The organism is Vibrio sp. 10N.286.49.C3, assembly GCF_041469545.1.
Classification (GTDB): Bacteria; Pseudomonadota; Gammaproteobacteria; order Enterobacterales; family Vibrionaceae; genus Vibrio; species Vibrio tasmaniensis_A.
Genome location: NZ_JBFRKT010000024.1, coordinates 1 through 57,671 on the forward strand (window position 1 = coordinate 1; position 57,671 = coordinate 57,671).

55 protein-coding genes and 1 pseudogene (1 of these 56 running past the window's edge) are annotated in these 57,671 nt (G+C 43.6%); 28 read left to right on the top strand and 28 right to left on the bottom strand.

The window, feature by feature from the left end:
• The first annotated feature begins 213 nt into the window (after nucleotides 1–213).
• Nucleotides 214–975, top strand: a complete 762-nt coding sequence (locus AB4180_RS11285; RefSeq protein ID WP_102249834.1) for a YdcF family protein — start codon at nucleotides 214–216, stop codon at nucleotides 973–975.
• A gap of 181 nt (nucleotides 976–1,156) precedes the next feature.
• Here AB4180_RS11285 and AB4180_RS11290 read toward each other — a convergent pair whose 3' ends face one another.
• Nucleotides 1,157–1,678, bottom strand: a complete 522-nt coding sequence (locus AB4180_RS11290) for a DUF2058 domain-containing protein (RefSeq protein WP_012604134.1) — start codon at nucleotides 1,676–1,678, stop codon at nucleotides 1,157–1,159.
• A gap of 401 nt (nucleotides 1,679–2,079) precedes the next feature.
• Between AB4180_RS11290 and AB4180_RS11295 the strand changes: the two genes are divergently transcribed.
• Together AB4180_RS11295 and AB4180_RS11300 are read left to right on the top strand one after the other, a co-directional pair.
• The gene (locus tag AB4180_RS11295; RefSeq protein ID WP_102249833.1) at nucleotides 2,080–3,414 is read left to right on the top strand and encodes a sphingomyelin phosphodiesterase; all 1,335 of its coding nucleotides are present in this window, start codon (nucleotides 2,080–2,082) and stop codon (nucleotides 3,412–3,414) included.
• 39 nt (nucleotides 3,415–3,453) lie between these two features.
• Nucleotides 3,454–4,404 (top strand): chromosome partitioning protein ParA, encoded by a 951-nt coding sequence (locus AB4180_RS11300; RefSeq protein ID WP_102249832.1) that lies wholly within the window; start codon nucleotides 3,454–3,456, stop codon nucleotides 4,402–4,404.
• 4 nt (nucleotides 4,405–4,408) lie between these two features.
• Here AB4180_RS11300 and AB4180_RS11305 read toward each other — a convergent pair whose 3' ends face one another.
• Entirely contained in the window at nucleotides 4,409–5,443 is a 1,035-nt protein-coding gene (locus AB4180_RS11305; protein ID WP_102249831.1) for an AraC family transcriptional regulator, read from the bottom strand.
• A gap of 169 nt (nucleotides 5,444–5,612) precedes the next feature.
• On the opposite strand from AB4180_RS11305, the gene AB4180_RS11310 reads away from it, so the two are divergent.
• From AB4180_RS11310 to purT, 7 genes are all read left to right on the top strand, one after another.
• On the top strand, nucleotides 5,613–6,626 hold the full coding sequence (locus tag AB4180_RS11310) for a DUF2804 domain-containing protein (RefSeq protein ID WP_102249830.1): 1,014 nt from the start codon (nucleotides 5,613–5,615) through the stop codon (nucleotides 6,624–6,626).
• Between the two features lie 87 nt (nucleotides 6,627–6,713).
• Nucleotides 6,714–7,562 (top strand): sterol desaturase family protein, encoded by an 849-nt coding sequence (locus tag AB4180_RS11315; RefSeq protein WP_102249829.1) that lies wholly within the window; start codon nucleotides 6,714–6,716, stop codon nucleotides 7,560–7,562.
• Between the two features lie 206 nt (nucleotides 7,563–7,768).
• On the top strand, nucleotides 7,769–9,193 hold the full coding sequence (gene sbcB, locus AB4180_RS11320; RefSeq protein WP_017070926.1) for an exodeoxyribonuclease I: 1,425 nt from the start codon (nucleotides 7,769–7,771) through the stop codon (nucleotides 9,191–9,193).
• A 25-nt stretch (nucleotides 9,194–9,218) separates the two neighbouring features.
• The gene (locus tag AB4180_RS11325) at nucleotides 9,219–9,590 is read left to right on the top strand and encodes a CidA/LrgA family protein (RefSeq protein ID WP_102249828.1); all 372 of its coding nucleotides are present in this window, start codon (nucleotides 9,219–9,221) and stop codon (nucleotides 9,588–9,590) included.
• Between the two features lie 2 nt (nucleotides 9,591–9,592).
• Nucleotides 9,593–10,270, top strand: coding sequence for an LrgB family protein (locus tag AB4180_RS11330; RefSeq protein WP_012604141.1), 678 nt, complete (start codon nucleotides 9,593–9,595; stop codon nucleotides 10,268–10,270).
• 286 nt (nucleotides 10,271–10,556) lie between these two features.
• Entirely contained in the window at nucleotides 10,557–11,444 is an 888-nt protein-coding gene (gene cdd, locus AB4180_RS11335; protein WP_012604142.1) for a cytidine deaminase, read from the top strand.
• 167 nt (nucleotides 11,445–11,611) lie between these two features.
• Nucleotides 11,612–12,787, top strand: a complete 1,176-nt coding sequence (gene purT / locus AB4180_RS11340; RefSeq protein ID WP_102249827.1) for a formate-dependent phosphoribosylglycinamide formyltransferase — start codon at nucleotides 11,612–11,614, stop codon at nucleotides 12,785–12,787.
• A 186-nt stretch (nucleotides 12,788–12,973) separates the two neighbouring features.
• Here the strand turns inward: purT and AB4180_RS11345 are convergent, their stop codons facing one another.
• Nucleotides 12,974–13,627, bottom strand: coding sequence for a thiopurine S-methyltransferase (locus tag AB4180_RS11345; protein WP_102249826.1), 654 nt, complete (start codon nucleotides 13,625–13,627; stop codon nucleotides 12,974–12,976).
• Between the two features lie 323 nt (nucleotides 13,628–13,950).
• On the opposite strand from AB4180_RS11345, the gene AB4180_RS11350 reads away from it, so the two are divergent.
• On the top strand, nucleotides 13,951–14,727 hold the full coding sequence (locus AB4180_RS11350; protein ID WP_017059130.1) for a RelA/SpoT domain-containing protein: 777 nt from the start codon (nucleotides 13,951–13,953) through the stop codon (nucleotides 14,725–14,727).
• A gap of 293 nt (nucleotides 14,728–15,020) precedes the next feature.
• Here the strand turns inward: AB4180_RS11350 and ihfA are convergent, their stop codons facing one another.
• Nucleotides 15,021–15,317, bottom strand: coding sequence for an integration host factor subunit alpha (gene ihfA / locus AB4180_RS11355; protein ID WP_004734853.1), 297 nt, complete (start codon nucleotides 15,315–15,317; stop codon nucleotides 15,021–15,023).
• Between the two features lie 467 nt (nucleotides 15,318–15,784).
• Entirely contained in the window at nucleotides 15,785–16,678 is an 894-nt protein-coding gene (locus AB4180_RS11360) for an EamA family transporter (RefSeq protein WP_009846953.1), read from the bottom strand.
• 103 nt (nucleotides 16,679–16,781) lie between these two features.
• On the opposite strand from AB4180_RS11360, the gene AB4180_RS11365 reads away from it, so the two are divergent.
• Entirely contained in the window at nucleotides 16,782–18,164 is a 1,383-nt protein-coding gene (locus AB4180_RS11365; protein WP_102249825.1) for a PLP-dependent aminotransferase family protein, read from the top strand.
• A 315-nt stretch (nucleotides 18,165–18,479) separates the two neighbouring features.
• Nucleotides 18,480–19,661 carry an alpha-hydroxyketone-type quorum-sensing autoinducer synthase gene (gene cqsA, locus AB4180_RS11370; RefSeq protein WP_102249824.1) on the top strand — a complete coding sequence of 394 codons (1,182 nt, stop codon included), beginning with the start codon at nucleotides 18,480–18,482 and terminating at the stop codon, nucleotides 19,659–19,661.
• A gap of 169 nt (nucleotides 19,662–19,830) precedes the next feature.
• Here the strand turns inward: cqsA and AB4180_RS11375 are convergent, their stop codons facing one another.
• Nucleotides 19,831–21,879 (bottom strand): response regulator, encoded by a 2,049-nt coding sequence (locus AB4180_RS11375; RefSeq protein WP_102249823.1) that lies wholly within the window; start codon nucleotides 21,877–21,879, stop codon nucleotides 19,831–19,833.
• A 271-nt stretch (nucleotides 21,880–22,150) separates the two neighbouring features.
• On the bottom strand, nucleotides 22,151–22,966 hold the full coding sequence (locus tag AB4180_RS11380) for a TauD/TfdA family dioxygenase (protein WP_102249822.1): 816 nt from the start codon (nucleotides 22,964–22,966) through the stop codon (nucleotides 22,151–22,153).
• 493 nt (nucleotides 22,967–23,459) lie between these two features.
• On the opposite strand from AB4180_RS11380, the gene AB4180_RS11385 reads away from it, so the two are divergent.
• Complete coding sequence (locus AB4180_RS11385; protein ID WP_012604152.1) at nucleotides 23,460–23,861, top strand: ACT domain-containing protein; 402 nt, start codon at nucleotides 23,460–23,462, stop codon at nucleotides 23,859–23,861.
• Between the two features lie 106 nt (nucleotides 23,862–23,967).
• Here the strand turns inward: AB4180_RS11385 and AB4180_RS11390 are convergent, their stop codons facing one another.
• The 3 genes from AB4180_RS11390 to AB4180_RS11400 all read right to left on the bottom strand — a co-directional run bounded on the left by AB4180_RS11390 (nucleotide 23,968) and on the right by AB4180_RS11400 (nucleotide 27,064).
• Entirely contained in the window at nucleotides 23,968–25,854 is a 1,887-nt protein-coding gene (locus AB4180_RS11390; RefSeq protein WP_102249821.1) for a methyl-accepting chemotaxis protein, read from the bottom strand.
• A 478-nt stretch (nucleotides 25,855–26,332) separates the two neighbouring features.
• Nucleotides 26,333–26,476 carry a hypothetical protein gene (locus AB4180_RS11395; RefSeq protein WP_017096974.1) on the bottom strand — a complete coding sequence of 48 codons (144 nt, stop codon included), beginning with the start codon at nucleotides 26,474–26,476 and terminating at the stop codon, nucleotides 26,333–26,335.
• A 72-nt stretch (nucleotides 26,477–26,548) separates the two neighbouring features.
• Nucleotides 26,549–27,064 (bottom strand): cytochrome c, encoded by a 516-nt coding sequence (locus tag AB4180_RS11400; RefSeq protein WP_102249820.1) that lies wholly within the window; start codon nucleotides 27,062–27,064, stop codon nucleotides 26,549–26,551.
• A 168-nt stretch (nucleotides 27,065–27,232) separates the two neighbouring features.
• On the opposite strand from AB4180_RS11400, the gene AB4180_RS11405 reads away from it, so the two are divergent.
• Entirely contained in the window at nucleotides 27,233–27,856 is a 624-nt protein-coding gene (locus tag AB4180_RS11405; RefSeq protein WP_017096976.1) for a cytochrome b/b6 domain-containing protein, read from the top strand.
• 86 nt (nucleotides 27,857–27,942) lie between these two features.
• On the opposite strand, the gene AB4180_RS11410 is transcribed toward AB4180_RS11405, so the two are convergent.
• Nucleotides 27,943–28,659, bottom strand: a complete 717-nt coding sequence (locus tag AB4180_RS11410) for a DUF1826 domain-containing protein (RefSeq protein WP_029222871.1) — start codon at nucleotides 28,657–28,659, stop codon at nucleotides 27,943–27,945.
• Nucleotides 28,660–29,094: 435 nt separating this feature from the next.
• Between AB4180_RS11410 and AB4180_RS11415 the strand changes: the two genes are divergently transcribed.
• The 4 genes from AB4180_RS11415 to AB4180_RS11430 all read left to right on the top strand — a co-directional run bounded on the left by AB4180_RS11415 (nucleotide 29,095) and on the right by AB4180_RS11430 (nucleotide 31,150).
• On the top strand, nucleotides 29,095–29,790 hold the full coding sequence (locus AB4180_RS11415; RefSeq protein WP_017102710.1) for a VC0807 family protein: 696 nt from the start codon (nucleotides 29,095–29,097) through the stop codon (nucleotides 29,788–29,790).
• Between the two features lie 393 nt (nucleotides 29,791–30,183).
• Nucleotides 30,184–30,459 (top strand): HU family DNA-binding protein, encoded by a 276-nt coding sequence (locus AB4180_RS11420; protein WP_102249819.1) that lies wholly within the window; start codon nucleotides 30,184–30,186, stop codon nucleotides 30,457–30,459.
• Between the two features lie 26 nt (nucleotides 30,460–30,485).
• Nucleotides 30,486–30,629: a hypothetical protein gene (locus AB4180_RS11425; protein ID WP_009846967.1), complete on the top strand. Its 144-nt coding sequence runs from the start codon at nucleotides 30,486–30,488 to the stop codon at nucleotides 30,627–30,629.
• A gap of 317 nt (nucleotides 30,630–30,946) precedes the next feature.
• Entirely contained in the window at nucleotides 30,947–31,150 is a 204-nt protein-coding gene (locus AB4180_RS11430; protein WP_012604160.1) for a hypothetical protein, read from the top strand.
• Here AB4180_RS11430 and AB4180_RS11435 read toward each other — a convergent pair.
• Nucleotides 31,131–31,604 (bottom strand): PaaI family thioesterase, encoded by a 474-nt coding sequence (locus AB4180_RS11435; protein ID WP_102249818.1) that lies wholly within the window; start codon nucleotides 31,602–31,604, stop codon nucleotides 31,131–31,133. The genes AB4180_RS11430 and AB4180_RS11435 overlap by 20 nt on opposite strands.
• A gap of 44 nt (nucleotides 31,605–31,648) precedes the next feature.
• Here AB4180_RS11435 and AB4180_RS11440 point away from each other — a divergent pair, with 44 nt between their 5' ends.
• The gene (locus AB4180_RS11440) at nucleotides 31,649–31,927 is read left to right on the top strand and encodes a DUF134 domain-containing protein (RefSeq protein ID WP_017096978.1); all 279 of its coding nucleotides are present in this window, start codon (nucleotides 31,649–31,651) and stop codon (nucleotides 31,925–31,927) included.
• Between the two features lie 64 nt (nucleotides 31,928–31,991).
• Here the strand turns inward: AB4180_RS11440 and nqrM are convergent, their stop codons facing one another.
• Together nqrM and AB4180_RS11450 are read right to left on the bottom strand one after the other, a co-directional pair.
• Complete coding sequence (gene nqrM, locus AB4180_RS11445) at nucleotides 31,992–32,189, bottom strand: (Na+)-NQR maturation NqrM (RefSeq protein ID WP_009846971.1); 198 nt, start codon at nucleotides 32,187–32,189, stop codon at nucleotides 31,992–31,994.
• Entirely contained in the window at nucleotides 32,186–32,632 is a 447-nt protein-coding gene (locus AB4180_RS11450; protein ID WP_017102708.1) for a NifB/NifX family molybdenum-iron cluster-binding protein, read from the bottom strand. The genes nqrM and AB4180_RS11450 overlap by 4 nt, the downstream gene beginning before the upstream one ends.
• A 280-nt stretch (nucleotides 32,633–32,912) precedes the next feature.
• Between AB4180_RS11450 and AB4180_RS11455 the strand changes: the two genes are divergently transcribed.
• Entirely contained in the window at nucleotides 32,913–33,416 is a 504-nt protein-coding gene (locus AB4180_RS11455; RefSeq protein WP_017102707.1) for a YcxB family protein, read from the top strand.
• A gap of 149 nt (nucleotides 33,417–33,565) precedes the next feature.
• Here AB4180_RS11455 and AB4180_RS11460 read toward each other — a convergent pair whose 3' ends face one another.
• Complete coding sequence (locus AB4180_RS11460) at nucleotides 33,566–35,377, bottom strand: PLP-dependent transferase (protein WP_102249817.1); 1,812 nt, start codon at nucleotides 35,375–35,377, stop codon at nucleotides 33,566–33,568.
• Between the two features lie 142 nt (nucleotides 35,378–35,519).
• Here AB4180_RS11460 and AB4180_RS11465 point away from each other — a divergent pair, with 142 nt between their 5' ends.
• Nucleotides 35,520–35,975, top strand: a complete 456-nt coding sequence (locus AB4180_RS11465) for an Lrp/AsnC family transcriptional regulator (protein ID WP_012604166.1) — start codon at nucleotides 35,520–35,522, stop codon at nucleotides 35,973–35,975.
• Between the two features lie 285 nt (nucleotides 35,976–36,260).
• Nucleotides 36,261–37,268, top strand: coding sequence for a tetratricopeptide repeat protein (locus tag AB4180_RS11470; RefSeq protein WP_012604167.1), 1,008 nt, complete (start codon nucleotides 36,261–36,263; stop codon nucleotides 37,266–37,268).
• 183 nt (nucleotides 37,269–37,451) lie between these two features.
• Here the strand turns inward: AB4180_RS11470 and AB4180_RS11475 are convergent, their stop codons facing one another.
• Nucleotides 37,452–37,790, bottom strand: a complete 339-nt coding sequence (locus AB4180_RS11475) for a hypothetical protein (protein WP_009846986.1) — start codon at nucleotides 37,788–37,790, stop codon at nucleotides 37,452–37,454.
• A gap of 169 nt (nucleotides 37,791–37,959) precedes the next feature.
• On the opposite strand from AB4180_RS11475, the gene folK reads away from it, so the two are divergent.
• The 4 genes from folK (at nucleotide 37,960) to folM (ending at nucleotide 40,324) form a co-directional block, all read left to right on the top strand.
• The gene (gene folK / locus AB4180_RS11480) at nucleotides 37,960–38,457 is read left to right on the top strand and encodes a 2-amino-4-hydroxy-6-hydroxymethyldihydropteridine diphosphokinase (protein ID WP_102249816.1); all 498 of its coding nucleotides are present in this window, start codon (nucleotides 37,960–37,962) and stop codon (nucleotides 38,455–38,457) included.
• Between the two features lie 127 nt (nucleotides 38,458–38,584).
• Nucleotides 38,585–38,962, top strand: a complete 378-nt coding sequence (gene folX, locus AB4180_RS11485; protein ID WP_102249815.1) for a dihydroneopterin triphosphate 2'-epimerase — start codon at nucleotides 38,585–38,587, stop codon at nucleotides 38,960–38,962.
• 10 nt (nucleotides 38,963–38,972) lie between these two features.
• Nucleotides 38,973–39,611 carry a GTP cyclohydrolase I FolE gene (gene folE / locus AB4180_RS11490; RefSeq protein ID WP_017099742.1) on the top strand — a complete coding sequence of 213 codons (639 nt, stop codon included), beginning with the start codon at nucleotides 38,973–38,975 and terminating at the stop codon, nucleotides 39,609–39,611.
• Nucleotides 39,608–40,324 carry a dihydromonapterin reductase gene (folM, locus tag AB4180_RS11495; RefSeq protein WP_102249814.1) on the top strand — a complete coding sequence of 239 codons (717 nt, stop codon included), beginning with the start codon at nucleotides 39,608–39,610 and terminating at the stop codon, nucleotides 40,322–40,324. The genes folE and folM overlap by 4 nt, the downstream gene beginning before the upstream one ends.
• Nucleotides 40,325–40,412: 88 nt before the next feature.
• Here folM and AB4180_RS11500 read toward each other — a convergent pair whose 3' ends face one another.
• The 3 genes from AB4180_RS11500 to AB4180_RS11510 form a co-directional block, all read right to left on the bottom strand.
• Entirely contained in the window at nucleotides 40,413–40,781 is a 369-nt protein-coding gene (locus tag AB4180_RS11500) for a hypothetical protein (RefSeq protein WP_102249813.1), read from the bottom strand.
• A 15-nt stretch (nucleotides 40,782–40,796) separates the two neighbouring features.
• Complete coding sequence (locus AB4180_RS11505; RefSeq protein ID WP_102249812.1) at nucleotides 40,797–41,669, bottom strand: patatin-like phospholipase family protein; 873 nt, start codon at nucleotides 41,667–41,669, stop codon at nucleotides 40,797–40,799.
• Between the two features lie 333 nt (nucleotides 41,670–42,002).
• Nucleotides 42,003–42,557 carry a hypothetical protein gene (locus tag AB4180_RS11510; RefSeq protein ID WP_009846993.1) on the bottom strand — a complete coding sequence of 185 codons (555 nt, stop codon included), beginning with the start codon at nucleotides 42,555–42,557 and terminating at the stop codon, nucleotides 42,003–42,005.
• A 412-nt stretch (nucleotides 42,558–42,969) separates the two neighbouring features.
• Between AB4180_RS11510 and AB4180_RS11515 the strand changes: the two genes are divergently transcribed.
• The gene (locus AB4180_RS11515) at nucleotides 42,970–44,478 is read left to right on the top strand and encodes a DUF3360 domain-containing protein (protein WP_102249811.1); all 1,509 of its coding nucleotides are present in this window, start codon (nucleotides 42,970–42,972) and stop codon (nucleotides 44,476–44,478) included.
• Nucleotides 44,479–44,592: 114 nt separating this feature from the next.
• Here AB4180_RS11515 and AB4180_RS11520 read toward each other — a convergent pair whose 3' ends face one another.
• The 9 genes and pseudogenes from AB4180_RS11520 to AB4180_RS11560 form a co-directional block, all read right to left on the bottom strand.
• A complete protein-coding gene (locus tag AB4180_RS11520; RefSeq protein ID WP_102249810.1) occupies nucleotides 44,593–45,519 on the bottom strand; it encodes a hypothetical protein in 927 nt (308 codons plus the stop codon).
• 572 nt (nucleotides 45,520–46,091) lie between these two features.
• Nucleotides 46,092–46,304: pseudogene (locus AB4180_RS11525) on the bottom strand (alpha/beta fold hydrolase); the annotation flags it as partial.
• Nucleotides 46,305–46,452: 148 nt separating this feature from the next.
• Nucleotides 46,453–47,205: a hypothetical protein gene (locus tag AB4180_RS11530; RefSeq protein WP_102249809.1), complete on the bottom strand. Its 753-nt coding sequence runs from the start codon at nucleotides 47,203–47,205 to the stop codon at nucleotides 46,453–46,455.
• Nucleotides 47,198–50,125 (bottom strand): AAA family ATPase, encoded by a 2,928-nt coding sequence (locus tag AB4180_RS11535; protein WP_102249808.1) that lies wholly within the window; start codon nucleotides 50,123–50,125, stop codon nucleotides 47,198–47,200. Before AB4180_RS11535 ends, AB4180_RS11530 begins: the two co-directional genes overlap by 8 nt.
• Nucleotides 50,126–50,408: 283 nt before the next feature.
• Complete coding sequence (gene pheT, locus AB4180_RS11540) at nucleotides 50,409–52,814, bottom strand: phenylalanine--tRNA ligase subunit beta (protein ID WP_054543214.1); 2,406 nt, start codon at nucleotides 52,812–52,814, stop codon at nucleotides 50,409–50,411.
• A gap of 18 nt (nucleotides 52,815–52,832) precedes the next feature.
• Nucleotides 52,833–53,816, bottom strand: coding sequence for a phenylalanine--tRNA ligase subunit alpha (pheS, locus tag AB4180_RS11545; RefSeq protein WP_004734764.1), 984 nt, complete (start codon nucleotides 53,814–53,816; stop codon nucleotides 52,833–52,835).
• Between the two features lie 387 nt (nucleotides 53,817–54,203).
• Nucleotides 54,204–55,436: a hypothetical protein gene (locus AB4180_RS11550; protein ID WP_102249807.1), complete on the bottom strand. Its 1,233-nt coding sequence runs from the start codon at nucleotides 55,434–55,436 to the stop codon at nucleotides 54,204–54,206.
• Nucleotides 55,437–55,445: 9 nt separating this feature from the next.
• Nucleotides 55,446–56,267 (bottom strand): outer membrane lipoprotein-sorting protein, encoded by an 822-nt coding sequence (locus AB4180_RS11555; protein WP_102249806.1) that lies wholly within the window; start codon nucleotides 56,265–56,267, stop codon nucleotides 55,446–55,448.
• 44 nt (nucleotides 56,268–56,311) lie between these two features.
• On the bottom strand, nucleotides 56,312–57,671 hold the 3' portion of the coding sequence (locus AB4180_RS11560; RefSeq protein ID WP_102249805.1) for an RND family transporter. It continues 1,157 nt past the right edge of the window; 1,360 of the gene's 2,517 nt are visible here — the last part of the coding sequence; its start codon lies off the right edge, out of view; its stop codon occupies nucleotides 56,312–56,314.

The following is a 57,671-nucleotide window of genomic DNA, read 5'->3' on the forward strand; positions in this document are numbered from 1 at the left end:
CTTTAACTGATCGGCATTAATGCACATGCGTCGGTTTTTTATTGCTTATTAGTTTTGTTTATTACTTTACGATCATCCACATTCTATAACGCAAAACTCTATATTTGTTCAATAGTACAATAAGTTAGCCATGAAACATCAGCCAAACTGATATATGATGCACCGCTTCAATATGTCACATCATTCTGGCACCCGTTCGATAACAGGATCCTCATGAGCTTTATTATATTATTACTTCTTCTAGTATTCGTTGGCGTTACACGTTTATTTCAGTGGCGAAAAACCTCTAGTTTTATCAAACTTCTTCTTATCTCTTTATTTATATTGATTGGTTCGGGTTTAATCCCTCGCTATCTACTAAACGACCTGCAAGCCAATTATGAGCACAAACCTGACATTCAGTGGACCTCTCACAATGCCATTGTCTTGCTTGGTGCTGGTACTCAACTCATCGCAAGTACACAAGAATTTGAGCCGACCTTTTTCTCGTTCGGTCGCATCAATGAAACGGCAAGCCAATATAAAAACTGTGCGGAGGCTCAAACCATATGCAAAGTGATTGTTAGTGGTGGAGATGCACAAAATAATGGTGTAACCGAAGCGGAAGTTTATCAACAGCAGTTGCTTAGACTCGGCGTTCCACTAGCCGATATCATTCAAGAATCGAATAGCGTCAACACTTGGAAAAACGCGCAGCTCACCAGTGACCTAATGAAGCATCACCAGTTCGACAACATTGTTCTTGTTTCATCAGGCCTACATATTCGTCGTAGTGAACTCTACTTTAATCATTTTGGATTAAACGTCGTCCCAGTACGAGCCGACTACATGGCTGCTCAAATTTCATGGTTACCATTATGGTACAACTTCGCAGTTACAGACTTTGCATTGCATGAACAATTGGGTTTTGCTCGTTACAACCTTTACAACTTTATGGGGTGGAACAGCAAACGTGAGAAGCCCGGTGACGCCTGATCGCTTCAACCATGATCTAACTAGTTAACTAGTTAGCTAGTTAGTTAGCTAGTTAGTTATTTAGCTAGTGGTCATTTAGTATCTAGAAGATTCACAGCTCATAAACAAAAAAATGCAGCCACAATCGAAGGATTGTCAGCTGCATTTTTAATTCGTGCTTCTACTCAGTACTAACGGGCAATTACCACATTAGATCATCTGGGATCACGAAGTCTTTGTACGGGTCATCTTCGTCTACTTCATCTGAGCTTGAAGCTTGAGTATCAACGATAGACTCTTCGTCACGCATCGCGATCTTGTTCGCTACCGCAGTAGGGATAACTACATAGCTTTCGCCTTGACGCGCGATACTTAGAATGCCTTTACTTAGTTGCTTTTGAGTCAGCTCTTCTACGTAAAGGTATTTAACTAGCGTACCGTCGGTGAAGTTGTATTTGATCTCACCGTTCTTCTGTTCGATCTTGTTCATCTCAATCAGTTGCTTCACTTGAGCTTTAATTTCTTTGCTCAACTGCTGTTCTTTCAACTGTTGGTTTAACTCTTTGTCTTTCGCTTGCTGCGCCAGTTTAGTTTCTTCTGCTGCCGCTTTTGCTTCACGAGACTGAACGCGAGACTTTTTAGAGCCTTTCTTCGCCTTCTTTAATTTTTTCTCATTTACCAAGCCAGCTTTAAGCATTTGCTCTTGGAGTGTTAACTTTGCCATGACTTTCCCAGTTCAGGATTAAAAACGACACTATCATACCTGTTTTTGAGGAATCTGTTTACTGAACAATGGCAAAATTTATGCTGATAGAGCAAGGCGGTTAGCGTTTTCCCTTATCGTGATTCACAGCATCCATTTCTGGTTATTTACCGACCTATGATTTCCACGAAAACAACCAATAGTGACTTACCCTCAAACCCAAATCGTTCCTCTATTTTTTAGCGTGCGCGCGTATCACTTATCATTCAGGCAAAGCAATATGTTAATTTTCAATGAGTAATCTAATTTATAAAACCATGGCATATATCTAATATTTGGATAATTCCCATAGAGTTATAACTCCAATGTCACAACTCTTTACTACGTTATTCTTTAAACCAATCAGTAAGGATAACGTGAAAATGAAAACTCAATGGACTTGCCTGAGTGCAATACTTGCATCAGCTTCATTCATTTCAACCTCGGCTATTGCAGATACCGATGTGTACCTGACCAATAACACTAGCCAAGTAATGACGATTCAAACCAATCACACGGGTACCGACCAGCTTCAATTCGGTGATGAGTGGCAGCAACATGTTGAACAGATTGGCCCTTGGGAGACGAAGAAGCTGATCAGTTTCAATCGCTGGACTGGTGTGAAATCAGGGAAGACCTATGAGTTTGACACTGTGGTATCGAACGCTGTGGGTGAGAGTGTCACGCTCAACCAAACCATGAAGGGACATTGGTACAACTCGACACTGCAACATGGTTTAAGCGCCGCAGACGTCAACCTAACATTGCATGACGATCGTAATATTCATCGCAACACAACCGATGCATTCGGGGTTAATGCAGAGCTAGCGCTTAAAGCCGATTCTACGGCGCGCTACGATGATATTTATTACACCATCACTCCACCAAAAGTGGATGAGCAACCAGAGCCAGATGCCAATACACTCAAAGTCATGACTTATAACATCTGGGCGCTGCCTGCCATCGCTTCACATATTGGTGACCGCTATGACCTGATCCCTCAATACGTAAAGGGCTATGACGTGTTGGCGCTACAAGAGGTGTTTGCTAACGGCAGAGATGAATTCTTGCGTGAGCTTTCGAAGGAGTATCCTTATCAAACCAAAATGCTCGATAAAGACGGGATTAACATCTATGACGGCGGCGTGATCATTGTCAGCCGCTACCCTATCGTTAACGAAGCTCAGTATGTTTTCCCTGATTGTACGGGCACAGATTGCTTTGCTGATAAAGGTGTTAACTACGCGGAAGTTATCAAAAATGGTCAGGCTTACCATGTATTCGGCACCCACACGGCATCGTTTGATACGAACACCGCTCGTGACTACCGACAACGTCAATTTAAACAGATGCGTCAGCTTGCTCAATCACTGGAAATACCAACTTCAGAGACGGTTATTTACAGCGGTGACTTCAACGTGAACAAGCTGAAGTTCCCAGGCGACTACCAACAAATGTTCGCTAACCTGCAAGCCGATGAGCCGGAGTATTCAGGTTATACCGCTTCAACCTTTGATCCTCGTATCAACAACTTTGCAGGCGAACCTATGTCTGGCGGGGAAAATGTCGAATACTTGGATTACGTAGTGGTGAGTTCGGAGTACGCACAAAAAACTCACAACAATAACCGCGTTGATGTTCCTCGCTCAACCAGCAGTGAATTATGGAAGCACTACAACCTTTCAGACCACTTCCCTGTCAGTGCTGTCATCAAGTAGCGCGGTGAACCAATAATGCATCGAGTTATATTAATCCTAATGCTCGTCTTAACGGCGAGCATTGTTGGCTATTCGTGGTCATCAAAATCCACTGAAACACCGCTATCTTCTGCTCAACACACTGAAGCTAATCCGCGTGTTTCTATGACAACTGATGACGATAATTCCACGCCCACTGCAACCGCCAGTTCGGAAAACTCCGCATCGCACAGCAATCAATCCCAAGCTGGAGCACTGGACGGTAAAATTCTTGCTGAAAACTTAAGCGAACTTGAAGGTAAAGCTCTATTCGATGAACTCGATGGGTTCTGGAAGCTTTGCCAACAACGTGATGACTGCACTGAGCAACTCGCACGATTAAAATCGGAGTTGCCGAGTATATGGTTTGAGTTACTGAGCGACTATCCTCAGCTATCAGTCGACTGGCAATTAGCCCAAAGTACCATCCCACTTGAATCCATAGAGACTCTTGAAGATCGTGTTGCCTTATTCAAGCAGTCTGCACAGCAAGTATGGGGAGAGTTGGCCCACCAGCTATTCGCAGACCAGTTTGCGCATCTAGATTTTACGCTCGACGCCAACACCCTTGAAGAGAACGAAGCGAGCCAGTTTTTGGCCAATTATCAAGATTTGCTTAGTGAATGGCAAAACAATACGGGCACGTTAAACGCCGAAACACAGCTTCAAAAATATGAACTGGCAGTCTCTTTGATACCCAGCAGCTATAGCCCTGCTGAGATAGTATCAGTCAAAGCCGACCTTCAAGATGCCTACTTAGATGAAGCGAAGGCTAGCAACATTGCCGCGCGAGAACAGCAAGTCGCGCAACAGCAACAAACCGTGATGAGTTATCACGAGCAACTGGATCAGCTCAAAGCGACCTTAGACTATCAGCGAACCTCAAGTTATGGCACTTGGACTCAACACGATTGGGACAGTTATTATCAGCAGCAAGTATCCGATTTCAGGGAACAGTTTTTTAGCAAGTAACGCTTTAACTTAAACCGTCACGAAACTGCGCGGGCGTCTTATTGAGCCACCCTTTAAACGCCCTCCTGAAATTAGCTGGGTCGCTATAACCGAGCCTTTCACCGATGTCATCGATACTCATGGTTGTGCCGAGTAACAGCTCTTTGGCCAGTTCCACTCGAACTTCGGTCAGCAATATTTGATAACTGGAATCATGGGTCACTAGCTCTCGCCTGAGTGTACGAGAGCTACAACCAAACTCTTCTGCGAGTTGTTCTATAGTCGGGAAACTGCCTGCGGTTTGATAAAAGATCGTTTTGATCTGGTTAGTCAGCAGGTGCTCAGAGTCCAGCGTTTCGACTATCGACTGGCAAGACGCGAGATAGCGCTTCAGTGTCGCGGCATCATGAGTCAATAACGTTTGTGATAAAACCGAGGCATCAAAACGCAGTTCACAATAGTTTTGTTCAAAAATCACCGGGCACTGGAAACGCTCGTCATAAAACTTGGTGTAATTAGGGCGAGCATAAGGCAAAGCCAAAGTGTGAATATCCAACTCATGACCAGTCAGTTCTTTGAACAAAGAGACGATTGAACTCAAGAAATACTCACTGCAGAAAGGCAGGAGATCGCCCACTTCCAAGGTGTTCTCAATCTGAATCACTGCTTGCTCGGAATCTAGAAACAATTTAACCGAGAAGATAGGACCGTTCAGGCGCAGATATTTAAAGCCCGACTTGATGGCCTCTCCGACATTTTGGCTAGTCGATAGCGCATAACCCAACACACCAAAGTGGCTCAAGCTAGCGTGTTGCCCCAGCCAAAGCCCTAAGCCATCGTGAGGAAAGCTCTGATTCGCCGCGCTAAATAACGAAAGTTTGTCAGCGTAAGTCAGCTTTCCATTCGGGTCTCGCCAATCCATGTTCGGCAAACCCACATCATTGAGTAGCCTTTCAATATCGAGACCTCGTTGCTCTAACGTATTCAACAGCAGCGCGATATCTAATGTACCCAATTGATGCCGATGTCCGGTCGGCTTATACTCCGCGATAATCTCCAATCGTCTCTCCTTATATCGAGCCCATTCCCATCAACATGACTACTCAGCTTCAACAACACTACTGACAAAATCGTGATTGCTAACGCGCTCTTGTCCGAATATGACCTCCCAATTCTACGCTACTCATCGCACAATGGCTTTAGTTGTTAAATTTATGTGAACTATCGCAATGATAAAAACGAATCCTGCTCCACACAGTTTGATTGATTCTAATGGTCAGCCGATCATTGGACATTTCGATGGCATCCCAAAGCACCTGAACATCGAGAACTTTGACTACCGAAACTCGATGGATGCAAAAGCAAACCTTTGGCAGAAGCACTTCCACTACAAGCAATTTCAATTTGTCAGCATCGTCACCGACACGCACATTATTGGTGTCGCTATCGCGGATATTCGCTACTTAGGCACGGCATTTTGTTATCTGTACGATATTGAAAACAACCATCTAGAAGAGTCATCTTGGTTGAGGCCATTAGGGTTTGATAAACAAGTTACCGCTTCGCCATTTGAAGGAAAGACAAGCATTGCAGGCCAAAGCATTGCTTTCGATATCGAAGGCGGGCAATGGCAAGTTCGATTGAATACCAAACTCATCAAGGCCGATATCGCTTTAGAGCCTGAAGCCGATAGCATGCCCTTGGCGATGTGCAGCCCAACGGGTTATTCAGGTTGGACTTACACCCAAAAGCACAATGCTTTGCGCATCAGCGGTGAAATCCAAATCAAAGGAGAATCACTCGTTCTCGAACAAGCTCGTGCCGGTTATGACTTTTCAGCGGGCTACATGAGACGTGAAACCAGCTGGCGCTGGGCAAGCATCAACACGCAATCCAATGGCACAGATATTGGCCTAAACCTCGCGGCGGGCGTGAATGAAACCGGAGGCTGCGAAAACGTGTTATGGGTCAATGGAACCAGACACTTGCTTAACCCGGTACAGTTTACGTTCAGTCGCCAAGACACGAACTTGCCTTGGCAGATAACATCACAAGATGGACGTATAAACCTGGCCTTTACGCCCTTAAATAACCGCAGCGAAAAGCTCAATTTATGGCTGTTAAAGAGTAACTTTCGTCAGTTCATTGGTCACTTTTCTGGCTCGATTGAAGACAACAATGGAGTGACACATCGACTCGATGGTGTTCTTGGCCTAACAGAAGATCACTTTGCTCGCTGGTAACGTAATTCTGCTGATTGAATCTCAGGCGAGCAAGTCTAAGTAAACTTGATACTAAGAACGCGTATGGCGTCTCAACAAGGATAAAACATGAATATCGACGCATTAATCAATCACCCAGAATGGCTACTGCTGGTATTAGCGCCCTTATTCATCGTGTGCATGGCGGCTGAGTATTTTATCGGTCAGAAGCAAGGTCGACTGCCAGATAACTCCAGCTATAAACTTTCAGAAGTGATGTGTAACTTCACGCTTGCGGGAATGCATCAACTCTCCGATTTGCTCACTGGGTTATTGGTCGTGCAGCTGTATCTATGGCTGTTTGGTTGGCGCTTAATGGACATTGAAATTGGCGTGCTGAGTTTCATTGTGTTGATGGTGTTGCAAGACTTTTGCTATTACTGGTTCCATAGAGCAAGCCATCGTGTTCGCTGGATGTGGGCAGCACACGTCGCGCACCACAGCTCAGAACAGATGAACTTCAGTACGGCTTTCCGTCAAAGCTTAATGTACCCACTTGCTGGGATGTGGCTATTCTGGGTACCGTTGGTCATCATAGGTTTCGACCCTAAATGGGTCGTCTTTGTGGTGCTTCTGAATCTAGGTTTGCAGTTCTTCGTCCATACACAATGGATACGAAGCTTGGGGCCACTTGAATACATCTTTAACACCCCATCACACCACCGTGTGCATCACGGCAAAAACCCGCAATACATAGATAAGAACTACGCCGGTGTTTTGATCATTTGGGATAAGTTGTTTGGTACGTTCGAACCTGAAGTTGAAACCGTGCGTTACGGCGTCACTAAACCAGTAAACAGTTTTAACCCTATAATCGTCACCTTTCAAGAATGGAAGGCCATATACAAAGATTTGAGAAACCGAGAGCTAACCATCAAACAGAAAGTCCTGTTGATACTCTCACCTCCATCGGATTAAACGGACGATAGACAGATTATATTAACTAAGAAACCGCCTCAACTGGATTCAAAGGCATCCCCACCGACTCGATTGAATAGTAAAGCACCGTTTTCCGATAATTTATTTGTGATCTGGGTTGCACGCGTACCGCATACTATCAGATACTGAACAAAACTAACCTTCAGCCACAGTAAACGTTCTGCGCTTGCTGTTCAGGAATTTCAATGAGTTCAGATAATCAGCCGACCTACTTCTTTTTCGATTACGAAACGTGGGGCGTTAGCCCAGCAAAAGACCGTCCGAGTCAGTTTGCGGGTGTTCGTACCGACCAAGATTTCAATGTTATTGGAGAGCCTCTGGTTATCTATTGCCAACCTCCTGCTGATTACCTCCCTGCGCCTGAAGCTGCGTTGATCACCCGTATCACGCCACAGAAAGCGGCTTCACAAGGTCTCCCTGAGCCAGAGTTTATCGCTAAGATCCATGCTGAGTTGGCCAAACCAAACACCACAAGCCTTGGTTACAACAGTATTCGATTTGATGACGAGGTAACGCGTTACACCTGTTACCGAAACTTCATCGACCCATATGCGTGGAGCTGGCAGAACGGCAACTCTCGTTGGGATCTACTCGATGTAATGCGCGCTGTTCACGCACTGCGCCCTGAAGGCATTGTTTGGCCAGAGAACGAAGAAGGTTATCCAAGTTTCAAATTGGAACACCTATCTGTGGCAAACGGCATTGAACATGAGAACGCGCACGATGCGATGGCCGATGTTATTGCGACCATCGAGTTAGCGAAGAAGCTGAAAGCTGCACAACCTAAGATGTTCGATTACCTTTACAACATGCGTCATAAGCGTAAGCTGAATGACCTGGTTGATATTGTAAACATGACACCATTGATGCACGTTTCGGGCATGTTTGGCCGTGACTGCAACTACACAAGTTGGATTGTGCCTATGGCTTGGCACCCAACCAATCAAAATGCGGTTATCGTGGTTGATTTAGCTAAAGATCCAAGCCCACTGTTAGAACTGGACGCTGATGAACTCAGAGAAAGGCTCTACACCAAACGCAGTGAACTGGGTGAAGACGAGCTACCCGTGCCAATCAAATTGGTTCAGCTGAACAAGTGCCCTATTCTTGCTCCAGCCAAAACGCTGACGGCTGAAAATGCCGAAACCATCGGTATCGATCGCCAACAATGCCTGAAAAACTTGGCACTGCTGCGCGAACATCCAGAGATCCGCGAAAAACTCATTGGCCTGTACTCTCAAGAGCGCGAGTACGAAAAGAGTGATGATGTTGATACCCACCTTTACGACGGTTTCTTTTCACCTGCTGATAAAACAGCGATGAACATCATTCGTGAAACTGACCCGAACAACTTGGCAGCTTTGGATATCACCTTCAGTGACGAACGTATTAAACCGTTACTGTTCCGTTACCGTGCACGTAACTTCCCATGGACGCTCGACGAAGCTGAGCAATTGAAATGGGCAAACCATTGTCGTGAGTTTTATGAGTGCCGTTTAGAAGAGTACATGCTCAACCTTGAAAACCTCGCGCACGAACATGAAAGTGACGAGAAGAAAATGGCTATCTTGAAGGCGGTTTATCAATACGTAGAAAAGTTAGCTAGTTAATTCCATTATCAAGAGACGTAACACTTTGAAAGAAAGATTGATCCAACTGGTTTACTGCTTAATCTCCTTCACCTTAATCATAAGTGCACTTACAGTAGGTAACGCGTTACAGCACTTTTTGGATACCTCAATCCCAGGCAGTATTTTTGGCATGTTGATTCTGTTTGCCGCCATGGTGATTGGTATTGTTCCTTCGCACTGGGTACAACCCGGTGCAAGCTTGATTATCCGGCTAATGATCTTACTGTTTGTTCCGATCAGTGTTGGGTTGATGGATCACTTCGACATGCTCATCGCGAACGCATTGCCAATTATGGCCAGCGCCGTTGGTGGCACGTTGCTGGTGTTGGTGTCCTTATCATGGTTTTTAGACCGCTTGCTTTCGAGAGGTAACTGATCATGTGGATTCTACTCACCATCGTGGTATTCCTGTTTGCTCGCTGGGTAAGTCAAAAAGTAAACTCACCGCTGTGTAACCCCCTGCTGATCAGCATTGGTATCATCATTCCGATACTCACGTTCTTCAAAGTACCGTTTGAGACTTACTATGCGGACAACACCTGGATTACCTACATGCTGCAGCCCGCGGTAGTTGCCCTTGCTTATCCGCTTTATGAACAGCTACCTCAAATCAGAGCCAACTGGCGCATCATCACCTTTGCTTGCACACTAGGCAGTGTAATGTCGATGACAACGACAGCATTGATCGCTGTGGCTTTTAAAGCAGACTTAAGTTTGATTGCGAGTTTATTAGGTAAATCAGTCACCACGCCAATTGCGATGGAAGTATCGAGCCATTTAGGTGGTGAAGCAGCGATTGCGGCAATACTGGTATTGATTGTTGGTCTGTTTGGGGCGATTTTTGCTTACCCAATCTACAATCTCATTGGTATTAAGAGCCCTATTGCCCGAGGTTTAACCATGGGTACCGTATCTCACGCTTTAGGCACTGCAACCTGTGCTGAAAAGAATCAGGAAGATGCAGCATTCAGTTCTTTGGCTCTTGTGCTTTGCGGCGTCATTACCTCAATCATCGCACCGAGTATATTTTCGCTCGTGGTTTGGTTCTATTCTTAACCTAAACGATCACTACGCGATTCAGCCCAACCAGAATGCTGTTTATTACAGTGTCTGTTTGGGCTTTTTATTCGCATTTATTTAGCAATAGCAGCCAAATCGCGCCCTGTTTAGGCCAATAAATGGGATATCAATGGTAGTTTTTACTCTTGCAATCGATTTCATCTGTGACCTCACTCTAATTATGCAAACCAATGTAACAACAACAACGTAGTGGTGATCCATGTCACAGAAAATTCCTGAGCATTACATAGAATTAAAGCCTAAGGTCAATTAAGGATTCAACATGAACAGTCGTATTACCCTGGCGCTGGAAAGTGCTCCAACAGCAATCAAAGCACTTTTGAGTGACATCGTATTAGCAGACAACTTTGACGCGACATTGTCTCCAGAACAATTTGCTAGCCTACTGCAAGCAAGTGGTTTAGCGGATGACGAGCTACGTATTGCGCTACTTCCTTTTGCCGCAGCCTATTCTTACGCTCCGTTATCTGACTTTTATGTTGGTGCAATCGTGCGTGGTTTGTCCGGCACTCTGTATTTTGGTGCAAACCTTGAAATCGCTGGTGCTCAACTTGGCCAAACAGTACACGCTGAGCAATCTGCAATCAGCCACGCTTGGATGAAAGGCGAACAAGGTATTTCTGATATCACCATCAACTTCAGCCCTTGTGGTCACTGTCGTCAATTCATGAACGAACTGACCACAGCAAAAGAACTTAAAGTTCAGCTTCCACAACGTGATGAAATGTCTCTGCAAGAGTACCTACCAGACTCGTTCGGCCCTGCTGATTTAGGTGTGACGACTGGCCTAATGACTAAGCTTGATCATAAACACACGACTGAAGAAACAACGCCTATTGTTGTAGAAGCGCTAGCAGCACTAAACCGCAGCCATGCTCCTTACACCAAAAACCTAAGTGGTGTTTCACTGCAATTGACGTCGGGTGAGGTTTTCACTGGTGCTTACGCTGAAAACGCAGCGTTCAACCCGAGCTTACCTCCTCTGCAAGTGGCGTTGATTCAACTTAAACTGGCTGGCTTCGATTTTGAACAGATTGAAAACGCAGCCTTGGTTGAAATTGCCGAAGGTAGCATCAGTCACCTAGCGGATACGCAATCTACATTAGAAGCGATTAATCCCGACATTCCAGTGACTTACTTAGCAATCTAAGTACATCTGATTAACATAAATTCAAATAATCAGCCCTATTTAACAGGGCTGATTTTTTTATGCCTGTAATTAACGCAACAACTTGCGCAAACGTTTGCTTTTATCATTGAAATAAGTATGATCACCCCGTTTTCAATCAATCGTTCAAAAGATCGGAAGGAATTTCTATGTTTGGTACTGCTACTCGTGAAAATGCTACTCGTGTACTTCTATTAGGTTCAGGTGAACTCGGCAAAGAAGTTGCTATCGAGTGCCAACGTTTAGGTTTGGAAGTTATTGCTTGTGACCGTTATGTAGACGCACCTGCGATGCAAGTTGCGCATCGTAGCCATGTATTAGACATGTTAGACGGCGATGCACTTCAAGCAATCATTGAACTAGAAAAGCCAGATTATGTGGTTCCTGAAATTGAAGCTATTGCCACCAGCAAACTGGTAGAGCTAGAAGCACAAGGCTTAAATGTCGTTCCAACTGCGAATGCGACCAAGCTAACGATGAACCGCGAAGGTATCCGTCGTCTAGCCGCAGAAGAGCTAAAACTGAGCACTTCTCCTTACCGCTTTGCAGACACCTTTGAAGATTTCTCAGCCGCTGTTGAATTCGTCGGTATGCCTTGCGTTGTTAAGCCAGTAATGAGCTCTTCAGGTAAAGGTCAAAGCATTATCAAAACAGAAGAAGACATTCAGAAGTCTTGGGACTACGCACAAGAAGGCGGCCGTACTGGCGCAGGTCGTGTGATCGTTGAAGGCTTCATCGACTTTGATTACGAAATTACGCTACTTACCGTTCGCGCAGTCGACGGTGTTCACTTCTGTGCGCCTATCGGTCACCGCCAAGAAGATGGTGATTACCGTGAATCATGGCAGCCACAAGTCATGTCAGACAACGCACTCAAAACAGCGCAATACACCGCTGAACAAGTGGTTAACGCATTAGGTGGTCACGGTATCTTCGGCGTAGAGCTGTTTGTCAAAGGCGATCACGTTATCTTCAACGAAGTATCCCCTCGCCCACACGATACTGGCTTAGTGACTCTTATGTCTCAAGACTCATCGGAATTCGCACTGCACGTACGCGCGTTTACCGGTTTGCCGATCAAATCCATCACGCAATACGGTCCGTGTGCATCAGCGGTTATCCTTGGTCAAGGCACTTCAACCAACATTCGTTTTGAAGGTCTTACAGAGGCGCTAGACGCACCACAGACGCAAGTTCGCTTGTTTGGTAAACCTGATATCGATGGTCGCCGTCGTCTAGGTGTGGCGCTTACTCGTCGCAACAGCACTGAGACTGCGATTGAAGATGCAATTGAGAGTGCTTCTAAAGTAAAAGTGATTTACTAGCTGTTAATTACCATTTTCTAGCTAATGACAACTAGACTACTAATTGGTAACGACTAACTCAGATCTGAACCATTACGTTCTCGCATCTGAACAATCACGACTTCAAATCTGAACAATAAAAAAGACGGGCTATCGAGCCCGTCTTTTTGTTGGTGTTATCTGTTGGCTTAACTAAGCAAACTGAACTTAAGCGTCTGACTCAATCAAATACACTTCTTCACAGAAGCGAGACAAGCCTTTCTTAGCGATCTTCGGATGTTCATCGTTCGCTATATCTTGATTCAACAATGTGATTTGGTATCCAGCGAACAACTGAGTGATCTCTAGTTTAGGTACGCTAAACGGAGGCCCCGCCATTTCGCTTTGGTCGTAATCCAGCGTCACCAGAAGGATCTTACCACCCGGTTTCAGCAGTTGTTTCAAACGCTCTACATACTGCACTCGCATCTCTTCAGGCAATGCGACTAAAGACGCGCGATCATAAATGGTATCGACAGGCTGGATTGGTGCTGTGAAGTAATCGCCCGTGTAGATGTTCAGTTCATCGAATTGGTAGAGCTCGTGCTGACCGCTAATTTGAGTCACAGTCGGGGTATAAAGGTGCTCTGCAAAAAATGCGCGAACCGCAATCTGGCTTAACTCGACACCTTGAACATCTTCATGCTTTGAAGCTAGCCAAATCAGATCTTCACTTTTACCACAAAGTGGAACAAACACACTCTTCTCGTAGCTAGGCTCAGTCTTTTCCCAAAATTTAATCAGAAGTGGGTTTACATCTTCGAGGTGGAAACCAATTTGGTTGGCTGCCCATTTATTGTGCCAAAATTCAGGGTTATTCATCTTTCGTTCATGTTAAACAGTCATAATGCAAGGGTACAGTATAGAGAGGTAAGAGCAACCTTAGCTTGGTTTAAAGTACCAAATTGGTTTCGATGAAATCAGAAACTGGCTAAGTTCAAAGTTCTAATAATTGCGGAACTAACAGTTGGATTATTTGTCTATATCTTCACATTTTAAAGCAATATTAAACGTTAGAGTTGGTTTCTGTCTTAGCTAGCCCCATTTAATATGTAGTGAGTTTAGTTAAGCTGTTTTTACTCTTGTGCGTTACTGGTTACCCCTTTTAACTACCCGTTTTTGTAACCTTGTATTTTGGAGTTTGAATGAGTGTATTTCTCCGTACGACGGCCCTAATGCTATTGGTATTGAGCCGAGCGCCTGCATTCGCAGCAGCACCTGTTTCAACAAGTTCGACTGATCAAACGCGCACTCCTGCGCAAAACCAAGTTTCATCAAACGTATTCCGTCATAGTTTGAGCGGCCTTTACGGCATCAAAGCCTTCGACTCACGCCCGACTCAGCCTTACACCGACTTCGATATTCTGTACAGCAAAGCGCATCAAGGCCAAGCTGAACTAGAAACTATCTGTAAAAGTACTGCCCTACTCACCAATTCTGAAGCGCTATTTGCTGGCGTTAAATCTCAAGCTCGTGCAGAAGAAAAAATCGCCCTTGAGCTTGATGGTGATGTAACAAAAATTACCGACTTAGCCCGTGCAACTATCATCGCGAACGATGTAGAAAGCTTGGTTGAAGTTTACGAAGCGCTAAGCCGTGAAGCAGACGTTGTTAAGCTGAAAAACAAGTTTAAGTCACCAGCCGATTCTGGCTACCGTGACCTTAACTTGTTGGTTCGTTTACCTAAAACCAACATCATTGCAGAGGTTCAACTTCACTTGAAAGCGATTGCTGATGTGAAAAGTGGCCCTGAGCACGAACTCTACGAAATCATCCAAGGCATTGAGCGTCACGCAATTGCAGAACATCGCCCAATCAATGACATTGAAGCGGCACAAATCAATAGCCTAAGACGCCAATCTTTAGAGCTTTACCAACAAGCATGGCAACCGTACATTACCACGCACATTAAAGCGGCATAAACGCTTACCATAAACAAGAACGACAAAGGGCTGCATAATCGCAGCCCTTTCTTTTTATTAGTGCTCTCGCGTTGCTTTCATTAGTTCATTAGTTCATTAGTTCATTACTATCAGAAAGCAAAATATAGGGATGTCACTATTAGTAGTTAACGAGAAGGGTGATTAACGAGAAGGGTAGCTAAGAAAAGAGAGTCAGGTGATACCACTAAGAGAAACTAGTGACAAGACAGTCAGCAAATGATGCATAAGACGTAGATACAAAAAGACCACGCTAGGCGTGGTCTATTGCTTGGCTACTTCTCGATTTTAATATTTTCGACTCGGGCCTTCAGTTTTTGTCCCGGTCTAAAAGTAACAACACGTCGAGCAGAAATTGGAATGTCTTCACCAGTTTTCGGGTTACGACCAGGTCGCTCGTTTTTCTCACGAAGATCAAAGTTACCAAAACCAGACAGTTTTACCTGTTCGCCATTTTCAAGTGCCTTACGAACTTCTTCGAAAAACACTTCAACCGTTTCCTTGGCATCCCGCTTGCTGTATCCGAGTGTTTCAAACAGGTTCTCAGCCAAATCGGCTTTAGTGAGTGCCATAAAACTTTCCTCAAAGCTATGTTATACATTGCTACCATCTTCAGTAGCGCCAAAGCATTTACCCTATTCAATCAATGAGATAAGGTCATTTACAAGGAAAGTGTATGCCAAGCTTCTGATTTTCGCCAACTTTTTTATCTCATCAATTTAATTATTCTTTCAAATCAGGAAGATAACTCCCTTGCAAAGTCACATATATAGCTAAAAACACCTAGCCAACAGGTACGATGTGATATTATATCCCGCAAAATACAACATAATAAGAATTTAAAACTTTAGTGTTCTAAAAGATAATTTTTGAGACCTCTATCCTATACCCAATAAAATCAGCCACTTGATTTGATATCAAACTCAACAGAGGTTACTAAGTAACCATTATTAAATATGATATTTGTATCATTTCAGAATTTAATTCGAATTAGTCAATCCTTTCGACAATGCTATTCTGCTGTGTTTTTAGAAAACGCTCAATCAATCGTCTTTATTTCCCTAAGAGGTCTTACGGTTGTCTTAGCAGGCTTCACTATCAAACCTATACCGACTAGAAACAGTACAGATGCCACAACTTGAGCGACTGATAGCACCTCGTCATACATAAAGTAACCACTGATCAATGCGAAGATAGGTACTAGCAAGGTTAACGGCGCTGTCGTGCTTAACGGATATTGAATTAACAGTTTATTCCACACCCAGTAACCGAATAGCGTGGTTGGGTAAGCCTGAAACAACACAGCAATCGTTGCGTTCCAATCCCATTGTTCTATCGCCTGCCAAATAATTTGGTCGCCGTGCAGCATCACCGCAAACAACACTAATGGAACTGGCGCAAATAGCATGCCCCACACGTTAAACGCAAAAGCCTGAGTGGTTTTAGACGCTTTAACAATCACGCCCATTAACGTCCAACTACACGCTGCGATCATAATAAGAATCACGCCATTAACAGTGACATTGCCCGTTGCTGCGGAAACCAGCACCGCCAACGCGCACATCGCTAACATCGCACCCATTAACTTGCGAACCGACGCACTTTCTTTGAAAACCCACACGCCAACCGCCATACCAATTAGCACATTGGTTGAAAGCAACACCGACGAAAGCCCCGATGAGAGCCCAGCGGTGATTGACCATGAAGCCATGCCCCAGATGCCCACACCAAACACAAAGCCATAACTAACTAAATAACGCCACGCGACATTCGGTCTTGCTACAAAAAATATCACCGGAATCACCGCTAGCGAGAAACGCGCGGCGGTTGCCAACAACGGATGAACATTGGTTACACCCATTTTGATCATCGAGAAATTGAATCCCCAAATTGCCATCACGAACACCGCTAACAACAAATCATTTCTTTTCATACTGACCCCTCCTTTGTTTTGAATGAGTATCCCTTGATCAATAAAACCAGTACAGATACAATTTTTACAATAAAAACCAGTACAGTTAACAACGGTCGTGACCATGAGCATCTACAGAAAGCTAGCCAATCAGTTTATTGATGAGATTGAAACGGGGAAAAGACCCGAAGGTGGACGCATGCCTTCGCTGCGTCAATTAGCTAAACAACAAGCCATCAGCATGTCGACCGTGGTGAGCTGCTACCAAGAACTGGAATCACAAGGCTGGATACACTCTCGACCGCAAGCAGGGTATTTTGTTTCTCCTCATAAACCTGCTCGTTCAACCCCAGAGTGGGCACAGTTTGAAAGTAAAGTGTCGAGCGTCAAGCTAACCTCATCGACTCACAGCTCAATCAATGGACCTTTAGGGGTGTCTAGCACCGCCAATGATGAACAGTCGATTGTTGAACTGGAACGCAGTTTTCGCCGCGCTATTCGGCGTATGAGCAGCAGGCTAAACCATTACCCAGATACACAAGGTGAGCCAATGTTACGTCAGGCATTATCCACTCACTTTGCCAAGCTCGATGTACACTTTTCACCTGAAGAGATGGTGATTACGGCAGGCTGTATGTCTGCGATTAAGGCTGCACTTGAATCGTGCACCAAAGAAGGCGACACCATCGCGATTAGTTCACCTTGTTTCAACGGCATTCTGGAGTTGCTCGGAAAGATGTCGCGACAAATCATCGAGATCCCATCTCTAGATGACGGCATCGACTTGCAACAATTAGAAGCACATTTGAAGAATAAACGAGTGTATGCCGCGATTTTTTGTACCTCTCATATGAACCCTCAAGGGATCAACATGTCGGCTAGTCAAAAACAAAAGCTTGCTGAATTAGCGAATCACTATCAAGTACCGATCATTGAAGATGATGTGTATCTGGAACTTTCTTATTCCTCACACACTCCACTCCCCGCGAAATACTACGACAAAGGCGGCTATGTACTATGGTGTGGTTCAATATCGAAAAGCTTGTCACCGAGTTACCGATTAGGATGGTGCTTACCAGGGAGGTTCATTAACGAATACAAGGCTCAGTTTTCTGCTGCAAGCTATGGCGTCGCCCTACCCACTCAGCTTGCAGTTGCTGACTTTATCGAATCTGGTCAATACGCAAAACACGTTAGAAGAAGGTGTACTCAGCTTCTCTCTTTGCGCCAGCAATACCTAAGTTATTTGGCTCAGCACCTTCCTCAAGGAGTAAAGATAAGTAACCCACAAGGTGGCATGGTACTTTGGCTACAAATACCAAATTTGAACCAATCAAGCTTTGCTCAGGCAGTTGCCGACCACAACATTGATATCAGGCTTGGGCACCTGTTTAGCACTCATGACCTTTACAGCAATTGCTTACGCATCAATATTGGTTACTCGTTAGAGGGAAAAGCCAAGCAGGAATTGAACGACTTAATCGAACTGATTCACGTTCATAGCTAATACGTTCCAGTTCTTAATACGTGCCAGTTCATAATACGCAGCTAGGACATCAAAGCTTTTCAGAATCGACTTTTTTCAGGGTCATTAGAACACCGAAATTTTAATAGCCTTTTATCATAAAAAAGAAGGCTATCATTCCAATCTGATCTAGGTTAAAGCCCCGCACCGTAAGGAAAATGACTCGCTTCGATACCTTTAAATACTGAGTTTGCTAGCACATACAAAATTATGCAAACTGGCTAATGACACATCACTTTTTAACTTCAATATACAACCGCCGGCGCTGGCGTTTTCCCGTATTTGAAGAGAATAATTATGAGTGATACAACAAAAAACAAACCACTACCTTCCTTTATCGAAGAACGCTTGAACTTCTATATTCAAGACCTCATTACCCAGAACCAAAGCCAAAAGCACTTGGTATTGGGTAAACGACCTCAGCGCAACGCCGTCGTGATGCAGAGCAATGATTACTTAGCACTGTCACACAACAAACCGATTCAAGACGCCCATCAAGCGGCGATTATCGAACACGATGACAACGTAGTGATGTCTGCAATTTTTTTACAAGATGAAGAGTCTAAACCTGCGTTTGAAACCGAGCTCGCGAACTATGTCGGAATGGAGAGCTGTTTGCTTTCTCAGTCAGGTTGGGCGGCCAATATTGGACTATTACAAACCATCTGCCCGCCGGACACATCGGTGTATATCGACTTTTTTGCCCATATGTCGCTATGGGAAGGCATTCGTGCCGCTGGCGGCATCGCCCACCCGTTTATGCATAACAATATGAATCACCTGCGTAAACAGTTAGAGCGCCACGGCTCAGGCGTTATTGTGGTCGATTCGGTTTACAGTACCATTGGGACCATCGCCCCACTACGCGACATCTACGAAATGGCGCAGGAGTTTGATTGTGCCGTCGTCGTTGATGAATCGCATTCATTGGGCACGCATGGGGAAAATGGTGCCGGCATAGTTCACGCATTGGGCCTTACAAAGCAAGTCGACTTCATCACCGTAAGTTTGGCTAAAACCTTTGCTTATCGTGCAGGCGCGATCCTTGGACCAAAACTGCTTTCAGAAACCTTACCGTTTGTTGCTTATCCCGCGATTTTCAGCTCGACCGTGTTACCACAAGAGGTGGTCCGTTTAGAGAAAACATTAGAGGTAATCAAAAGTGCAGATGATAAACGGCAGGCTCTGTTCCAGCGTGCTAAATCGTTGACTACGGGTCTAAAACGAATTGGCTTTAATATCCGCAGCGAGTCTCAAATTATGGCATTAGAATGTGGTAGTGAAAGAAACACTGAACGTGTTCGCGATTTCCTCGAAGAACGGAATGTGTTCGGTGCGGTGTTCTGCCGCCCCGCTACGGGCAAGAACAAGAACATCATCCGATTTTCAGTGAATGCCGATATGACACCACGAGACATTGACCATGTGCTCACAGTTTGTCACGAAGCGTACCATCACCCAGAGTTAGAGTTCGTATAACTCTGTACACACCAATTCTATAACTAACACAAACGGCAGGACTGAATAGACGCTATCATGTCGCGATACAAAAAGAGCCCAGCGAATTGCTGAGCTCTTTCTTGTGTTCATCTATTCATCTATTCATCTATTCATCTAGTTCAGCTGGATAACCGGACGGTACAACCAATCAAATCCAGTGTGCAATTTTATCGAACAGTCGGGTTTTATCCGCTGGCTTCACAATAAAATCTGACATGCCTGACGATTCCATTTTTTCCAATGTCACTGGGGAACTGTCGCCTGTGTGAGCAATAATCGGCACTGTAGAGTATTCTTTGGCTGCACTGCGGATTCGACGAGAAGCTTCAATACCATCCATAATTGGCATCTCGATATCCATCAGAATCAAATCAACATCCTCGGTATCCAAAGCATCTAACGCTTGTTGGCCATCTTCTTTCTGTACAACGTCAAAGCCCTGTTTTTCCAATAACATTGCGGTAAAACGGCGCAAAGATTCGTTGTCATCCACCACCATTATCGTACGTTTATTAGTCGCCTCTAGTGGTTTCACAGCAACCGATGGCAACACGTAATTAGAATCGAAAAGTAAGCGCTCGATGGTGGCTTTGGTATTCAGTAGCCAAACTTGTGTTTCCACCCAAATCGGTTCAAAAGCAACGTTACGAACACGCTTAATGGGATGATGCTCATACAAATAGATGATTCTCGCTTCAGTGAACGATAGCAAAGATTCAATTCTATCGAGGTAATTGGCTCTTAAATCTAAGCTCTCCATATCAACGAAAATCAAGTCGAACTCAAATTGATATTCCTTATTTTTAAGTGCTGATACAACGTCTAATACGGTTAGGTCAAACCCCATAAAACGTGATGTCTCAGTAATTTTATCAGAGAGTACTTTCTGGTCACTCACCATCAACACTGTCTTTAGCTTAGTGAGCTCACTCATAATTTCGTTCACAGAGTGAGAAGTCAAAGATGGAAAAGTCATCGTGAACTGCGTCCACTGTTCCACCTCAGACTTACACTTAATCTCTCCACCAAACGACCGCATTACCTTCTGACAAAATGGCAAACCTAAGCCGTAGTTACCTGATTGGCCGGTGGTGTAAAAATCCTGGAAGATACGTCGAATGACATCGTTTGAAATACCAGATCCGTTATCGGTAACCATAATTTGATTGGTCACGTCATCACTGCACATGGTGACATGAATATGAAAATCTTCAGGGCTGCGATGATGGAATGCGTTCTTGAACAAGTTATACATCACGTACTTCAACAAGGTATCACTACCCAAGAAGTCAAAGTTGCTTTGTACATCTAAAGAGATCGCTGATTTATCAGCTGAGCGCTTATAGTTAAAGCTATCTATCGCCCCTTCCACCACCGCTTGAGCTGAATGTTTCTTGAACGTAGAACGAGATACTCGGTTTTCATCAATTGAAGTCAATAGCAGATCAATCGTCTCGTTACCTGAGTGAATAATCTCCATCGCTTCATCACCCACTTCACGTAACTGTATAACTTCTTCATTACTCAAAGCGTATTGCCCTTGGTGGCCACCACTTTTCGGATTCGGCAATATGGACTGCATAACATCAATAGATGTCAGTAAACCACTTAGTGGGTTTCGCATCTCATGCGCGATACCAGCTCCAAAAGATTTCGCCAATGACACCTTATTCTCATGTTCCACCTGATTACGGAAGTAAAATAAGTTACCGAACAAATAGATAAATAAGAAGATTGGCACATGCGTCCAATCCATGGTGAGCTCTAAGTAGAAGCCTTGTGCCACCCACGCACACAAGGTAGCAATCCCTATCCCGGCGAAGGTTTGTGCAAACATCACTCGGGTGACGTGAACTAATAGAATATGGAGGAAAATAGCCGACATGAAAGACATAACCCATACGTTGGACCAGTTATTCATCAGCAGCATGTAAAAGAAAAAACACGGTAAGCAGAGGGTAATAGCGACTTGATAATAAGCCGGAAGGTACTTTCGCCAATCAAATGGAATACGATTACGAACAACAATCCCAAGGAACAATACCGAGCAAAACAGACGCACGGCTAAATTTTCATAGGGTTGCGGAAACAAGAATTCCCATACAATGTAGTAAGCAGGGAAACCGACAAAGCCCATCCAACCCACAAGGGTTAGGTTAGGTTCTGCGTACTGATAAACTTTACGAATCGCGTTCATACAAATACTTTATTTACTAAGCCCTAACGTTTACAAAGTCTAAAATTTGATGTTGGTTCTTATGTTTTCCGCTGAGTATATTACACATCACCTCAGAGCAGTGAGCTTTCAATCAAATATGTATCAACGCTTTTGATTTTATTATGACTTAGATGAATAAAGTCTCGGTTTCATACTTTAACTCAGACAACATCCCTAAGTGATTCAGATTTATACGCTCACGCCTACACCAATAACGCGCCTTAGCAAGTGCTGCGCCCCTTCGTTTGCATTATGTCACTGTAACGCGATGCATCTTTCTTGGAGTATCGCCGTAATCAATCACCGCGTAATGTTGCGTTACCCTATTGTCCCAAATAGCCATTGATCCCTTGTCCCATTTGAAACGGACTTGAAACTCAGGGCGTCGTGCAATTTCAAACAGTTGGTAAAGTAAAACATCACTATCTTGTCGGTCGAGCTCGTTGATATAACGAGTAAACTGTTCATTGATATAAAGTGTTTCTTTACCGGTTTCCGGATGGCTCTGAACAACAGGATGGATTACAGGTGGATTTTTCTGCGCGGTTTTAAGTAGTGATTTGTGCCAATCAAGCTCTATCTGATCTGACTCAACTCCCTCGAAAGCCACCAGCGAATGAGTCGCAGACAACCCTCTCAGCTTTGCTTTCATGTCTTCATCTAATGACTCGAAAACCGCCGTCATCGAACACCAAATCGTATCCCCACCGGTGCTTGGAATATGTTGAGCATGCAACAAAGAAGCTTTCGATGGCACTTTGCGCCAGGTTAGATCCGTATGCCAATAGCTTTCCATGGGTGCATTACCACGGGTTGTTTCGATGACACTCACCTGAGGTGCGCTTTCGACGCGAGGAAAGAAGGGATGCGCAGGCTCGAGCTGTCCAAATCGCTCTGCAATCATCAAGTGTTGTTCTGGTGAGAGTACTTGATCACCTAGTAAGATTACTTGATGGGTAATCAGCGCCTGATAAACCTCATCGAGTTCGGTCACACTGCATGTGGCGAGATCGACTCCATGGATTCGCGCACCGATATGAGGGGTAACTTGTTCTATTTTCAACATACTTTCGCTTATTGGTGATATGAAATTTCAGAATCAGTTTAGGTACTGGCTATTAAACCGGACAAATACAACATTTCTTTCAACACTGTTCGTTCCAAAAGAAAGTCTCACTTTAATAAGAACAAGGCCATCTAAAAAAAGAGCCCCTACATAGGAGCTCTTTTCGTTTTTTGATACTTCCTGTATCCATAGACAAGTCCAATCTGTAGTACTTTCACTGAAAGCCAGATCATCGATATCTCCAGTTGTGTATCAACTTAAATGTAACACACAATCTCCAGGCTGTTCTAAAACACAACCGAGATAATGAACTTAGTGCCACTCCATCTCACCACTCAGCACTTGTTCGATGCCATCAAGATGGAAGGAATCTCGACATTAACGATACTGATGTGGAATAAGTATTATTAATTTTACTTATGCAGAACTAAATTCTATCTTGGCTGCATGATACAACACCATAAACAAACGCGATTACGCAGGGAAAAAGACGATGACCGCCATTACCGATTTAGACATTCTGCTAAAGTCCATGTCACCAGAGCTCATTGAAGGTGATTATGTTTTTTGTACTGTAGACGGGGGATTGGGAGATTATGTTCAACTCGAACCAATCGCGACCTTTCGTGAAAAGGAAAGTTTAACACTGGTTCTTGAAGAAGGCGTTGCGACCAAAGCTCAGTTAGACTTCGACGGTGTATTTAGCCTGATCACTTTATCGGTCCACTCGAGTCTTGAAGCAGTTGGATTAACAGCGGCTTTTGCCACCAAGCTAGGTTCATACGGCATTAGCGCCAACGTAATTGCTGGTTATTACCATGACCATATCTTCGTTCAGAAAGAGAAAGCAGAAGCTGCAATGAGTGCGCTGAAAGAGTTTTCAGAAACTGATTAATAAATAATTTGATTACTCACAAATACAAAAAAAGCGACGTAATCTACGTCGCTTTGACTTATTGCTTAACAATCACTCACTGATCAGGCATCAGTGAGTGACACAGTTAAGCAAGCTTAAAAGTCGCCACTTTGTCACTTAAACCAGCGGCTTGGCTCTTAAGTTCGTTCGACTCAGTTAAGCTGTCCTGTGCGCCCACAACTAAGTGGTCCGTAACATCTTTAATGGTCGTAATGTTCTGAGTAATTTCACCCGTCACGTGCGTTTGCTCTTCTGCTGCGGTAGCAATTTGAGTCGCCATATCACTAATCAAAGCCACCGCTGTGTTGATCTCTTCTAGCGCATGTGAAGCTCGGTCGGCATCTTCGACGGAATGTATTGCCAGTTTCGAGCTGCTCTCCATAAGATCAACCGCTTGAGCCGTTGTGCGTTGTAAAACATCAATCGTTGACTTTATCTCTTCTGTTGAAGAGTGAGTTCGTTGAGAAAGCACACGTACTTCATCTGCAACTACAGCAAAACCACGACCTTGTTCACCAGCACGCGCCGCTTCAATCGCAGCATTCAAAGCAAGCAAGTTAGTTTGCTCTGCAATACCTTGAATCGTAGCAAGTACCGTCGAAATCTCTTGAGCATGCTTGTTTAGCTCACTGATCACATTACCTGCTTCATTCACTTCATTGGCAAGGTTATTGATAGAACCTTTGGTATCGACAACCAGGGCGTGACCGCTATTAGTGCTTGTCGCAGAGTCTTGTGCCGCTTTTGCTGTTTGCTCAGCATGCGATGCAATCTCTTGCGTTGCACTCGCCATTTCCGTTACAGCCGTCGCCACCATGGTGATCTCTTGCTGTTGATGATTAAGCTCATCCACCGAACGATTCGCTCGCTGAGTACTTTTCTCTGACTGGCTGTTAAGCTGCTCTGATTGCCCACGAATATGACCAATCAACTGCTGTAAACTTCCTACAAAAGTGTTGAAGTTCTGTGCTAGTTCTCCTACTTCATCTTGGTTCTCAACATGAATACGCTGAGTTAAATCACCACTACCATTAGCGATCTGCGCCAGTGCTTGAGACACATGGTTCAACGGACGGAACAGAATAGTACACAGCAGGTTAAACAATATGGTACATACAATCACAACCAACAGTGTCACCAACACTTGACCGATCACCGCATCAAATAACGGTGCAACCAAAGAGTCATGATTAACAACACTGATAGTAATCAGGCTTGTACCATCAATCGCACGTGCGTACAGAACATAGTCGCTGCCATTTAACTCGATAGCCGTGTCTTTACCGCTAGTCAGTGCCTTCTGTACATCAGCAAAATCTAGCCCTAGCGAGCTAATGTTCTCGTTCAGCAACTTTGTATCAGCGTGCGTGTAAACCGTGCCTTTGTTGGTCGCGATAAACATGTAGCCTTCACCTGGAAGAATCACTTTTTCAAGGCTGTTTAGAATGTCGGTAATTTCTACATCGGCCCCCAAAACGACCTGCTGACCATGCAGTTGCATTGCAGTACCCAACGACACAACGTTCGCCCCAGTTGCCGCAGCAACCGTTGGGTTATCCATGAACACCTTACTTGGGTTCGCAACCGCATTGGTGTACCAACCCCATACGCGTGGATCATCATTGCCCGGTGGCAACACTACGCCATTCGCATTTTTTTGCGAGCCATCAGGGAACGCTAAGAACACATTATCAAACGCCCCTGAATCACGAACCTGCTTCAGGTGAGTGACCAAGCTTTCTTGTGTTGACTCCTTCGAAAGTGAAGTAAGCGCACGTTCTTTGGATAAGATCCAATCCGATACATATTGATTATAAGAAGCTGATGCACCTTCTAAGCGCTGTTCAACTTCAATATCCAACCGTTGTAATGAAGCACGAAAAGACAATACTTCGACCAAAATCCCCCCCAGGATAATGGCCATGCTGGCAGAGATCGCCAGCTTATTTTTAAGCGAGAGTTTCTTGAACATAGGAAACCTATAATTTAGAAGTAAAAACCGCGGTGACAAATTTGTCACCAACACAGTTTGCAAGCACCATTTATTTTACGCTTTAAAATAAATTAATAAACCATCCAAGCTTAATATCAGCAATATATGTGAGTAGGGGCACGCATAGCGAGACATTCACCAAGTAAATTATTGATTGTATGAGAAATCATACCGAACAGCCTGTTGGAGGGTAATTAAGTTAAATACGCTCAACATAGCGTTGTTATCTAGACGAAAAAATAGAAAAGGACCCAACACATAACGTTCAGCCCTTTATTTCTCGTCATTTAAACCTAACGGCATTCTTATTTCTATCAGATCAACACTTATATTCGATTACTTAGATTTCACCGAAGTTGGGGTTAGTTAATAATCGCTTTAATTACTTTACTAACTATTAGTTTTGTCAGTTATTGTATTTTCACTTACCCAATACTAACTCAACAACCAACGACTACTAGTTGTTCGTCACAGAAAGTTTGTAGCCCAAATGTTGAACATTCACATCAGCGTAGCCTAGAGCAACGGCATAGTCTGCTGCGTTTGTGAAAGCAGAAAACATGATTGAAACGGCTAGTGTTATAAACACACTCATTTTCATATTTTGTTCCTTTTTGGCTAAATAATTTTAACTGGTTAAATGGGGTTAGTTAGTTGAGCGGACTGAATGTTATTACCAACGTGAGCGATATGAACGATGGCAGCTTTTACAAGTCGCCTGCGCTGCTTCTAACCCTGATTCCACCAGTGATACATTACCTTGTTGGCTACCTTGATAGAGTTCTTGGAACCCTTGATTCATTTGACTTAGTAGTCGTTGGAATTTTTCAGGCTCACTCCACACACTCTCTTTAGCTTTACTTCCCTCTTGGCTGCCCACCGGAAATGACGTCAATAACAATTCGCTATGAGCTGTTAACTCTAAACTCGTTTCTTCTAATACCTGCCAACTCGTATCGTTGCCATCTAATGAGTCTTTGGCTTGCTCAATCAAGGTTTCAACTTGTGTAAATGCGTATTGGCGCTGTTCAATTTGGCTCGAATGATCTTGTGATGCCAAAGCGTGGGTGCTAAGTAAAACGGTTGTAGTACACAGTAGGCTCACCAATCTCTTGTGCATCATTCTCTTGTTCATATTGATCTCTCCTCGATTCATATAGCTTTTGTTGTCTGGTTTCGATACAGACATCGATGATTCGTTTCGATGTTCCGTTTTTCTCTGATGTCTGTGTTTCTTTGATGCCTGTGTTTCCTTGATAAAATCAATTTACACAGCAATAGTTGCAATTACAACTATTGCTGTGTAAATTACTGTAAAGCGAACAGAGATTAAATAAACAAAAGAGAGAGTGAAACTATGAAGATTTGGGATCTATCAACTCGCCTATACCATTGGACGCAAGCGGCGCTTTTCATGGGGTTAATGGCATCGGGCATTTCAGGTAATGGACCCCACGTTCAACTTGGGCTAGCACTTATGACATTAATCGTTTGGCGATTGGTCTGGGGTTGGGTGGGTAGCGAAACGAGCCGGTTCAGACAGTTTTTACGATCACCTAAATCAGTAGTTCGTTATTTATTAGGAAAAGAAAAAGAAAAGCCAGGCCATAATCCTGCTGGCGGTTGGATGGTTGTTACACTGTTATCAGCTTTAACTATTCAGTGTGTTTCTGGTTTAGCCTTAGCAGGGCTTCTTGATCACTTACCCTATGCAAATATCTGGTTGAATGACTCCGTATTTTCATTATTAGAAAACATTCACCTCACTATGATAAAAGTACTTCCAACTCTGATTGCGGTACACGTCCTTGCCGTTTTGTTCTATAAATTACGCTCAAAACCATTAACTTGGGCAATGGTCACTGGCTTCCAAAGAAAAATCGAACTTAATGGCAGTGTTGCGTTTGTTTCTCAATGGCGTGCGTTAGGCGTACTAGCTTTAGCGGCGCTGCTCATCATTATGCTGACAGTGTTGGCGTAAATTAATAGGTTTGACGAGTATAAAACCGGATGTACAAAAGGGGTAAGCCGGCGACTTCTAAAAATCGTCTCGCGAATAGAGCGCGACTAACCAAAATCTAACGTCAGCAACAATCGCGTCTCGTTAAATGAAGTTACGGGTGAGCAATGCACCAGACCCGCGTTTTCGTTGCCACTCCATCGCTCCCCTTTAAGCAATGCCACATCACCACTCGAAAGTTGCTCGATATCCGACTCATGACTGTACAAGCCTGACTCTGAATCTGGCTTTCCGTTACTCCCTCTTCCTAGCTTCGTACGGTCGACCAAGTCGTTTGGCAGCCATTGAGTGGCAACACCATGATAGGTAGTCACTAAACGGCAAGGGACTTGGTCAACATGGAAGCGTGGACACATCGCTTTATTCAGAACCGCTAAACGGAGCCCTACTTCTTCAAGATCAAACAAACAACAGAACATATCCACCAGCTCTACCATGTTTTCTAGTAGTGCTTTAGATGCGGTTTCGTCGGTAGCAAACTCCAATTTCTCATAGGCGTTGTCTGGAGACAGGCTCATAGATTTACTGAAGTTTGGATTCAAGGCGATAAATTCACTGATTGCCATTGTTAAATCTTCATCGAATGTACGCTGCCAAATCGCAATATTGACATCGCTTCGATAGATGTCTGCTAGCACTGTTGGCTGCTCAGAAGCGCTAAAGCATGGATCATGATTCGCCTGCTCCTTGATACTCGCAGCAGAACCAATGTTAGGTGGCTGGTTATTATTGGTTGTCACAGGTTTCGTTAACACGGCATCCATTACGTCATCTCCTTGATACATGCTTGATGTTTTCCTCTTACCGATACGAACGTTATTCTCAGTAAGAGTGATATTTTAGTTATGTTATAACATAACTAAAATATCACAAGCAACTTGCCGTACATGTTTCCAATTATATGGATATGCGTTTGCAGCCTTAGGTAACTTGATGAATGTGGATCACTGCAGAAAAACGCGAAAGCTTAGCTATGGCGTTCATATAAATTGACTCAGCAAGCAACTGCTTTCACACCATAAGCCCCAAGTTAATCGAGAGCTCAGACACGAAAGTGTTGAATTACGCGTTCTATAAGTTCAGAGATGTCGTTGATGTCACATGTCGTTACACAGCATGACGTCTTAAGGCTTTACATCTTGAGCGAGGTAAACAACAATCCCTGAGAATAAATCCATAACATAATGTATTTAGAAATTATGAGCAGCACAGAAAACAAAAAATCGAGTCCTCTTTTCGAAGTCGTATTTAACGTCTTTCTTCCTTCATTCATCTTAATGAAGTTCAGTGGAGAGGAGCACCTAGGAACTGGCTTAGCACTACTTGTCGCGCTTGCCTTCCCTATTGCTTACGGTGGTATGGAGTTAGTCCGCAACAAGAAGTTTAACTTCATCGCGGCACTTGGCTTTGTCAGCGTACTATTAACCGGCGGTATTGGCTTCTTCGAGCTCGACACTCGTTGGTTAGCATTAAAAGAAGCATTAATACCCGGCCTAATTGGTTTAGCGGTTCTTGGCTCAACCTTCACTCGCTACCCGTTTATCCAAAAAGTTATCTTTACGCCAGCACTGTTAAACATATCTCTAATCGAAGAGCGTTTAAGACAGTTTGGTAACCAAGCAGAGTTTAATCGTTGCCTAATGAAGTCAAACTACCTATTCGCTAGTACCTTCGCGTTTTCTTCTGCGATGAACTACTTTCTAGCGACTTGGATTGTGACTAGCCCAGCAGGTACTGCAGCTTTTAATGAAGAATTGGGTAAGTTGACACTTTACAGCTACCCGGCCATCGCTATACCAAGTATGTTGATGATGTTAGGTATCTTCTACTACATTTGGCGCCAAGTTCGCTCGATGACTTCGCTAGAAACGGAACAGATCTTTATTACTAAATAATTTTCGTTGCGTTAGCTCCGAGTACAAAACCGCTTCAAATACTCGATTGCTTTAAAAAAACAGATCGCTTCAAAAAAGCATGAGCCCAGCACACACGCTGGGCTTTTTTGTCTGTTCTACATACAGCAAAATATTAACTTTCAATTGATATCATGAATTAATTTAAACAAAACGATGTTCATTTTCATGACTCACTGTCCATAACTGGCCGAAAACAAGTAATAGTCAATGATTTGCATTGAATGAGGCGTGATATGTTTTTATAATCAACTTCGTTTGTTACTTTACAAAGTTCAATCCTAGCAATGACATAACTTCAGTTCATATTGGTCATATTTAACCAATAGTTTGCAAAAACCAAACGCCAGACGAACTCGACAAGGAATTTAAAACATGAACAAATCTCAATTAGTTGAACACATCGCAACTTCTGCTGACATCTCAAAAGAGCAAGCAGGCACAGCACTCAATGCACTCGTTGAAGGCATCTCGACTACGCTTGCTAATGGCGACGATGTATCTATCCTTGGATTTGGTAGCTTTAAAGTGAATAACCGCGCTGCTCGCACTGGTCGCAATCCAAGAACTGGAGAAGAGATTCAAATCTCAGCGTCAAAAACACCAGCATTTAAAGCAGGTAAAGCACTAAAAGAGACATGCAACCTGTAAGATAGAAAATACAAGGAAGGTTACCGATGACAACTAAGGAAAAAACAAAAACGAGCCGCAGTAAAAAAGCCGGCAAGTCAACCAAAGCACAAGCTGAAGGGCCTAAGGCTCGTCAACGCATTGAAGAGCTTCTCGAAGAGCGTGAATTAGCCAAACTGTTAGAGCTTTAGTTTGTATTCGAGCTGTAATTAAAGATTTACATGATGGTTTGTTGTCATTCAAATGCCACTGCAGATTTGCGGTGGCATTTTAGTTTGAAGAACAAGCCCTAGCGGATCACTCTTCTTCCCCCTTTCAATCCCCTCTTCACTTTTAATCCCCCTCGCTTTCAAAAACGAAACTTTAGCTTACTGGCTTTAAGCTGATATCGCGTTGACGACCATGCTTGAGAAGCGCATGATTTTATTTCGAGCAGAATAGTTTTTTGGCCGTGTAGCCCACCCCATAATTGTTTCTGTGCAACGTACCCTATTGAACGGCAGGTCACATGAATAAAATTGTTATGTTAGTAATGGGGCTGCTTTTTACCAGTCGATTGTTCGCTAGTATTGTGCCGCATGTTAGTCAACTTGAGCATGATGCACCTATTCTACTTCGCTCAGCGTTGATCGTAGGTGTTTCGGCTTATGCCGTCTGGACAGCGTTCAAATACTTCAAAAAGAACAAAGCTTCTAGTTCAGATCAAATCTAGGCGGTGCTGACATGAACTGACTCTTTGCCGACGAACATAACTTCCCGCACTGCGTAATTTGGCTTTCGAGGAAATAAAGATTACGTCTGCTTTTCACCCATTGAGCGCGAATTTCGAGTTCCTGACCAATGGCGATTGGATGGTGAAAGCGAGAAGTTAAACTCACCGTCATCGCATTGATATTGTTATGGAACAAGCAATACAACATCGCGCTGTCGTGTAACGCAGTAACAATACCCCCCTGCATAATACCGTCGTAGCCCTCAGCTTTATCTGTTGGTACAATCTTGGCTATAGCTTCATACTTAGCTAAATTTTCATGCTTAGCTAGCGTTTCGTACTGAGCCAAAGTCTCACCTTCGCCAATAGCTTCAAAACAAATGGGACTGTCTGCGAAAAAACCTTGGCTGCACACTTGGCAACGCCGATGGTTGTGAGGAATGAAAACCTTCATACTTACCCTTATTCCTGTGTACCCTTAGATTCCTAGAGATTGATATGGCTCGACCAAAAAAACATCGTCAATTATGTACCCGTGCGGCTTACTCATGCTTTAAGCCTAATGGCGTTCCTATGGACGAGCTTCATAAAGAAGAATTGCTATTAGAAGAGTTAGAAGCCTTACGCTTGGCTGATCAAGAAGGATTGAGCCAGCTTGAAGCCGCCGAGCAGATGCAGGTGTCTCGCCAAACGTTCGGCAACATCATTAAGCGAGCACGTACCAAAGTCGCCAAGTGCATCGTCAACGGCCATGCGTTGGTGATTCAAGGCAGTTAATTCACGTGTTAGCCAGAAGTTATTTAACTCAGCGAGCGAGAACTCTTGATACTTAACTTGATACTTAGCTTGATGGCTCAGTAATCTGATACAACTTTCGGCTTTGCCCTTCACACACATCCTTGCAATTGCATTCGCGCTCAATGTCTAACTGTGCGAGTCCTCCACAACTGCCTTTGATTGGCTTGCGCGAAAAAATCACGCCTATCGCCATCAGTGTAACGACTCCGACAAACCCCAATAGCGTCAACAAAAAGGTCATTTACGGAACCCTCGAATAGCGCCTAGCTGATTAGGCTGTGCCATTAAAATCGAAGCTTGTTTTTTGTGCCCTTTCTCGCCGCACGTTTTATTGCTACACCCGCTATTGCGCGACTCGCGACCATAATCGAGGTCGGTTACTTCTTGTAGATTGCTAAAATCCAGAGTGGTAACTTCGGCTTTTCCTTTAGATGTAAAAACGCGAACATCATGATTGAACAAGTGCGACAGCATTTTCTTCCCGATGTGACGAACCACAACAGCTTTCACATCATAAGATTTAACGACGGACATCCATTGCTTCTTCTTATTGCACGGGCTGTCTGAATCAACCAAAGGAATAAGATGCTTTATTTGTTGTTGCTCATCGACAATCGCGATCTGTGGGGAACGAGCAAAATGGTTGCCGACATGAAGGTCGCGACAAGGTATTGCGTATAACATGGTAACTTCCTGTTATTGATGATCAGGAATTCAGAATACGCCCCATTACTGGCATATGCCAATAACTATCGTATGAGAAATAAGATTTACAGAATGGATACTTAAGTTAAGAAGTAAATCCTCAACAACATCATTTAACACCAATTGAAATAACCACTGACTCTGGCATGAACAAGCGCATTCAGTATTATTGATTTACAAAAGAGGATTGAAACCGCTAAGACAAACCAGCGTGAAGCGATATAATGCGCCTCAACAAAGAACTACAAAGTAGCCACACATGCCTAAAGATCCCGGTTTCACCACAGAATACACCCTCGACAAAACGTTTTTCGCAGAGTGTTATGATCAAACTAGCCTTCCGACTCAGTTTCCAAAAGCCTATTTAAAGGCATTTTTGTTTCTTATTTTTGGTTGGGTTCTATTGGAGTTTGAACTGTTACCTAGTGGCTACGTAGGCTGGTTTTTTATCGTTTTGAGTGTGATTGAAGCGTTCAGTGTATATTGCAAGAGAACCTGGTGGTTATGGCGACAAAAAATCAGCTCAGGTGCTGGCAGCAAAGTGGTCTTTTCAGGGGATACTGATGGTGTGAGTTATAAAAACCGTAAAGCCACCAATACTATCGCTTGGCGTGACATCGACCAACTTGAACAGACCGATCTCGGCTTTATCCTTCATATTGGAAAGCAGCGCCAATATGTGAGTAAATCTTGTTTAAGCGATCAAGCCATTGTATTCATGGTCGAACAACACGAAGCATCTAAAACATCCAAAGATTCCTAAGCTTTCTATGCTTTATATGCAAATTAGCATCTATAAATGCCTGCTGACTTAGCAGGCATTTTTACATCACCCTAAGTGTCATGACTGGACTACAACAGTGGCCACCGTATACCAAATAAGTGATTGTCACCTTTCCTTAATAACTCAGCTTACTGAGTAAGTTGCTCAAACTTCGGTAAACTCTTCACAAACCTCTGGTGTACATCCATATAGGTTTGCATATAGATTTCATCGATACTCTCACCACTCGGGAAACTCGATGAGAAGTCTGCGTGTTTGCGGTCAATCGACAATTTAGCGGCCTCGATAATGTGAGCGATGAACATTCGCGGATCTTCCAAGCCGATAGAGATACGCATTGTGGTTGGCTTGATGCCTGCTTCATTTAACGCTTCATCGCTGAGCTCTGAGTGCGTGGTCAGTGCTGGGCACAAGGCCACGGTGTTGGTTTGCCCTAAGCTCACTTGCATGCCGATTGCTGGCTCAAGCATGTCGAAGAACTGTTTAAACCCATCTCGATTGATTGGTGCACGGTCGCCGTTACCTTCCATATCGATTGTGAAAAGCGCCGCTGGTAAACCCAAGTACATGTTGTTCTGGCAGTGTTCATAGTTATCGCTGTCTGGCAAAGCTGGACACGACACATTGATGTCTGGGTGAGCATCAAAGATCTTCGCCAGAGCCAGGGTATTAATCGTTTTTTGCACCACTCGCATCTCATACGTTTTCATGCCATTAAGCACTTCAAACGCTTTGTCTGCGTCTAGGAATGCGCCCTTAATGTAGTACACATTCCAAAACAGCGTTTCGTTCCATGGAATGGTGGCCGCATCGCCGTTAGGTTTGGTGAAAGTGACCTCCTCTCCTTTTGGAATAAACATGGTCTCGTTACGGCCAATCACGACCCCAGCAGTTGTGGTGCCAGAACCCGCCAGTTCTTTGGTGTAAGAGTGAATAACATAATCGGGTCTTTCCATCACATCATCACGTTTCAGTACTGGGTGTAATAAAGGCGTGCCCACTGTCGAGTCAACAATCACGTCCCAACCACGAGAGTGACCTGCTTTACTGATACTAGCAACATCTAACACGTATCCATGCGGGTTACACGGTGACTCTAGGTAGACGTAGATTTTCTTACCCGCAGCGATTCGATCCGCGTATTTATCGGCAACCTCATCAAGTCGCGTCGCAAACTCATCCCCGGAGTAACCATCCACCCACTCTACCGCGACATTCAGGTTCGAAGGCTTGCCAAACCAATCTTCCAACAGTTGGTAAGAACCGCCGTAGATATTGCGTGAAGCTAAGACAATGTCTTCATACCCAAGTAGATGGCTCAACAACCCATCAATAGCGGCCATCCCCGAGTTAAAGTTCCATGCGAGGTACTCATTGGCTCTAGAGCCTGCCTCAATATCAACCATGTGGTTAGCCAGTGAAATCGATGTTGGGTTAAGCAGTCGAGAGTAAATATCGTGCAGCGGCTCCTTACCATTAAACGCATCTTCAATCCATTCTGTACACGCAAACAAATAGGTCGCGGTACGTGTAATCACAGGGCTCGCAGAGAAAATAGCAGCGACATTATCGAAGATAGGATACGCACCTTTGGATGCAAAATTACCATTATTGGTGGCAATAGACTGGTAAGTGGCGCGCATTGGGTTTTGCAGATTGTCGAGGATCTTAGCGATCTGGAATGACAAAAAACGTTTGGCGTTAAACCAAGCGATTCGGTCGCTCTTATCGAGCTCTGAAAGGCCATCAACCGTCAATGCCCAAAGATCGTGTGTCTTGGTATTGGCTTTGTACAGTGTCGTCGCCAGTTCGATAAGCGTGACGCCGTAATCACTGTTTGGGTCGATACCAAAATGCTTGGCTTGCTCAATGGCAAGGGCTTCTGCTTGTTCGTGTTTGGTAGTTTTACGCAGCGGGCTAAGTTGAGTTGAAGTATTCATAGTTCCTAAGTCATTCCATGCTGGTTGTTCCTCCTTTAATTTTAGTTTTGTGCAGATGCTAAAAATTGCTATTTACGAAGTAAGACATACACTTTGAGCAATAATATTGCCAAACTAAATTCAATATTGATGGAATATGCCAATGGATGAGATCGATAAGAAAATACTGGCTGAACTACAAAGCAACGCTCGGCTGACTAATCAAGAGTTGGCCGACCGAGTAGCACTGTCGCCCTCTCCTTGCTTACGCCGAGTTCGAGCATTAGAGAAACAAGGGATTATTCGCGGCTATCACGCCAGTGTTGACCAAGAAGCGTGTGGCCTACCCGTTAATGTGTTCGTGTTGGTGAAACTTGAAAAGCCGACAGAAGAGAACATGCGAGACTTTGAACAGCACATCGAAGTGATTGATGAAGTGTTAGAGTGCTTTCTAATGACGGGCAATCACGACTACCTATTGCATGTAGTCAGCGAGTCGCTAAAAAGCTACGAGCAGTTTATCCGCAAGCAATTAACCCGCCTGCCCAATATTGCTTCGATTGAATCCAGCTTCGCCTTCGGTCAGGTAAAAACAAAGACCAAGCTGCCAGTCAGGTAATGAGTGTCACGATAACTTGGGTTTAAAGACCTCTAGATCATTATCGGCACATATAGAGCTCTGTCCATTGCTACTGACTCAGTGCCACCTAATTTCCGCGCCTAAGCCATTGAGTTAATCGCTTGGGTCAACGTTTATTAACCAGCCTTGGTTGCTTCCAGTATATTGAGATGCCCTAGGTCTCATTGTCGTGAATTCGGTTTTCGATATCCCGAAATTTCCTTTATTTTCAAAGCTGTTTTGTTATATTCATGTGAAACATTACTAATATAAGAAATGGCTTAAATGATAAAACAAAGTTGTACTTTTTTAACGTCACTGTCGCTGCTGCTATCCGCTAGCACTTTTGCATACGATCTTGAGATAGAAGCTTTTGAAGGCGAAGAACTCGCACTTTTAAAGAACGCAGAAACGTCTAGCGATAACGAATTGCTAATGCAGGCTGCTAACCTTTTAATTGAAGATTCAATGTATGAAGAGAACTTACAACGCGGATATGAGTACATGAATCAAGTAGCGGAATCTGGTGAGGTAAAAGCGATGATTACCTTGGCAGATAATTATTACTACGAAGAGCAATACGAAAAAGCACTGGCTTGGTACCACAAAGCTGAAACCAGCAAAGACCCTTATGTGCTCTACTCATTAGGCGTAATGTATTTTGATGGTGAAGGTACACCTATCGACCTAAAGAAAGGCAACGATTATTACCTAGCTTCTGCAAAAGCGGGGTATTCTGACGCTATGTATCAACTCGCATTTTCATACGATGAAGGTCAAGGCGTCACTCAAGACTTCTCCAAATCTGCGTATTGGTTTGAGCAATCGGCTAACTTAGGCGATGCAAGTGCTATGTACAATTTGGGTATTTCTTACCTAAATGGACAAGGCGTTGAAAAGAGTTGCTCTAAAGCGATGCAATTATTTAGCAAAGCCATTGAAGAAGATGAACATACACTTTCTTATGTGAAGATGGGTGATATTTACTCTTCTACGCGATACAAAAAACCGTGTGGTTTCAAAACTACAGACGCAAAAAAAGCATTAGAGTATTACACTCACGCCGCAATGCAGGGCAACGATTATGGTCAATATTCCGTTGGTTACGCCTACCGTAATGGTCACGGTACATGGAGCGATTTTGTTAAAGCGCTAGCATGGTTTGAAGTCGCGCAGGAATACGGAAACTCGGATGCAGAGAAAGAGATAATCGACGTGAAACAGTACATGTCGAAAGAAAACATTGCCGCAGCTGCGCAGCTTAAAGACTCTTTAATCGAAGATATCTGGTAAGGATAGTAACGACTCTAATTGTCATGGACTAGAACACTTCTATCCAATTACCCGTTAGAGATCGGTTTATTGTAACAGCCTCAAAACTAAGGCCTCGCACACGCGAGGCCTTAGTTTTATCTACAGAGCCGTTTATCTATAACTAATTAACTAATCAACCGCTCCAAACCCACTGAATAATATTCAGTCCATTCGGGTAATGAAGGTTTGTTCGTCATCGACAAAAGCCACGTAGTCGCCGTGATAAATAAACACTCGACCTCGCCCTTCCACTATGCACGCAAGCTGTGGGTTCAAATCTTCGTCAAGATTTTCACTTTGATACGTGCCGGTATCGGTGATCACACCGCGGAGTTTAGGTAAAAATCCATAGCTGCGCTTGGCTTGATCTATCAGGCTCAATTCACTGGCGGTCGAGAAGTAAGATGGGATTGGACCTGCATCTTCGATAAACATAGTTTTCAGTTCTTCAAAAGCTGTAATCACCAGCCAGTCGATGCCGTTAACGTGATGGATAAACATTGTTTATAAATACCTAGATTCTCGATAATTCTGATGCGGGGATTCTATCACTATCAGACGCGATTTGCGGCAGAACCGTATTTTCTTTTGTCCTCCAACCTCTGAGAGGATACATAGCTGATCTTCCTCGCGAGTTGGACGTATAGGCTCCTTAAAAGGAAGGAAAACTATGGCCAACGTCTACCTCAGCATCGGAAGCAACATTAACCGCGAACATCACGTCACAGAATCTCTCAAAGCATTGCATGACCGCTTTGCGCCGCTGCACATTTCTAATTTCTACGATTGCGAGCCTGTCGGTTTCGAGGGGGACAACTTCCTAAACCTTGTCGTTGGGTTCGAATGTAACCTCCCTGTCGCCGAACTGGTTCGGGTTCTACATCAAATCGAATCAGAGAACGATCGCAAGCGTCAGACCAAAGCCTATGCTTCACGCACGATGGATATCGACATTCTTCTTTATGGTAATCAAGTGGGCGTTATCGATGGCGTAGAGCTACCCAGAGGTGAAATCACCGAGTACGCTTTTGTACTCAGGCCGTTAGTCGATGTTGCCGCGCAAGAACGCCACCCCACTCTAGACATCTCGTTTCAACAGCTCTGGGAAAGCTTCGATCAATTGAGCCAGAAAACCGAACCCATCCCTTTCGAGCTCAGTTTCACTTAGCCTTTCCATGACTGAAAAAAGAACGGCTGCAAAATGAACGACTGAACTCTTAAACACCTGAGCTTTACTGATCTTTTCTTAAAACAAGCACGTAACTGACTTCACTTTCTAAGGATTGGACACTGTTATGAATCACAACGCCATTATCACTATTACAAACCTCAGACTAAGAACTTTCATCGGCTTCAACGAGGAAGAAAAGTCTAAGCAGCAAGACATTGTTATCAACGCAGAAATCCACTACCCCGCTAATAACCTTTGCCTCTCTGATGATGTGGACAACGCGCTTAACTACAAAAACATCTGCAAGAAGATCATTCAACATGTCGAATCCGGAAGGTTCCTGCTTTTGGAAAAATTGACCAGCGACGTACTCGGCATCTGTATCGATCATCCATGGGTGAAATACGCTCAAGTGAGAATCGACAAGCCTCATGCGCTACGTTTTGCTGACTCTGTTTCGCTCACTCTGAGCTATGAAGCAGACAACGACAATATTTCATAAGGAGTGCGTCATGCTGAATACAGAAGCCGAAAAAGTAAGAGAAGCTTTGCTCGCAAGAGGACTTGAAACTCCAATGACACCGAGTGAAATGAATCCCAACCAGAAGTACAACCGCATCAAAGGACTTTTGACGGAAGTTGTCAGTACGCTTGGGCTGGATTTAACCGATGACAGCCTTGCTGAAACACCCCATCGCATCGCAAAGATGTACGTACATGAGATATTTTCAGGGCTCGATTACGATAACTTCCCGAAAATCAGTGTCATAGAAAATAAAATGTCGGTTGATGAAATGGTTAAGGTATCGGATATCGACTTAACATCTACGTGCGAACACCACTTCATTACCATCGATGGTTTGGCGGAAGTGGCTTATATACCTGAAAACAAGATTCTTGGACTGTCTAAAATCAACCGTATCGTTCGATTCTTTGCTCAGCGTCCTCAGGTACAAGAACGCCTTACTCAGCAAATCCTAGTCGCGATACAGACTCTAGTGGAAACAGAAAACGTGGCCGTGACGATTAAAGCCACGCACTATTGCGTTAAATCCAGAGGCGTCATGGATGCAAACTCTGAAACCTCAACGACCGCTCTCGGTGGTATTTTCAAAACTAACCCACAAACCAGAGCTGAGTTTTTACGATGAGTGAAACGATATTAATAACCGGCGTGGGAAAGCGACTCGGATTTGCACTGGCGCAGCAACTTTTAGCGGATGGATACAAAGTGGTTGGCACTTACCGCAGCGACTATCCTCAACTGCAACGGTTGCGCGACAGTGGAGCCGACTTGCAGCAAGTAGACTTTTATCAACAAAGCAGCCTAGAGGGCTTTCTTGATTATGTTGGTCAAGAATATAAGACACTTCGAGCCGTCATACACAACGCTTCAGACTGGAAGCCTGAGAACAAAAACAAGCCCAGTGACAATGCATCACAAATCATGTACCAGATGATGACGATTCACGCTACCGTGCCTTACCTGTTCAATTTAACACTCAAAGACCAATTGATGTCTGGCGATAAAACCTCGGACATCATTCACATCAGTGATTACGTTGCGGAAAAAGGCAGTAAAAAACACATAGCTTACGCGGCCAGTAAAGCTGCGCTCAACAACCTAACGCTGTCGTTTTCAGCAATGTTGGCTCCCAAGGTCAAAGTAAATACCCTCTCTCCAGCCATGATCAAGTTTAATGAACATGACGATGAGGCATACAAAACCAAAGCTCTGAAGAAAGCTCTGATTCCGACAGAAGCAGGCTTTGAGGAAATAATAGATGGCATCAAGTTTGTGTTGGCCAGTTACTACATGACAGGAAGAACCTTACACCTAGATGGCGGCAGACATTTGAAGTAATGCGCTTACATTGTCTGCTACCTAAAACGGCTGCTATATAGCGAATGCGGTTAACTAGGAACCGCTATAAGCTAGAAATTCTTATAACCTAGAAACTGCTATAAGACTGAGGAAGACGAGTCTCTTCATCCCAGCCTAACAACTCAATATTGATCAATGACTTGCGCTTCTCATTACACAGTGAAGCGAGATTGATGATAGGCAGTTGGCTGCGAAACTGCGCGGTAAGTATTACCTTTTTACTTTCACTCAGGCTACTTCGACATTGCGCCAAAATCGCTTCAGTATCTAGCTGGTGTGCGTTCTCGATAATTTGGATATCAGCGTTCTCTTGATAGCACTCTATCAGCCAAGATACAGCTGGCTCTTCTATGCTGGTGAGCACGATGACATCTTTTGTTGTGACCAGTTCTTTGAGTTCAGATAGTTTGAGTTCAGTTTCCATAATTACTCTCATTCAGCTGCAAATACATTAAAGTCGGTTGCCTAATTTAGCCTGCGCCAAATGGTAGCCTCTATCTATCATCTCTTGTGAACGATCAAACTCTAAGGTGCCACAGGCATTACGAGGGATCTCAAGCGTAATATCGGCAGGATAAGCGGCCAGTTTTTGACGAGCAATGGTCGATTGCATCGCATCAAACGCTTGGTTGGCAATGTCGTAGGCTGCAAAGTTAAAGCTCATTTTACTTTTTACACTGCTACCGAGATTATCGATAAAGTGAACAACCTTTTCGTGCAGGTTGCTCTCTTTTGTTGGTAGGGAAACCGGTATCACTTCCTGTTGAACAATTTCAGGTTCGCCGCCTAAGTTCACAGCAAGAGTAAAGTCTGTCTTATCACCAAAGGTAGGCGCAATCGGTACGGGATTGAGTACCCCGCCATCAATCAGCGCTTCGCCATTAATCACATGAGGCGTGAAGAACAATGGCAAAGAGATAGAAGCGCGAATGGCATCAAACAGAGAGCCTGATTGCAACCAAACCTCTTTTTCATCAGCGACATTAGCGGCAACTGCGGTATAAGGGATAGGCAGATCTTCAATTGAAATCTCACCGATCAGTCCACGCAGTGTGTCGATGATCTTATCCCCTTTGAAGATACCACTCGATTGCCATGAAAAATCCAACATCATCGCCATATCCGATTGGTCGATACTGGTGACCCACTCTTCAAATTCATCCAACTTACCCGCCGCATAGACACCACCGATAAGTGCGCCAATTGAACAACCAGAGATGGATTTTATCTGATAGCCATGCTCAATTAACCAACGGATGATTCCAACGTGAACCAAGCCTCTTGCGCCACCACTGCCAAGTACCAACGAGATCGTTTTTGCCATCGTACTCATCCTTTAATTCATTAGCTTTTTAGTTCTTTCAGCAAAATCATATCACTTAGTTTAACCGTAAGCTGTGTAATGCTTTGAAAACTGCACCGCTTGCGCGCCTAAATGTGTCACGGATTGAGATCGGGCAGCTTAAGTTGATTGCTGAAACTCATAGACTTTAGACTACCGCACTAAACTAAAAGTGAGTCATTCCAGCAAGCCTAGGCGCGACTAGGAATCTGCTTTCCGTTAGCGCTTGATACAAAAAAGTCGCCCACTTGAAAGCGAGCGACCTCTTGTTGTTCATTGTGTTTTTGAGCTCATTCTGTAAGTGAGAACAAAGAATTACAACACGCGTAAGCACTCTTCTGGCGACAAGCTCAAGAGCGTATTGGCGAAGTTAATCTTCTCATCACGCCATCTCAATGCTGCCTCTCGACCTTCTTGTGCGTGTCTGTCGGCCTCAAAATAGCTTTTTCTTGGAAGCCCGTCTGCTGGCGTCATCACCATAGACTGTTCATTCAAGCGAAGCGTAAACAAGAACTGACCACGTTGTCCGGTTTGCGCTGCAGGGTGATGCAATGTGGTATCACAGCAATAGCGCCTATCACGCAGTGCGCGGCATGTGTACTCAAAAGCATCTTGAGCACCACGTCCAGGGAACGCGGTATAAACACTGATGCCATCACGTTGCAAAGACTGCTCACCCGCCGCGAGTTGCACCGCATGTTGGATCATCCTAAAGCCCAGAACCACGCCACCAATGCTGTTCAATCCACTGTATTGAATTGCGCCTTCTAAGCTCAGATGAAGTTTGTCTTCCCCTTCATAGAGAAAGAGATCAGGCGATGCCCAATCGCTCTTTGGAATAAGCAGTTGAGTAATATCCGAGTGTTCCATGTTGGTCTCCGCAACAATGAGTGTGTTTGAGCCCACAAGGTAACGTAATGAGAATTATTATCAATAGTTTTTAACCAAAAACGTTACCCCAGAAACCACTCATCGATGGATGCTATCTGATGCTTTAACGCCAAGCATTTCTTGTTAGATATTCATTTATTACCAATAAAGCTCTTCGCCTACAAATAAACAGACACATACTATCTACAGGGTCTAATACTAGTCGTCCGACTCTACGACTAATGTCTAACCGACTGAGTCTATTTGTTTTTTTTGGTTTGGTATAAGGTACTAACAACTAAATGTTAATGAATTTTTAATGATAAGTTGACACATTGTTTTCACTTCATGCCGTGAGTCAACAACGTTTGTTGGAATAACACACCTCAGAGTGTGAACGAAAGGAATCAAAATGAGCACTACTTTAGAGTCCGCACATATACAAACAGAGAAGCCTCAAGTCCATGAGGATGAACTCACCTATGAACAACAACATAAACCAAGATCGGAATTTGATTCCCGAGAACAGTATCTAGAACACGAATTGCAAATCATGTCGCCTAAGCGCTGGCGTCCAAATTTGCCGTTTAAAGATTATCGATTTGAGATAGAAGACGCCATCCCAGCGATGGCGGCGACCATTGGTAAAGTGGTTATGGTGGGCGCTATTGCAGCCACCTTTGCTGGGGCTCTCGGATTAAATGAAGACTTCATTCTAGAAAACGTTCGTTATGAACTCCTCATCGCCTCTGTTTTCATTATTATTTTCTCTGGCTTCCTGTTGCCGACCGCGAACCTCGCAGGTACACACGGCCCACTCATTCCTTTAATTCCGATTGTGGTTGCAGCAGGCGGACACCCTATGGCGTTTGGATTGCTGATTGGCGCTTTTGGCCTAATCTTAGCCATCAGTAAAGGTGGCAGTATGTTGGCCAACCTCACCAGTAAAGGCGTATGTGGCGGATTATTGCTCTACCTTGGCTTTGTTGGAACCGCTTCTCAAGTGAAAAAGCTATTCGCTTGGGCTGAAGGAATCGGTATGAGCCACATCGCGTTTGTCGTGATCTTTTGCACCATTATTTTGTACGCGCTATTGGAACACTTCCGTAAGCGTTGGCTAGCTGTACCTCTTAGCTGCTTGCTAGGCGGTTCGATTGCATTTGCCATGGGTGCCCCATTTGCTTTCCACACTGAGCCAGGCTTACCTAACATGAACCCTATGTATTGGTGGGGAGAAGATACAGGCTGGATGTTAGGCCTACCAACGATTGAGCACTTCATGGTGGTATTGCCGTTTGCAATTTTGGCTGTCGCTATGTGGTCTCCAGATTTCTTAGGCCATCAAGTGTTTCAAAAAATCAGCTATCCAGAACGTACCGAGAAAGTACACATGAACATTGACGACACCATGACCACGGCTTCAATCCGCCAAACGTTCGGTTCTTTGCTCGGTGGTACTAACTTTACGTCTTCATGGGGTACTTATATCGTACCGGCGGCGATTGCTAAACGCCCTATTCCTGCCGGCGCTTTGCTCACAGCTCTGTTCTGTATCATCGCCGCAGTTTGGGGCTACCCGATGGATTTAGCTATCTGGCAGCCTGTACTTTGTGTCGCTCTCATTGTTGGGGTATTTGTTCCATTGCTAGAAGCTGGCATGGAAATGACGCGTGAAGGAAAAACCACCCAATCGGCAGCGATTGTTGTATTTTCTTCAGCGCTCGTTAACCCTGCATTTGGTTGGGCTCTCACTATGCTGTTGGATAACTTAGGCTTAGTCGGTTGTAAAGAACGTAGTAGTGAACTGAGTAAAATGAGCCGTTGGGTATTGCCTGGCACTATGTTTATTGTGCTAAGTGGTGTGATGGCGTTGGTTGGCCTTCTACCGGGGATTCCAGCGATTATCCCAAGTTTTCGTTAAGCTCGATTAATATTTAGTTTTAGTCGGAACACAAAAAGGCCTCGCAATCGCGAGGCCTTGTTTTGTCTAAGTTTCAACGAACAAGCAGCTAGCAATTTACGATGGTAAACCAAATTAACTAGAGAGCCATTCATCCAGTACCGTGATGAATTTAGGGTTGATGAGATAACCGATGGAAGCGTGCGGATTGCTTTCTCCGTTGCGAATATTGAGGTTATAGATTGGGTGGATATCTTTCATTCCGCCGGGTATCAGATCCAGTTTGAGCATATCCTTAAAGTCATTTCTAATTTTGCTGTCATTAGAGATAAAATCATCTTCTGCCGATATGTTTATCCATTGCTGAATGTTTAAAGGGTACTTCTTCTCATCTTTCAAGCGGCTCCCCTTTAGCCTATCTTTTACGTTTTCATCGCCTAACGGTGACCCGAGCGTCAGCAATAAGTTGACCTTCTTGCCTGCTCCATAGTCGTGTCTATACTCTCCGTAATGAGACAGCTTCCATAACACGTCATAACTGATCATCGACCCAAGGCTATGCGATACAATCATCACGTCATCCTGATTATCAAGCGCTTCCTTCAGTTCAACCATTAGCCGATGCCTAACATCGCTGCCAAAATAGGTATCTTCATACCAATAATGCGCCATATCCGGCGCGACCTTCGTTATAAGTGTCTCAGCCACCCCCAGCTTTCCAAATAGCGATGAAAAGGTATCTGCTAGCGCCTCTTTTAGAAAACCAATTTTAGACACCTTGTTATACGTTGTTTTATTGAACTGGCTTGTCTTGTACTTTTTGAGTTCAGACAGCGCTTGTTGTCGACTTGCAGGGTCTTCCGTTGGTTTCTCTAACAATGTGTTCGATAGTTCACCGTAATAGACAAACCGTTTATCGACATCTTTAAAAGCTTGTAATGAACTTGAGTATCCACAATCTCGCTGCAAGCCATGTTCTATAGCCTCATACCAAAGTGATTGAAGGGAATCTTTATCGGGCTTTTGAGCGCGACCATGAATGAATATAATTTTCTTAGCCATAACAGGACGTCCTAAACACATAGTTAAAGTGATTATCAGCAGAAAGCACCACTAGATTCGGTCAGCCCTCACCAATAACAGTGGCACTAATTACATATCTAGGGGTGGTTGGTAGAGCATTTATATAACTATGAGGCCGTCGTTTAAGGACCATAAAAGAATGAACGATGCGAACATTACTCACAAATTGAAATGAATGTATCTAGCAAAGCCTCCAACGAACAAAAAAAGCCCCGCAATCGCGAGGCCTTAGTTTTATCTATCAACGATTACATCCATCATTTAACAACTACAGCGCCCTACTTCACTGACTTAACCGCTTTCATCAACAATGTGTGAATGGTTCTAGTAGACCAAAGCCTCCCCCCTCTAGCTCCCCCTCGAATGGGGTGACCCGATCTCTTGAGATATAAGAATGAGGGGGAGAACATTCTTTGTCGCTGAACATATAGCAGCACTTGTCACGATCGGTATTCAGTTCCTCCCCTTTATCGTTGCCAACAAGAGATTGGAGATGTAAACCAAGGGGGGGTTAGGAGGGGATTATCAGCCTATTCTAACGTGCAAGCGCCCTACTTCACTGACTTAACCGCTTTCATCAACGTTGTGTTGAACTGCTGTGGTTGCTCTAGCATTGGGAAGTGGCCTGAATCTTCAATGTAGTAAATGCTGTAATCCTTAATGTGTTTTTTGTTCGCTTCTGAATCCGTTGGCCATAGGCGAACGTTCACCAATATGACTGGCACATTCACGTTCTCATACACGCGGTGGGCTTCGCCAACCACACAAAACAAGAACTGACTCTAATCCATTCTGTATCGCTCCAACTGAAGTAGAAACTAAAACTAATTTACTTTACGGAAATTGTGGACCATTGCGTATAGACCCATAATCGCTCACCTACACGATATGTGTGGGTGAGCAGTTGGTTATTTATGTATGATCAGAAAACTGTTTTTTCTTAATAATTTCAGAAAACCCATATTCTGAAAGGCTGTTATTTTTGTACTCCAATAAAGCTTCTTTCTTATCACCATTATTTAGTGCTTTAATAAATTTATTAAATTTCTGGTAATGGCTAGATAATATTTCAAGCCGTAAAGATTTTGCGTGAGTATTATTATGAGAAAACGTATCGTAATGGCCTATCCCAAACATTTCTATAGTCTTCAAAGCCTTTTCATATTTATAACCGGTACTGTGTTTTGGCGTTAATTCCAATAATTTTCGCCCGCTTAATGAATTAATTAACTGAATATCAAATAAGTCATCTAATTGGTCTGTCAAAGGGTTGACAATGAGCGGTTGTTCTTGATCAATTGTTTGTTGACAAACCCCACGAACCGTGGGTGGGTGCAATGGAAACTCACATCCCTTGTATAAGTTGTTACAGTCTGCACACATTACAATATAATTTTTATGGTCATAGGCGAGGAATGGATACAGTGTGGATTTCTTAGGTCTATAATGATCCATTGTGGCCTTAATCGTAATGCTAGCACTATTATTACTTGCTCTGGTTACGCTTCCATCTAAGAGGCATTCACAGATAGGGCATTTCCCCCTAGTTACCTTTAAATGTACGGGCGTAAAAATAGACCATCGGCGTTCATCCGTCGAAGAATTGAATGTAGTCAATGTATCAGCATAGTCACCGTGACTATATAGTTCGACCATGCTAATCATTGAATAAGTCTCCAAACTCAGAAAGAAACTCATCCATTTCGTTTGATTCAATTCTTTCAAACTTATTAAAGTCAATTCCCTTATTATCTCTTAGAAACTTTAGAAACTTGTAATAATTCCTATTGTAAAGAACTTCACTTGTAAAACTGTTGTCAAGAATACACTTTATTTCACCAATACGTTTTATTTCATCCTCATTGGGTTGGTCAATTAGTTGTAGAGATGAGTATTCTTTAATCACTCCCTTCATATCACTTCCAATTAGTGAGGACAAATTAAAGTGTTCAATAAGTATTGAAGAGATGTCTAAAAATTTTGTTCCGGATTTACTTGTATCAATATTAATACTATTTTGATCAATAACTCCAATTTCATTTTCATTTCGATTCAATAAAATTAGCGGGTTGTGAGTTGTTGATACTATTTGCATTTTTGGATTTAATTCCTTTACACTGTCTATGAATGATGACTGCCATTCAACATGTAAAGAGGACTCTGGCTCATCCATTATTAAAATGGAAGACTTTCCTGAGTTTATAATTACATTAAGAAATATAATTAACAGTTGCTTTTCACCAGAAGAAAGTTGATTTAAATTTATTCTTTTATTATCTCGAGATGACAACTCAATTACTAAAGCTTCGTTTTCATCATCAATTATAATTTTTTTATCAGTATCTTTAAAGTAATCATCCATTATTTCTTTAAATTGATGCAATAACTTTGATTCATCTTCTTTAATTCTATTAATTTCGACTGTTAAATCCTTAAACTCTAACAAAGACTCCGGAGTACTATCAGAAATATTTTCGAGTATACTATTACGTTTTATTTGTAGGTCTTCGGTTTTATTAGATATGATCTGATTAATATTTCGTTGATATTTACTAAATTTATTAGTTAAGCTTTCAATAACAGTATCTAGAGTTAAAACCTCATTTCTATTGGAGAACCTACTGAGATCACTAGGTGATGCGACTATGATAGGGTTTAAATCTAAAGATGGTGTATTAGGCTTGAGAACTTGTTCTATATTTTCCCCATGTTCGTACTCTTTCTTAATTGTTATTTCTACATATGGATAATGGTAGTACTCAAGAATATCTTTATCATTAGATATACAAGCACTAAGCAAGTTTAATACAGTGCTTTTACCTGTACCATTTTTACCAACTAATAAGTTAATATCCTCTTGGAGATTCCATACTATATCTCTCTGACCAAAAATGTTAGTAATGGATATTTTACTAATAGTTGTTCGAATAGGTTCTTTCATTTCTAATGCCCCTGAAATAATTAGTAATTGTTTTAATTTTTCTCTGAAGCTTTCAAATTCGGTACTATTTTCACTAGGTAGAAATTTGGAAATTATATTTTTATATATGAATTCTTTTCTATCCTGATGGGAACCGCGTCCTTCCATCTCATATGCTTGCTGCCATAAATGCGACTTTTTAACTATTAGTTCATTATATATATAAATTCGAAGATTTTTAGAAAAGTTCCTTTTTATTTTATTTTGAGAATCATATATTTCAGAAACCAAGTTATTTTTAATCAAAAATAGATTAATGTCTCTCATGATAAACGTGAGAACCCAACTTAATGGTTTTAGGTGGCGATATTCAAAATTGAGCCAAATTAACCGCTTGCTGAATGCTTTTAAAACAGCCCAGTGTTCATTATTCAATCGTTCAATAAATTCCTCATGAAATTCATCATTTCGTATAGTAGAATAAAATTTTGAATAATCATACTCTAGATCAATAATCTTTCTTTCTCTTTTACTATTGATAGCGTCTAATAGTTTTCGTATTTGTCCCTTTGTGTGTGAATTAAATTCTTTTTTATTTAGCTCCCCAAACTTAAACGTATCTTTGTTCTCAATGTTAAAATCTATACTTTGTTTACTGAGTGCGGAGGATAAATTATGTAGATTTCTTCTAATATAGCCGTTGATATCTGTATTATCTAGTTTGTCAGTTTTTGAAAATACAAGTTGAAATTTATCCTGATAACCATTCAAGCATATGCTTTCGATTACACTTTGTCCTCCAGTAGCAAAAGCTTCTTCAGCGTCACCTATTAGAATTATATGGTTGCAGAAATCAAAGTAGTCATAATGCCTAGTTGATAATGTATCGCGTTTTTCACTATATGAATGACCAATACCTTCGCCATCAATCAGGACGCAGTTCAAGTTCTTATCAAAATTTTCAGATATTAAGTCGCCCTCAATCCTGATGTATTCTACTAATGCTGAAATAGAGCCGAAATCGTTCTTGAGTAACTCTTTATTTTTAGAAATGAAGTCATTTTTATTATGAATACCACTAATTTCAATGATTTCTTGATCAAAAAGATCACCAACATCAGGGCATGCTTTATGGAAGTTAGATTCAATTTCATAAAGAAAGTTATTTTTTATGGCTTCAATGATGTTTATAACCTTTGAATTTTCTAATAAATCATCATCATTGATGTCCAGTGATAAAGGCTTTAATTTAGATATTAAAATGGATGCCTGAGCTTCAATTACTTTATCAGATACTATATGTTTTAATTTAAATCTTTCATCAGGCGACTGTTCAAACTCATAGCTTATATCACTCAAGCTAGAGTTTGGATCTAAGGATTTTTTTATAGCTTCAAAAATCAAATCTTCGATTGCGAATAATAGATCTTCTTTTTTCTTTAGCAAGATAGTACTTTTATAATGCAAATTTCTATTAATTACATATTCAGTTGGTGCTACAGTAGTTCTACGTTGTGTGGTTGTAGGGAAGTTGACTTCTGTGGTACCCAGTATATGTTGCACAAGTGAGCTTTTTCCTGCCCCAGTGCTACCAATCAGGTAAGCTTTTGTAATATCGTCGGGGAGATCACCCATAAGAGTTTGTATCGTTTTGAAATCGCGCACCCTAACCTCTGATTCTTAAAGTTATAATTTTGATATATGGCATATTATGCCTATTGTATATATTTTTGTTAACTATTACTTTTATGTTCCTAGCATTAACTAAAAAATAAAATAGTTCTTACTCGAAAGATAAACCACTGGGGTCAAGTCTTGCCTTTTATTACATTTACCCTGTTACTAACACAATTCTTTCCAGTTATGATTTCGCCACTTTTATCAATAAAACCTAAACAAAAAGGCCTCGCAATGCGAGGCCTTTGATTTTTCTATCTATCAGAAGAGATTAGTCGCGAAGTGCTGCGCCGAATTTCTCTGAAATTGAAGCTACGATAGCATCTACTGAACCAGCGATGTCTGCATCTTCAAGTGTGCGCTCTACAGACTGTAGGCTAAGTGCGATTGCTAGGCTCTTCTTACCTTCTTCAACGCCTTGACCAACGTATACGTCGAACAGTTTAGCGCCTGTTAGGAATTCGCCACCAGCAGCGATACACGCTTCAACGATGTCGCCAGAAGCTACTGCTTCGTCAACAACTACTGCGATATCACGACGGTTTGCAGGGAACTTAGATACAGCTACTGCTTCTGGAAGCACGCGAGTGTTGATAGCTGCCCATTCGATTTCGAATACGATAGTGCGGCCGTTAAGACCAAACTTACGCTCTAGTTCTGGGTGAACAGTACCAATGATACCCACTTCTTTGCCGTCTACTACGATAGCCGCAGTTTGACCTGGGTGAAGTGCTGGGTGCTTAGCAGATTTGAAACTGTATGCGATTTCGTTTGCAGAAAGCTCAAGAACGGCTTCTAGGTCACCTTTAAGATCGAAGAAATCTACAGTGTTAGTTGCAATGTCCCAGTGCTCTTCGCCACGAGTACCAGAGATAACGCCCGCAAGCATCATTTCTTGGCGCATGCCGTTTTCAGCTGTTGCTTCAGGGATGAAACGTAGGCCTGATTCGAATAGACGAACACGAGACTGTTGACGCTTCTGGTTGTGAACAACTGTGTTTAGAAGACCTTGGATTAGGCCAAGACGCATTGCTGACATGTCCGCAGAGATTGGGAATGGCAGGATTAGCGGCTCAACACCAGGTACAACAAGTTTTTGCTGTTCTGGTTCTACGAAGCTGTATGTGATTGCTTCGTGGTAGCCACGGTCTACAAGAAGGTCACGAACGCGCTTAAGCGGTTGGTTAGCTTCTTTGTGGTCATTCATTTTAAGTGCCGCTTTAGGCGCTTGGTTTGGAATGTTATCGTAACCGTAGATACGACCTACTTCTTCAATTAGGTCTTGCTCGATTGCGATATCAAAACGCCAAGATGGAGACGTTGCCGTCCAACCAGCTTCAGTGCTCTCGCTCTCTTCAACAACAGTAACTTCACAACCTAGGCGAGTAAGAATTTCCACTACGTCTGTAGATGGGATTTCGTGACCTAGTAGGCTGTCTAGCTTAGCGCGACGTAGAGCAACTACGTTTGCTTTAGGAAGATCAGCTTCAGATTCGCTGCCGTTTACTGGCGCAACTTCACCACCACAGATTTCAACTAGAAGCTGTGTTGCACGCTCCATTGCTGCTGCTTGAAGTGTTGAATCAACACCACGTTCGAAACGTAGAGAAGAATCAGTATGAAGGCCGTAAGCACGTGCGCGACCACGGATGTGATCCGGTGCGAAGAATGCCGCTTCAAGAAGAACGTCAGTTGTTTCAGTAGTAACACCAGAATCTTGACCGCCAAAGATACCAGCGATTGCTAGTGCTTTGTTTTGGTCAGCGATAACAAGTGTGTTGCTGTTTAGTTCAGCTTCGTTGCCATCTAGAAGTGTTAGCTTTTCGCCCTGCTCTGCTAGACGAACCACGATACCGCCTTCGATCTTAGCAAGATCAAATGCGTGCATTGGTTGGCCTTGCTCTAACATCACGTAGTTTGTGATGTCTACAACTGGGTCGATTGAACGGATACCACAACGACGCAGTTTTTCTTGCATCCAGATTGGAGATTCCGCTTTCACGTTTACGTTCTTAACCACACGGCCAAGGTAACGTGGACAAGCATCAGTTGCTTTGATTTCAACAGATACTGTGTCTTCAATGCTTGTAGCAACAGCTTCAACTGTTGGCTCTGTAACGTCTGCGCGGTTTAGTACGCCAACTTCACGAGCAAGGCCACGGATGCTGAAGCAGTCTGCGCGGTTTGCTGTTAGGTCTACGTCGATAGTTACGTCGTTAAGCTCAAGAAGCTCACGTACGTCCATACCTAGTGTTGTGCCTTCTGGCAGCTCAAGGATACCGTCAGACTCTACGTCGATACCTAGCTCAGAGAAAGAACAAAGCATGCCGTGCGATGGAACGCCACGTAGTTTTGCTTTCTTGATTTTGAAGTCACCAGGAAGTACTGCACCAACTGTTGCTACTGCTACAGTTAGGCCAAGACGACAGTTAGATGCACCACATACGATGTCTAAAAGCTCTTCTTCACCAATGTCGATCTTTGTAACTTGTAGTTTGTCTGCGTCTGGGTGCTGACCGCACTCAACCACTTTACCTACTTTAACGCCGGTGAAAACACCCGCAACAGGTTCTACATCGTCAACTTCCAAACCAGCCATAGTGATTTGGTGAGCTAGCTCTTCGCTGTTAATTGCAGGTTTAACCCACTCGCGTAGCCAAGATTCACTGAATTTCATAGTTTTGACTGCCCCGGATTACTTGAATTGTTTAAGGAAACGAAGGTCGTTCTCGAAGAACGCACGAAGGTCATTTACGCCGTAACGAAGCATCGTTAGACGCTCTACACCCATACCGAATGCAAAACCAGAGTATTTCTCAGGGTCGATGCCAACAGAGCGAAGTACGTTAGGGTGAACCATGCCACAGCCTAGAACTTCTAGCCATTTGCCATCTTTACGTTTCACGTCAACTTCAGCTGAAGGCTCTGTGAACGGGAAGAATGAAGGACGGAAACGCACTTCAACTTCTTCTTCAAAGAAGTTACAAAGGAAATCGTTAAGAATACCTTTAAGTTGTGCGAAGTTTACGTTCTCATCAACTAACATACCTTCCACTTGGTGGAACATTGGCGTGTGAGTTTGATCGTAGTCGTTACGGTAAACACGACCCGGAGCAATGAAGCGGAATGGCGGTTTGCCGTTTTCCATCGTACGGATTTGAACACCAGAAGTGTGCGTACGTAGCATTAGATCAGGGTTGAAGAAGAAAGTATCGTGATCAGTACGAGCTGGGTGATCGTCTGCGATGTTTAGTGCATCAAAGTTGTGGAATGCATCTTCGATCTCAGGGCCAGACTCAGTGCTAAAGCCAAGCTCACCAAAGAACTGTTCGATACGCTCAACTGTGCGAGTAACTGGGTGAAGACCACCGTTCTCAATGCGACGACCAGGTAGGCTCACATCGATAGTTTCTTCAGCTAGTTTCGCTTCAAGCTCTGCACGTTGTAGTGCGTCTTTGCGAGCTGCGATCGCTTGTTGAACAGCACCTTTCGCTTTGTTGATCTCTTGACCAGCAGTGCGACGCTCTTCAGGTGGAAGTTTACCTAGGCTTTGTAGTTGAAGAGTTAGTTCACCCTTCTTACCTAAATACTGAACTCGCACTTCATCAAGTGCGACTAACGAATCTGCTGTATCAATAGCAGTCGTTGCATTAGCAATGATCTCTTCTAGATGTTGCATCATTTCCTCATCTACCAGTTGGTAGTGTCCGTATCGGATGATTAGTTTTTTTAGATAGCTACACATAGTAATCAAACACGCAACCAATGCCAAATTGAATCGTTAAAAGAGCAAGTTATTGACTAAAAACACGGCAAATTTAACGTTAGGAATCAGAAATTCATTCAAATCAGCAAAATCAAAGAGAAACGGATACATAAACGTCACCAAGTGAGACAGTTTGATTACATTCGGCGAACCTTAGCTGAGGCCGTGATGTTCACAAGAGATGGATATGGAGAGTGGGACTGAGGAAGGAAACCAAAGAGCGAGGTTTGAAGCCATCGCTCCTTGGTTTTCTGATGAGATCGGTTTGCAAAATAGATAGCGAATCAAAATAGCGAATATTTAGAAATAGTACTCCAACGCTACCTCAACAAAATCATCCTTGCGAGCGAAGAACAACAAGTCTTCTGGGGTTTCGTTCTCAAACAACCAAGCGTTCAATCGCCACTTGAGATTGTTATTGATTCGGCTTGATGCTTCCAGCTTTGCACTGTAGACATCGCTGTTATCTAAGTCTTGAGTAATGCCTGTAAGCACTTCGGTGCCGTCTTCATCATTCAAGGCGAAGCGAGCCCCGAGGAACACATCGTTTTGGCCGATGGTTTGGGCATTGTTACCTCTGCTGTCATACAAGTATTCCGCGATGAAGCCGATGTCCCAATAGGATTCAAGCGCCCCAACCCATGTGTATTCAAAGCCTGTCGCCACGCCTGTGTGGTTGTCGTAACTGTCGCGATAAATACTTTCCAGCTTCCATAACCAGTCACCAATAATGCCTTGCACATCGAGTCCGAAGTGCTGCATTTGCGCGTAATACGGCTTGAGCTGATTGCCCTCTACACGGTAATAAGGGTCGCGATTTGTGCCGCCTAAGTAGCTTAAACCGACATCCCAATCACCGTACATTTGGCTATAGCGCAGCGCGACATCAGCGTGCTTTTCTTCTCTCGAAGATTCGTATAGCGCATCGTCCGATACAGGTACAGTCGGCCTTAATCGACCATCTTCCCCTGCGAAGGTACGCTCACGAAAATACGGCAATAACATGGCATCGATGGTTCCCCAGTCTTTAATCGAGGTGAAGTGCACCATGGGCTGACCCAACTTAGATTCAACATCGACCGATTCAATGGCATCGGTTTGGTTTACCACATCCACCAAGTGCGCCGATTCGGTCACGCCCCAAAACACCTTCCCAACACCTGCGCGCAGTTCGTAATCATCCCAATACGTGAGGTACAGAGCTTCTCGAACGTCGCCATGGGTTCGCTCATCATCTTCACTGTCTAGGCGATAAAACGGCGTGAAGGTAAAGCTGCCGTTGCCCTCTTGTTGTTCCCAATAAAACTCTGGTTGTAACACCAGTGAGCTTTGTCCTTTATCTTGCCCTTGCAAGCCGTCGCTAAAGAACTGCCTGTGTTCAAGGTTAACCTGCCCTGCTAGCTCAGGGGTGACCTGTTCTACGAACTCAGAGCTAAAGCCTGCCGCAACACATGGCAACGACACTTGCATTAGCCCAACTGTCGCCGCCAAGGTTAAAGATAACTGCGTTCCTGTTAACACAATCCTTTTCATATTCTTGCCTTACTTTGCACGTTTGAGTGTGTTTTTCTGGAAATCTTTGTCCTTAAGACCGGTCTGGAACGCTAAATCTGTCGTGGTTAGTACCGTGCTCTTGCCTGTTTGGTGGTTTTGCATCGACATAGTGTGCGCGCGCCAGTATTGGTTTAGGTATTGTTTATAGTCTTGGAATGACAGGGTTTTTAGTAATGCGCCTTTACGGTCGTAAAACTCAACCTGAACGGGGCGGTAATATTGTTGGTCTAGCCATACTTTCTGCATGGTGTAGCCAGAGTTTTTGTCGGTCGGTACTTGCTCTAAAACAAAGGTATCGACACCTTCTATTTTGGCGTCTTCAATGTAGTTGAAGGTGTACTTTTCTAGCTCAAACGAGCTTAAGTCTTCGTAAGAAAATTCACTGCCCATAAACGGGCCCGATTTGTTGCGTGAAGAGATGCGCTTTACACGTTTAAGAGCAGGTAAATACAACCATTGGTCATCCGATTTAGAGATGTGTGAATGGTTTAAGAAAGCCGTGCCTTTTACGTCACGTGGCTCATCAAAAATGGTCAGCCCTTTGTCGCCATCGTCATCCACTTCTAACGACTTCAATCGCATTAGACGTGAGCTGCTTTCGCCCTGTTTGTTGCGAAGTAGCATCTCCATGGTCGCGACAGAATCGCCCCACCCCATATCCACGGCTTTGCGTTGCTCGGCAATTTCTAGGCCTTTCGCAGGGTCTGCTAATGCAGGGAAAGCCGCGAATGCGCCTACTGTTAACGTGCCGACGGTTAATGAGCTGACGGAAAGTAATGTGGTAACGAATGATTGTTTAGCGCTTTTCATAAATTTCTCCTTGAGTCAGCCCACCGCAGCAGGCTGACGATTCCTTATTTAGTCGAAGTAGACAGTTCGCCAGTCGAGCTAGGCTGTGGCTTGGTGTCAGGCTTTGATTCGTGCTGAGGTTTATCTGCATAGTGAGTCTGTTTGTCGAAGATCATCAGTAAGCTCGGTAACAAGATGAAGTCGACTACTAGCGCAATGAAAATCACAATCGCACTGAGTAAGCCCATGTCGGAATTGAGTCTAAAGCTCGACATCGCCAGTACAGAGAAACCAGCCACAAGCACGACCGTGGTGATCCACAGTGCGCGGCCAACAGTGTGGAAGGCGTAACGAACGGCTTCTTCTGCTGATTTCCCTTCCATTCTGGCGCGTTGGTATTTACTCAAAAAGTGCACTGCATCATCGACAACGATACCCAGTGTGAGCGTGACCACGACTGACAAACCTAGGTTGATTTCACCAGAGATCAGCGCCCATAAACCAAAGCCGATAATTGCCGGGGCAATGTTTGGCACTAGGCTGATGATGCCTAAGCGAACCGAGCGCAGTGCGAAGATCATCAAGCCAGAGATAAGCACTAAGGTAATAGGCAGAGTTGATAGCATGCTCGCCATGTTGGTTTCGCCAATGTGAGCAAACATCAGTGATGGGCTCGATGCGACCACTTCATACTGAGGTGCATTAGCCGCAAACCATGAGTAGATGCGCTCTTCGAGTTCAACCAATTCCACACTGCCTAGGTTGTCCACCGTCAGCACCATTTTGATCGATGATTTATCGACGTTGATTTGGTTGTTCAAGTCCAAACCGTATGGCAGAGACATTTCGTAAAGCAGTAAGTATTGCGCGGCGAGTTCACGGTTAAGTGGCAGTTGGTAGTAACTGTCGTCATCGCCATGCATGTTCTTATTCAAACGCATGTAAACATCGGAAAGCGTGGCCACGTGGTCGGTTTCTGGTTGTACGCGTAGCCAATCAGTAAAGTCACCAATCGCTTGTAAGAACACAGGATCGGCAATCGCTTGAGATTCGTTGGTTTTGACTGCGATGCTGATGGTGGTCATGCCGCTTACGGTCTCTTCCATGAAATCGGCGGCTTGTCTGAACTCACTTGAGGTATCGAAATACTTCACCGATTCATCATTCACTTTGTTGAGTGGAATTAACGCGGCAGCGCCAACAATCACAAGAGTAGAAATAGGCAGCAGTGCTTTACGGTTAGCAACGACAAAATCGCCGAGCTTATCCATGAAGGTCACTTTATCTGCCGCCAATGGATTTGCTGGCAAGCTCTTAACTGGCAACAGTTTTAACAGCGCAGGAAGCATGGTCACAGAGAGGAAACACGCGATGATCACGCCCAATGCCGACAAGTTACCGAAGTCTCGTAATACGGGAGAGTCC

What these genes read in the sequence shown, in the direction of transcription:
- AB4180_RS11285 (WP_102249834.1), top strand. Translation starts at nt 214, where the DNA reads ATGAGCTTTATTATATTATTACTTCTTCTAGTATTCGTTGGCGTTACA.
- AB4180_RS11290 (WP_012604134.1), bottom strand. Translation starts at nt 1,678, where the DNA reads ATGGCAAAGTTAACACTCCAAGAGCAAATGCTTAAAGCTGGCTTGGTA.
- AB4180_RS11295 (WP_102249833.1), top strand. Translation starts at nt 2,080, where the DNA reads ATGAAAACTCAATGGACTTGCCTGAGTGCAATACTTGCATCAGCTTCA.
- AB4180_RS11300 (WP_102249832.1), top strand. Translation starts at nt 3,454, where the DNA reads ATGCTCGTCTTAACGGCGAGCATTGTTGGCTATTCGTGGTCATCAAAA.
- AB4180_RS11310 (WP_102249830.1), top strand. Translation starts at nt 5,613, where the DNA reads ATGATAAAAACGAATCCTGCTCCACACAGTTTGATTGATTCTAATGGT.
- AB4180_RS11315 (WP_102249829.1), top strand. Translation starts at nt 6,714, where the DNA reads ATGAATATCGACGCATTAATCAATCACCCAGAATGGCTACTGCTGGTA.
- sbcB (WP_017070926.1), top strand. Translation starts at nt 7,769, where the DNA reads ATGAGTTCAGATAATCAGCCGACCTACTTCTTTTTCGATTACGAAACG.
- AB4180_RS11330 (WP_012604141.1), top strand. Translation starts at nt 9,593, where the DNA reads ATGTGGATTCTACTCACCATCGTGGTATTCCTGTTTGCTCGCTGGGTA.
- cdd (WP_012604142.1), top strand. Translation starts at nt 10,557, where the DNA reads ATGAACAGTCGTATTACCCTGGCGCTGGAAAGTGCTCCAACAGCAATC.
- purT (WP_102249827.1), top strand. Translation starts at nt 11,612, where the DNA reads ATGTTTGGTACTGCTACTCGTGAAAATGCTACTCGTGTACTTCTATTA.
- AB4180_RS11345 (WP_102249826.1), bottom strand. Translation starts at nt 13,627, where the DNA reads ATGAATAACCCTGAATTTTGGCACAATAAATGGGCAGCCAACCAAATT.
- AB4180_RS11350 (WP_017059130.1), top strand. Translation starts at nt 13,951, where the DNA reads ATGAGTGTATTTCTCCGTACGACGGCCCTAATGCTATTGGTATTGAGC.
- ihfA (WP_004734853.1), bottom strand. Translation starts at nt 15,317, where the DNA reads ATGGCACTCACTAAAGCCGATTTGGCTGAGAACCTGTTTGAAACACTC.
- AB4180_RS11360 (WP_009846953.1), bottom strand. Translation starts at nt 16,678, where the DNA reads ATGAAAAGAAATGATTTGTTGTTAGCGGTGTTCGTGATGGCAATTTGG.
- AB4180_RS11365 (WP_102249825.1), top strand. Translation starts at nt 16,782, where the DNA reads ATGAGCATCTACAGAAAGCTAGCCAATCAGTTTATTGATGAGATTGAA.
- cqsA (WP_102249824.1), top strand. Translation starts at nt 18,480, where the DNA reads ATGAGTGATACAACAAAAAACAAACCACTACCTTCCTTTATCGAAGAA.
- AB4180_RS11375 (WP_102249823.1), bottom strand. Translation starts at nt 21,879, where the DNA reads ATGAACGCGATTCGTAAAGTTTATCAGTACGCAGAACCTAACCTAACC.
- AB4180_RS11380 (WP_102249822.1), bottom strand. Translation starts at nt 22,966, where the DNA reads ATGTTGAAAATAGAACAAGTTACCCCTCATATCGGTGCGCGAATCCAT.
- AB4180_RS11385 (WP_012604152.1), top strand. Translation starts at nt 23,460, where the DNA reads ATGACCGCCATTACCGATTTAGACATTCTGCTAAAGTCCATGTCACCA.
- AB4180_RS11390 (WP_102249821.1), bottom strand. Translation starts at nt 25,854, where the DNA reads ATGTTCAAGAAACTCTCGCTTAAAAATAAGCTGGCGATCTCTGCCAGC.
- AB4180_RS11395 (WP_017096974.1), bottom strand. Translation starts at nt 26,476, where the DNA reads ATGAAAATGAGTGTGTTTATAACACTAGCCGTTTCAATCATGTTTTCT.
- AB4180_RS11400 (WP_102249820.1), bottom strand. Translation starts at nt 27,064, where the DNA reads ATGTCTGTATCGAAACCAGACAACAAAAGCTATATGAATCGAGGAGAG.
- AB4180_RS11405 (WP_017096976.1), top strand. Translation starts at nt 27,233, where the DNA reads ATGAAGATTTGGGATCTATCAACTCGCCTATACCATTGGACGCAAGCG.
- AB4180_RS11410 (WP_029222871.1), bottom strand. Translation starts at nt 28,659, where the DNA reads ATGGATGCCGTGTTAACGAAACCTGTGACAACCAATAATAACCAGCCA.
- AB4180_RS11415 (WP_017102710.1), top strand. Translation starts at nt 29,095, where the DNA reads ATGAGCAGCACAGAAAACAAAAAATCGAGTCCTCTTTTCGAAGTCGTA.
- AB4180_RS11420 (WP_102249819.1), top strand. Translation starts at nt 30,184, where the DNA reads ATGAACAAATCTCAATTAGTTGAACACATCGCAACTTCTGCTGACATC.
- AB4180_RS11425 (WP_009846967.1), top strand. Translation starts at nt 30,486, where the DNA reads ATGACAACTAAGGAAAAAACAAAAACGAGCCGCAGTAAAAAAGCCGGC.
- AB4180_RS11430 (WP_012604160.1), top strand. Translation starts at nt 30,947, where the DNA reads ATGAATAAAATTGTTATGTTAGTAATGGGGCTGCTTTTTACCAGTCGA.
- AB4180_RS11435 (WP_102249818.1), bottom strand. Translation starts at nt 31,604, where the DNA reads ATGAAGGTTTTCATTCCTCACAACCATCGGCGTTGCCAAGTGTGCAGC.
- AB4180_RS11440 (WP_017096978.1), top strand. Translation starts at nt 31,649, where the DNA reads ATGGCTCGACCAAAAAAACATCGTCAATTATGTACCCGTGCGGCTTAC.
- nqrM (WP_009846971.1), bottom strand. Translation starts at nt 32,189, where the DNA reads ATGACCTTTTTGTTGACGCTATTGGGGTTTGTCGGAGTCGTTACACTG.
- AB4180_RS11450 (WP_017102708.1), bottom strand. Translation starts at nt 32,632, where the DNA reads ATGTTATACGCAATACCTTGTCGCGACCTTCATGTCGGCAACCATTTT.
- AB4180_RS11455 (WP_017102707.1), top strand. Translation starts at nt 32,913, where the DNA reads ATGCCTAAAGATCCCGGTTTCACCACAGAATACACCCTCGACAAAACG.
- AB4180_RS11460 (WP_102249817.1), bottom strand. Translation starts at nt 35,377, where the DNA reads ATGAATACTTCAACTCAACTTAGCCCGCTGCGTAAAACTACCAAACAC.
- AB4180_RS11465 (WP_012604166.1), top strand. Translation starts at nt 35,520, where the DNA reads ATGGATGAGATCGATAAGAAAATACTGGCTGAACTACAAAGCAACGCT.
- AB4180_RS11470 (WP_012604167.1), top strand. Translation starts at nt 36,261, where the DNA reads ATGATAAAACAAAGTTGTACTTTTTTAACGTCACTGTCGCTGCTGCTA.
- AB4180_RS11475 (WP_009846986.1), bottom strand. Translation starts at nt 37,790, where the DNA reads ATGTTTATCCATCACGTTAACGGCATCGACTGGCTGGTGATTACAGCT.
- folK (WP_102249816.1), top strand. Translation starts at nt 37,960, where the DNA reads ATGGCCAACGTCTACCTCAGCATCGGAAGCAACATTAACCGCGAACAT.
- folX (WP_102249815.1), top strand. Translation starts at nt 38,585, where the DNA reads ATGAATCACAACGCCATTATCACTATTACAAACCTCAGACTAAGAACT.
- folE (WP_017099742.1), top strand. Translation starts at nt 38,973, where the DNA reads ATGCTGAATACAGAAGCCGAAAAAGTAAGAGAAGCTTTGCTCGCAAGA.
- folM (WP_102249814.1), top strand. Translation starts at nt 39,608, where the DNA reads ATGAGTGAAACGATATTAATAACCGGCGTGGGAAAGCGACTCGGATTT.
- AB4180_RS11500 (WP_102249813.1), bottom strand. Translation starts at nt 40,781, where the DNA reads ATGAGAGTAATTATGGAAACTGAACTCAAACTATCTGAACTCAAAGAA.
- AB4180_RS11505 (WP_102249812.1), bottom strand. Translation starts at nt 41,669, where the DNA reads ATGGCAAAAACGATCTCGTTGGTACTTGGCAGTGGTGGCGCAAGAGGC.
- AB4180_RS11510 (WP_009846993.1), bottom strand. Translation starts at nt 42,557, where the DNA reads ATGGAACACTCGGATATTACTCAACTGCTTATTCCAAAGAGCGATTGG.
- AB4180_RS11515 (WP_102249811.1), top strand. Translation starts at nt 42,970, where the DNA reads ATGAGCACTACTTTAGAGTCCGCACATATACAAACAGAGAAGCCTCAA.
- AB4180_RS11520 (WP_102249810.1), bottom strand. Translation starts at nt 45,519, where the DNA reads ATGGCTAAGAAAATTATATTCATTCATGGTCGCGCTCAAAAGCCCGAT.
- AB4180_RS11530 (WP_102249809.1), bottom strand. Translation starts at nt 47,205, where the DNA reads ATGATTAGCATGGTCGAACTATATAGTCACGGTGACTATGCTGATACA.
- pheT (WP_054543214.1), bottom strand. Translation starts at nt 52,814, where the DNA reads ATGAAATTCAGTGAATCTTGGCTACGCGAGTGGGTTAAACCTGCAATT.
- pheS (WP_004734764.1), bottom strand. Translation starts at nt 53,816, where the DNA reads ATGCAACATCTAGAAGAGATCATTGCTAATGCAACGACTGCTATTGAT.
- AB4180_RS11550 (WP_102249807.1), bottom strand. Translation starts at nt 55,436, where the DNA reads ATGAAAAGGATTGTGTTAACAGGAACGCAGTTATCTTTAACCTTGGCG.
- AB4180_RS11555 (WP_102249806.1), bottom strand. Translation starts at nt 56,267, where the DNA reads ATGAAAAGCGCTAAACAATCATTCGTTACCACATTACTTTCCGTCAGC.